Here is a 57,671-nt window from a genome sequence, read left to right on the forward strand (position 1 = left end):
TTATTTAGTTAAAAATATCTAAAATAAAACGAAATTCTAGACAATATAGTAGGTAACCAAAGAATAAACATATAAAAATACTAAAATTTATATAAACAAACAAATAAAAACTAAAATAATTTATAAAATTAATTGACTAGTTATTTAATAGTTGCTATTATTTGTTCAAGGGATATAGAGTGAACTAAAATTATTTAGTTTTTTAAAAAATGACATTTTTGTATGCGCTTTATTATTTTGATGTTTATATTTTGAAATTGTTTGGGAGGCCCAGGAAAATGGAAAAGTTTAAGCTTGGATTTGCTCCAACACGAAGATTTGTATTTAGTAAAGAAGATGCTTTAAAGTTCAAACAGTTAATTAGAGAAAAAATGGAGAGCTTTGGTTTGGACATGGAAATTGTTGATTTGGAAGGGATCAATGAAGAAGGCTTGCTGCATGAGCGTTTAGAAGAACCAGCGATAATAAAGCGCTTTAGAGATGCTGAAGTGGATGCATTATTTTTCCCACACTGCAACTTTGGAACAGAAGATATTGTTGCCCGTGTAGCCAAAGCAATCGGCAAGCCGGTTCTGCTTTGGGGTCCAAGAGATGAAGCCCCTTTGGAAGATGGGATGCGGCTTCGTGATACACAATGTGGAATTTTTGCAACTGGTAAAGTTCTGAGAAGATTTAATGTCAAATTTACATATATCACTAACTGCACGGTTGATAGCCCTGTTTTTGAAAGAGGATTTAAGAATTTTATTGGTGCAGCGAATGTTGTGAAGCAGTTTAATAATCTACGAATTTTACAAATATCCACAAGGCCATCTGATTTTTGGTCAGTAATCTGCAATGAAGGTGAATTGTTGGAGACGTTCGGAATCCAGGTTCATCCGATTACGCTTGAAGAATTGAAAAAGGTAACGTTGAAAATCGAAAAGTCTGAGAGTCCAGAATTAGATGAAGCGATGGGCTATATCAAGGAAAAGCTGGACTGGAGTGGAGTGATAGAACAGGATGTTCGTCGGATCGCTTCATTAAAAGTGGCAATGAAACAACTGGCTGCCGATACAAGAAGTACAGCAATTGCCATTCAATGCTGGTCAACTTTGCAGGATATTATTGGCATCATGCCATGTTTAGCCAATGCGATTCTGACAGACGAACAGATCCCGGTAACTTGTGAAACAGACATACATGGAGCGATTACCTCAATTATGGTTCAAGCCGCTACCATGAATACTCAGCCAACTTTCTTTGCAGATATTACTGTACGTCATCCTGAAAATCCAAATGGCGAGCTGTTATTCCACTGCGGCAATTTTCCAGTTTCGTTAAGTGTGGAAGAAAAGCCAAAGTTGAACAAACACTTCTTATTTGACGATCATTCTCCTGGTACACATGAAGGGGAAATTAAGGGTGGAGAAATGACACTTGCCCGTTTTGACGGAGATCATGGGGAATATTCAATATTCCTAGGAAAAGCAAAGGGAATTGAAGGGCCATTCACGAGAGGTTCATATGTTTGGGTGGAAGTAAATGACTGGCCATTATGGGAAGAAAAGCTGGTAAAAGGTCCGTATATTCACCATACAGTAGGTATCCATGCCAATGTAATCCCAGTCCTGTTTGAGGCATGCGAATATATTCCAGGGTTGAATCCTGATCCGGTAGATCCAACAGAAGACGAAATCAGAGCATGGCTTCGTGGCAGTGACCTTAATAAATAAAGTGGGGAGGTAAATCGAATGAACAAAATTGAGTTTCTAAAACGGAAAGCAACAGAAATTCGAATGGAACTGCTAAAAATGATTTATGAAGCGGGGACGGGGCATACAGGCGGCTCTCTATCCAACACGGATATCTTAACGGTTCTTTATTATCATATTATGAATGTTGATCCAAAAAATCCGAAATGGGAAAATCGTGATCGTTATGTCCAGAGTAAAGGGCATGCGGTTGAGTCGTACTGGGCGATTTTAGCAGACAAGGGATTTTTTCCGAAAGAGGAATTAAAGACATTCTCTCAATTTAATACTAGATTAATTGGTCACCCGAATAATAAAGTCCCTGGTGTGGAAATGAATACAGGTTCCTTAGGACATGGGCTGCCAATTGCAGTTGGCATGGCCTTGGCTGCCAAAATGGATGGAAAATCTTATCGTGTCTATACCTTAATGGGAGACGGGGAACAGGCAGAAGGATCAGTTTGGGAAGGGGCTATGGCTGCTTCACATTACAAGCTGGATAATTTAGTAGCCATCATTGATCGCAATAGATTGCAAATCACAGGAAGTACAGAAGATGTTATGTCCCTTGAACCATTCGGGGATAAGTGGAGAGCGTTTGGTTGGGAAGTTGTCGAAATTGATGGAAATGACATCGGGCAATTGGTGAATGTATTGGAGGGAGCTCCAAAAGTAACGGGAAAACCGACTCTCATTGTGGCCAATACAGTCAAGGGAAAGGGAATTTCATTTGCTGAAAATGTAGCAAAATGGCATCATCACATACCGAGTAAGGAAGAATATGCATTAGCAATGGAAGAACTGTCTAAGCAATTGGAGGTGGTACAATGAGTAGGGTTGCTCTAAAAAGTGCAAAAGGAAATAAGATTGCCAATCGTCAAGCTATCAGTGAGGTTTTACTAGATTTAGCGAAAGAAAATAAAGATATTTTAGTCTTAACTAGTGATTCTAGAGGATCGGCATCACTTGTGAATTTTGGTAAGGAATTACCGGAACAAATCGTCGAGGTTGGGATTGCAGAACAAAATCTCGTTGGGATTGCTTCAGGCTTGGCTGCTTCTGGTAAAAAACCATTTGTTGCCTCACCTGCTTGTTTTTTAAGCATGAGAAGTATTGAACAAATTAAGGTAGATGTGGCGTACTCCAATACAAATGTTAAATTAATCGGCATAAGCGGCGGCGTTAGTTATGGTGCGCTTGGTATGTCTCACCATTCTTTGCAGGATCTAGCTGTAACCCGTGCCATTCCTGGTCTGGATGTAATGATGCCTGCAGATCGTCATGAGGCTAAAAAAATGATCGAAGCATTAGTTGAGTATGATCGACCGGTCTATCTTCGAATTGGCCGCAATCCTGTAGAAGATTCATATGTTTCTGAAGACTATGATTTTAAAATCGGTAAAGCTGTTACGATGAAAGAAGGTACAGATATTACGATTATTGCAACAGGGGAGACAGTCAGAATTGCTTTGGATTCCGCGGAAGCACTTGAAATGGAAGGCATTGATTGCAGAGTGATTAATATGCATACAATCAAACCGTTAGATAAGGAAGCTATTCTGAAAGCTGCTGAGGAAACTGGAAGAATTATCACCATAGAAGAGCATAGTATTTATGGCGGTTTAGGTTCAGCAGTAGTTGAAGTTGTTTCACAAAGCCATCCGGTTCCTGTTAGGATTCTTGGTCTTCCAGACGAACCTGCTATTGCCGGAAAAACAGCTGAAGTATTTGAATATTATGGATTAAGTGTTGACAATGTCAAGAAGGTTGCCACGCAGATGGTGAATAAAGGATGAGGTGTTCCTAATGTCTCACGAGCAATATATCATTGCAGTTGACCAAAGTACTTCAGGAACAAAAGTTTTGCTTGTTAATTCAGAAGGGCAAATTACTCATAAATGTTCTGCAAGTCATACACAACACTATCCTCAAACTGGTTGGGTAGAGCATGACCCCGTTGAAATCTATGAAAATGTTAAAATCCTATTAACAGAGATGGTTCAAACCATCTCTGTTCCAGAAGATGAGTTGGCTGTATTGGCCATAACGAATCAAAGAGAAACGGTAGTAGTTTGGGATAAAGAAACAGGGATCCCGGTTTACAATGCCATCGTTTGGCAATGCCGAAGAACATCAGACATGTGTGAAGAGTTGAAAGAACAAGGATATGAAACGATTATACAATCAAAAACCGGGTTAAAAGCAGATCCATATTTTTCTGCATCCAAGGTTAAATGGATTTTGGATCATGTGAAGGGTGTCAAAGATAGAGCAAAAGAAGGAAAGCTCTTATTAGGTACGATTGATAGCTGGCTTATCTGGAAATTAACAGGCGGGAAGGTTCATGTAACAGACTTCTCCAATGCAAGCAGGACACTTTTATTTAATATCCATACCCTTCAGTGGGATGATGAATTGTTGCACTTATTTGACATCCCAAGAGAAATGCTTCCTGAAGTAAAAGATTCTAATGAACTATTTGGTGTAACTGAGGATCCATCTCTTCCGTTCAAAGCACTTCCTATCTCAGGTGTAATTGGAGATTCACAAGGTGCATTATTTGGACAGAAATGTTTTGAGCCTGGAATGGCGAAGGCGACATATGGAACAGGTACTTCTGTTCTAATGCAAACTGGAGAAATGGTAGACGGTACCAATGGTTTAGTTACTTCGATTGCATGGGGATTAAATGGGAAAGTGAGCTATGCGCTGGAAGGGGTAATTAATAGTACCGGTGATACGATAAAATGGCTAAAGGAGCAGCTTGAATTAATTGATGAAATTGGCGAGGCAGAGCAGTTAGCGTGTGCAATTTCAGATAATCAAGGTGTCTATCTTGTACCAGCTTTTGTAGGCTTGGGAGCTCCATATTGGAAGCCGTACACTCGTGCTGCAATTATGGGAATAAGCCGAAATACTGGGAAACCCCACATTGTACGTGCAGCCTTAGAAAGTATCGCTTATCAGGTTAAAGATGTTTTTGAACTGATGCAATCAGAATCCAATATTCAAATAAAGAGTGTAAAAGTGGATGGTGGAGCAACAAGCAACCGGTTTTTAATGCAATACCAAGCTGATATGTTAGATATCGATGTTATCGCTTCACAAGTAGCCGAATTATCTTCGATGGGTTCCGTTTATTTAGCAGGTTTAGGAGTAGGAATATGGAAATCGACAGACGAAATAAATAAACTAAATCAGGAACACGAATTGTATCAACCATTGATGACTAGTGATGTAAGAGATAAATATTATCAAGGATGGAAACAGTCGGTTAATGGTGTTTTAGTATGTTAAAACGCTGGGCTGTTGCTAGTATGGTTTAACCAATTAAACACCGTAGAAATTTAATCTGAACTAACTATTTATTTCATTTAAAAAGGAGAAAAAATGGATAGGTTAAAAATCTCAGAAAATAGAAGATTCTTTACGCATCAGGACGGGAAACCATTTATCTGGTTGGCAGATACTGATTGGACAATCGCACAGAGATTAAAATGGGACGATGTAGAATATTTGATGCAGAAACGAAAATCACAAGGATTTACTGTACTTCAAATTGTTGCACTTGATCCAGAACAGGATAAGGAAATGAGAAATCCAGCTGGAGATAAGGCTTTATTAAATGATAATCTGAACACTCCTAATGAAAAATATTTTCAGTATTTAGACTGGATAATAGATAAAGCGGAAGAATATGGATTTTATCTGCTATTACTGCCTGTATGGGGAGAACTTGTAGTAGGTCATAACTGGATGGGTGAGTTTTCGGAAAAAATTGTTACTAAAGAAAATGCTTTTCAATACGGAAAATGGATTGGTAATCGCTATAAGGATAGAACAAATATCATTTGGTGTCTAGGTGGGGACAGGCAGCCCATTCATCTAGGGGTGGATTACAAGGATGTTTGGCGGAATATGGCCGAAGGGATTGCAAAAGGGGTTCTACAAAAGAATATTAAACATAACGAAAAAGATCCTGATTGGCAAAAGCTTTTAATAACTTATCATGCATGCCATGAAGCGGAGACAGGGGAATGTTCAACAATGTCTTATTGGACTGATGATGATGCTTGGATATCCTTTATTATGATTCAATCTGGACATGGGGTAACACCGAAAAATTATCAACTAGTGAAAAATGATTATAATAGACAAAATCCTATGCCTGTTTTTGATGGAGAACCTGCTTATGAACAAATGCCAACCACTTGGCCAGTTGGATCAGATTTCCATGGGGGATGGATGGTGAGGAAACGTGCCTATTGGAGTTTGTTCGCCGGGTCGTTTGGCCATACATATGGGCATCCATCCGTGTGTTGGATGATTTCGGAAAAGGAAAGAGACAGTTTCAGAAGATATTCTTGGTTTGAAGCTTTAGACCAACCTGGAGCATGGCAGATGAAAATCCTGCGAGATTTTTTGGAATCTAGGGATTTAAGTCAGTGTAGTCCATGTCAAGATTTACTAATTGAACAGAATGATAAGTTGGAAGATATTATAGATGAACACATTCAGTCATGTGTAGAAAAGGAAGGGAAATTTGCTTGTCTATACTTCCCATCAGGTGGAGAAGAAACTGTAGATTTAAGTAGATTGAATATAGATCAGTTACAAATTTGGTGGTTTAATCCTAGGGATGGACAATGCTATACACAAGAGAATGTAATAACAGATAAAGCATTTAGTTTAGAAGTTGAAAAGCGAGGCATTTTAAAAATAATAACGCCTACTTGTGGATATGAGCAGGATTGGGTTTGTGTATTAGAGAACAGGAATAATCACTCAACAATTCCTGGCAGAGCAAAAATTTATGGAGAAATGCCTGTACCGCCTGAAATCAAGAAAACATTTATGTGGTGACTAAAAAGAATAATACCTAGACGCTGGGTTAATAAACTTTACCAATCCTGCTGGAATGTAGACAAATGTTGTTCCTAAGATACAGAGCATAAGAAAATTGTTAGATTATGTATCGGTGAGGACGTTGGTATTGTCATCCTTGGATATAAAATTTAAAAAACAAAAAGTAAACANNTGTTTACTTTTTGTTTTTTATGTATCACATCTGATCTTTTTTACCTCTGCCATTGTTCTAAGCCTCCTATTGTTTTTAATATCCCCCCATTATAAAATAGGGAAAAAGTTATTATGTAGGCACTTGGATAACATCATATTGCCAACCATTATATTAAAATTTAAATATTTCTTCTGTCTTATCACAACTTAAGTAAAACTATAGGGATGGCATTTTTATGAATCATATACAATTAGACCAATATTTACGTAAACATGATCCTATCGAGGAAATTCAAATAAAAACCCGTAAAAATATCAATGATTTTGATGGGAACGAATTGCTGATTGAAAATGGTAGTGAGATTCCCAGAATGCAAGAAGAGTATTTTTTTAATAAAGGGCCTATTTTTATCAGTAAGCATCATAGATTTGCCGATATGCCTCTTCATATGCATTCCTTTATTGAAATCAATTATGTCTACTCAGGTGTCTGCAAGCAAAATATTAATGGTAAGCAAGTAGTTTTGAAGCAGGGGCAGGTATGTATGTTAGATGTAGACGTGCCACACAGCATACCCTCCCTCGGAGAACATGATATTTTGATTAATATTATTATGAAAAAAGAGACCTTTACTGGATCCTTCATAGGTCGATTGGGAAATACAGGTATTGTGTCTAACTTTTTGGCAAATGCAGTTTCGGAGAATCAAAGTCATGACCATTACATTTTGTTTCACTCAGAGGACAATGAAAACCTCCAGTATATTATTAAAAACATGATGTGTGAGTTCTTCGATGAACAGGACTACTCTGTTGCAATGGTTCAGTCTTATTTACCTGTCGTGTTAACAGAGTTAATGCGTGTATATCAGCTTGACAAAAATTTTGAACTTACACGTGTGTCCGGAAAAGCGAATATTATCGAAATTCTGCATTATATTGAACAGAATTATAATCACTGCAGTCTAACGAGTCTTGCTGAAACATTCAATTTCAATCCTAATTATCTTGGCAATATGCTCAAAGAACGAACGGGTAAAACATTCCTGGAACTTGTTCAAATGCAGAGGATGATTCGAGCTTCCGTACTGTTAAAAAATACAACAAAAAGTATGGATGATATAGCTTTTGAAATTGGTTATGAAAGCAGCAGTTTCTTTCATCGGAAATTTAAACAGCATTTTGGCTGTACCCCAAGTCAATTTCGTAAAAAGGGTAAATAGCTGTCATATGTTAAATGCCCTTTAACTTCATGTAATTAACCTGTAAAAAGAGCAGTTTTAACTGTAATCTGTTTATTGTATACGGATTCAGAAAACGGTTTAATTAATGTATGAACTAGTTCAACAAACAGCGTTTGATATACAGGAGGATGTAGGATGAACTCAACAGCAGGTGCGTGGCGCCAACGGATCGGATATGGCGCGGCAGATCTTTCATGTAATTTAGTTTGGCAAATGATAGGACTTTATCTAATGTTTTATTATACGGATGTTGTGGGTTTAAAAGCAGTTCAAGTTAGTTTGTTGTTCTTGTTAACTAGGATTGTAGATGGTGTAGCAGATGTAATGATGGGAATTATTATTGATAAAACAAACACAAAATGGGGAAAATCAAGACCATATTTCCTTTGGGGAGCTATTCCTTTCGCCATTCTTGGAATTCTAGCATTTTATGTTCCTGATGTAGGACCGGTAGGAAAACTACTTTATGCTTATATGACGTATATGGGACTTTCAATGGTTTATACAATGGTTAACATACCGTTAGCATCCATTTTACCAAGTTTAACTAGTGAGCCGCAGGAACGAACAATGCTTTCAACGGTTCGAATTATTTTTTCCTTTATTGGAGCAACGGCAGTCAGTGTTCTCACAATGCCAATGGTAAAAACACTTGGAGGAGGTTCACAAGCGACTGGTTTCTTCTGGACGATGGTGATCTTCAGTATCATTGCTTGTTTATTCTTTTTCTATACTTTTAAAAATGTAGAAGAAAAGGTAAAGGTTCAAGTTGAGAAAGTAACTGTAAAACAAGCATTTTCTACTTTAAAAGGAAACAAGCCGTATTATATTTTTGCTTTGAATATCTTGTTTATGTGGGGTTCTTATTTCTTTCAGCAGGGAGCACTCATCTATTACTTCACATACAATCTAGATCGTGCAGACCTTGTTGCTACGATTGCAGGAATTGGTTCCTTCGTTCCAATTGCAGGTACATTTTTAACACCAATTATTGCAAAAAAAATGTATAAACGTTCATTATTTATGATTTCAAGTGTGGTCAACCTTGTTGGTATTCTAATCATGTTGTTTGCTGGTTCAAACATTCCGGTCATAATTGTTGGGGCAGTTATAGCAGCAATTGGCTATGGAACTCGTCAAAGCATCTACTTTTCGATGCAGGCAGATCCAGTTGATTATGGTGAGTGGAAAACAGGTATCAATGCATCAGGCTTATTATCAGCATTAAACGGCTTTATCGGAAAAGTAACTATGGCTGTTGCAGGTGCATTGTTTGGACTTATGCTAACCTGGGGACATTATGTGCCAAAAGGCCATCAAACAGAGCAAGCATTGCTTGCGATTAAGATGGGATACTTAATAATTCCGGCCGTACTAGTAGTTGTCTCCATGATTACAATGAGTTTCTATAATCTAGATAAAATTTACCCGAAGATACGTGCTGAAATTGATGCGCGGAATAGTGAACGGGAGAAACAGGGGATAGCGGTATGAGTATTCAAAAACTAGAAAATCAAGTGATTGTTAGAAATGAGAAATTTATTGAAACAGCGGTACAATTGAAGCCGAAACTTCACGAAACAATTGTGAAACCTTCTTCAATTGTAGAAATAAAAGCGGATCCAGAAGTAATTCATGGATGGAAGTCGGAAGTTGTTGCTCCGGCTTCCTCTCTAGCAAACTCTGAATATGGTAAAAATGATTCGGTTATTCTTGATTTTGGTGACCATCAGGTTGGGTATCTATCCCTTATTATTCATCCATTTGGCAGTCCACCGGATGCACCACTCAAACTAAAACTGACCATTGGTGAAATGCCTGTGGAGATGGCTGAACCCTTTGAAAATTACAACGGATGGCTCAGTAGTTCTTGGCTTCAGGAAGAAACGATCTTTGTGGATGTATTGCCTGCTGTGATTTCATTGCCTCGACGATACAGCTTTAGATATGTAAAGTTCGACGTAATCGATACATCGCCTAAATATAAAGTCGTATTTGAAAATGTAGAATGCAATGCTGTTACATCAGCGAATTTAAATATTGTCGAAAAGATTATACACCAAGATGCGGAGCTTCAAAGAATGGATGAAATCAGCCTCAAAACGCTAGCAGATTGCATGCAAGATGTTTTTGAAGACGGGCCGAAACGCGATCGCAGGCTCTGGCTCGGCGATTTGCGACTACAAGCACTAGCAAACTATGAAACATTTGGGAACAATGACCTGGTAAAACGTTGTCTTTATCTTTTTGCTGGTGTTCCAGATGATAAAGGTGAGGTACCCGCTAATGTTTTTGTTGCTCCACATCTAATTGCTGATGATACTTATCTATTTGATTATTCATTGTTCTTTGCTTCCACATTACATGATTATTATTTTGCCACAAGCGATTTAGAGACATTGAAAGAACTATGGCCGACTGCCTATCGCCAAGTTGAACTTGCACTTGAAAGACTAGATGAAAACAAAATTCTAAAAGATACCCCCGATTGGTGGTCTTTTATTGATTGGCAGGAAGGATTAAACAAACAAGCTCCATCACAAGCAGTGTTAATCTATACTATGAAACAGGCTATTCGCCTTGCCGAAGAATTAAACGTATCGGAAAAAGAAAGTTTGAAAGACCGGCTGGCAGAAATTGTAGAAGCAACAAAAAACTATTTGTGGGATGAGGAGCAGCAATTTTTTATCAGTGGTTCAGACCGTCAAGTTTCTTGGGCAAGCCAAATTTGGATGGTCCTGGCAGGTGTTTTGACTAAGGAAGAAAATAATAAACAAATGAAGCGTCTTTTAGCTGAAAATCCAGCTGTTGGAATTGCAACGCCATACATGTATCATCATTTGATTGAAGCCTTGCTGGTTTCAGGAGAAAAAGAGCTGGCAATCGCAGAAATGAAGAACTATTGGGGCGGCATGATCCAAGATGGGGCGGATACGTTCTGGGAATTATATGATCCGAAAAATAAGGATTTTTCTCCTTATGGAAGCCATTTAATCAATAGCTATTGTCATGCCTGGAGCTGCACACCAACTTATTTAATAAGGAAATACGATTTATAAAACAATTAAATAATAGAGTCTTGAGCGTAAATACTGCCAAGACTTTTTTTGTTTTAACCTCTTGATAAACGACAAGGAGGAAAAAAGAGTTAATAAAATATTGTTTGAAAATTTGTTATAATAAAAAAATATAAAAACAAAACAAGGTTGGACTGAAAATGGGGATCTAAAAAAATGAGGATAAAATTTCAATATAACCAAGTAAGAATGAAATATTTTTATTTAATGCTAGGCATTTCCATACTTCCCCTTTTATTATTGGGATACATATCGTTTAACATTGCAAAAAATACACTAATTGAAAATCAATTGAAAACAACGGAAAATAATCTTAAAACTTCCAGCGAAGTTGCAGACTTATTATTTCGAAACATTATAAATATGGAGCGGCTTATTTCATGGAGTCCAGATGTACGCCGTGAACTGATCGATAGTGCAAAGTATGCTGGTGTAGGTCAAAACATAATGGATAATGAAACAACAAAAAAGAATACAAAATTTAATTTCCAGTTATCTAATTGATACACAATATATTGATTCTGTCTGTTTGTTTGACGTGAATTACAGAGCAGTATGTTATGGGAACTCTAATAGTATAGGAAAATATAACAATGGTGGAATCTATCGAACTATTTCTGATTCAACCTGGTATAAAAAAAGTGTTGAAGAACAAGGGAGACCTGTGTTTTTCGAAAAAAATGTCCTTAATAGTGATCAATCCAAAAACACTTTTTCTTCTGTTAAACTTTTAAAAGATTCCCAAGACATTTATAACAATGACAAAATTGGTTTATTGGTGGTAAACATAAATAAGTCGATGTTTACAAGAGTTTTTCAGGAGAGCAACCAAAATGAGTGGGCAATAATTGATTTTTCAAAGAAAAAAGAAAACGCTTTTATGGAGAATCCCTCAACACTTAATTTAAAGTTAAATAGGGAAAATACTCTTGAATCTTCGCTTAAATTATTCCAAGAAAAGGGCTACCTTACTAGTAGTTATCAAAATCAAACCACAGGTTGGACATTCGTCCAATTAACAAAAGAAAAGGAGTTGCTTAAGGAGTCTAATCAAATTGGGCTGGCCACAGCCCTCATTTCAGCTTTACTAGGATTAATTGTTCTTTTCCTATCTTTCTCCTTTTCAGGGAAAGTTTCAAGACCATTAATAAATCTTAGGAATATTTTCCAAAAGGTAACAGTGGAAAATAAAGAATTGAATGAAAAGCTCGTACAGGCGCAATTAAAGGAAAGGGAGGCTGAGCTTAGGACGCTCCAGGCACAAATAAAACCACATTTCTTGTATAACACATTGGACTCCATTTATTGGATGGCAATTATGCAAAATAACCATGATATTGCCAAAATAGCAGTAGCCTTGTCTGAAAGCTTTAAACTCAGTCTGAATAAAGGGGAAGACATGATTCCCGTTTCAATGGAATTAGAGCATATTCGCCATTATATGACGATTCAAAACCTTCGCTTTCAAGATCGCTTCAAGTATATAGAAAATGTCGATCCTGACTTAATGGACAAAAAAATCTTAAAGCTGATGTTGCAGCCGCTTGTAGAAAATGCCATTTATCATGGGTTGGAGCCCAAAGTTGGAGATGGAATCATCGAGTTAACCGGGAAGGTAAAAGATGGTTGGGTCATTTTTACAGTGAGTGATAACGGTGTTGGTATCAAAGATATAAAGGCAACAGAGCAAGGTTATGGTTTAAGAAATGTTCGGGAAAGATTGCTGTTATGTTATGGTGCAGATAGCATTCTTACAATCTCAAGTAGGGTAAATGAAGGAACAAGCATTGAAATAAAATTTCTGATTAATGCCAGGGAGGAGTAACAGATGTTAAAGGCTGTAATTTTTGACGATGAATACATTGTACTTCAAGGCTTACAAAGGATGATTGATTGGAGCAAATACGGTATCGAGTTAGTGGGAACAGCAACCAACGGAAATGAAGCCCTCACATTATTTGAAGCAGAACAACCTGACATCATATTTTCGGATATTCGAATGCCCGGTATGGATGGACTACAGGTTCTTGAAAAAATTCTTGCAACATCACCTGATACACTTTGCATTGTATTCAGTGGTTTTAATGATTTTGAGTATGTAAAAAAGGCACTTAAACTAGGTGTAGTTGATTACCTGGAGAAACCGATAACGATTCCAATCATTGAAGATGCTATAAATAGAATAATAGAGAAAATAAATCTTCAGAAGAGTATCACTTCAATCCAATCAAGATGGGAGGACAGCAGAGTTGAACTGCTGGAGAAAGCCACATTGGACTTGCTATTGTTAGGGGAGGAGGCAATACCAAGGTGGCAAGAAAGTTTTGGAATTGAAAGTGAGAAAGTTGTTGGTGTAACAGTGCTTGCCTTATCAAGGAAGTATTTATTTCTACAAAGTCATTCTTCATACAAGGTAGTTCCAGTTCGTAACGGCATCGAACATTTGCTAGTTGTGTTTCATTTTCAAGTGGAAATGGAAGCTTTATATGAGCAATTAGTGTCTTGTCCTGAAACACCTAGAATCGCAATAGGTTCTGGAAGGAAATATAAATTTCTGGTAGATGCCAAAAAAAGTTACAAAGAGGCATTACAAGCATTAAGGTATGGACAGTTTATGTATGAGGCTGGTTGGACGCGCTTTGAGGTTATTGGAGAAAACCCTCTAAAATCTATAAATTTATCAGATCAAGAGGAAGCAATTATTTTTAGTATGAGGACGGGGGATAAAGTTGGTCTGATAAATCAGCTTGATTCATTTATAAAACAGCTTGAGGGGCAGCTGTTCAGCCCCGAGATATTGGAACGGGAAATTTTAAAAATCATATATCTTGGGATGGAAGTAGCAAAAGAGGTTAGAAAAGATAAACTAAAAATAAATGATGCCGATTTTTTACCACATGTAGAAATACGAACTATAAATTCAAAGGAAAAAATGTATAACTGGTTTCGTGCGCAAATGGAAACAATAATGAATTGGTCACTTGAAGTACGCCAGGAGATAAAGCATGGAGCCGTGGAGAAGGCATGTAAGTTCATGAAGGAAAACTATTATCGAGATTTGACCTTGCAAGAGGTTTCAGATTTCGTTGGCATGAATTCTACCTATTTTAGCCTATTATTTAAAGAAGAAATGGAGCAATCATATATTAAATATTTGACGCAAATTCGTATGGATCAGGCAAAAGAACTCCTTAAAGAAGGCCAAAAAGTAGGAGAAGTAAGTGCAAAGGTTGGTTACCATAGTTATCGGCATTTTTCTGAATTATTCAAGAAATATGTTGGAGTGAAACCGGGCCAATTTCGTGATTTCTTTTAAAAAACATCTTTAATTAAATGATGGATTTATGGGAGCCTTGCTCAAATTGACAAAACGAGCAGGTTTTTTTATTTTTTACAAAAAGCTGAATAAGAAAAAAATTTATAAATAAATTAGTAGGATGAATTTTGTTAACCTTCCAAAAAAAACGGACATAATACAAAAAATGAATCGCTTACAAATCTATTTGAAAGCACTTACAATTAAATTAAATCAGGCATGCCAATATCTCATCTTTTTTTAAAAGTAGTTTCAAAAAGTAATAGATTAAATTGGCATAAGATGATCTTCAATTGATATTAAATATAATTAAGGGGGAACTTCAATTGTTTAAGACAAGAAACAAAGTTTTTTCAGTGGTATGCTCCGCAGCACTATTTACTGGTATATTGGCAGGCTGCAGCGGTAGTAAGGAAAGTACTTCAAACGGAAGTGATTCTAAAGAAACGACTCTAACATTATTAATGGATAATCAGAGCCCTGCGACAATGGATGGCTTTAAGGCAGTTGCAGCTGAGTTTGAGAAGAAATACCATGTTAAGACTGAAATCGAAACCCGCCCAGGCGGTTCAGAAGGGGATAACCTTGTTAAAACACGCCTCTCAACTGGTGATATGACAGACTTAATGGCATATAACTCTGGTTCACTTTTACAAGCATTGAATCCTGAGAAAAACTTTGTGGATCTGACAGATGAGCCATATATGGATACTATCTTGGATACATTTAAGACAGCCGTAACAGTAGACAAAAAGGTATACGGTATTCCAGTTGGCGGCTTTAGTGCAGGAGGCTGGTTATACAATAAGAAAGTATATCAAGAGCTTGGTCTTTCTGTTCCAAAAACATGGGACGAGCTGATGGAAAATAATGAAAAGATTAAGGCAGCAGGAAAAACAGCAGTTATTGGCACATATAAGGATACCTGGACTTCTCAGGTTATCATGCTTGCTGATAATTATAATTTATTAGCAGAAGATCCATCATTCCCAGATGATTTTACTGCAAATAAGGCAAAAATGGCCACAACACCGGCTGCTCTAAAAAGCTTTGAAAAGCTGGCAGATATCTACAAAAAGGGCTATATGAATAAAGACTTTAACTCAACTGGCTACGATGCAGGATTAAAAATGCTAGTCGACGGTACTGGTGTACAATATCCAATGATTTCTTTTGCCTTAGCCAACATTGCAACATTGTATCCTGATCAAATTGACAATATTGGTTTCTTCCCTCAGCCTGGTGATAGTGCTGACAAAAACGGTATTACTGCATGGGCGCCTGGTGCCATTTATATTAACAAGGCAAGCGAACATGTATCAGAAGCAAAGAAATGGGCAGAGTTTTTTGTAACACCAGAGGCTGTAAAATTGTTTATGTTAAAATCTACACCAACTGGTCCAGCTGCAATTAAAGATGCACAACTACCGGATAATGTGTATGCTGCTGTAAAAGACATGATTCCATACTTTAACGATGGCAAAACAGCACCGGCTCTTGAATTCTTAAGCCCATTAAAGGGACCAAACTTGCCACAAATCACGTCTCAGGTTGGCGGTGGTATGGTATCGGCGAAAGAAGGAGCAAAATCCTATGATCAAGATGTAGAAAAGCAAGCGAAGCAGCTTGGCTTAAAGGGCTGGTAATTTTAACTTATAAAAAGGCGAAGCCCTGTCAATACGAGACAGGGCTGCTTTTAACCCAAACAATGGAGAGGAGACACCAAAATGGGTAAAATTATAAATCGGACATATTCGTACACATTTCTTATTCCAGCTGGCATTATCTATTTTGTCTTTTTCTTACTGCCTACCCTCATGTCCTTATTTTTCAGTATGACATGGTGGTCACTCACAGATTGGAAATTTATTGGCTTAGAAAATTTTAAAACATTTTTGACAGAGCCCTCTTTGAATATCGGATTTAAAAACACTATTATCTATGCTGTTGTAACATGTTGTCTTAAGGTAGTTCTTGGATTGCTCCTCGGCGTATTTCTCAGCTCGAAGCTCAAAACAGTGGGCTTTATCCGTTCCATGATTTTCTTCCCTACTCTTTTAAGTACAATCGCAATAGGGATGGCTTTTATGATGATGATGCACCCAACTCAGGGGCTTATTAACATAGCTTTGAAGACGGTAGGGATTGTAGGTCCTGACTGGTTAGGTGACAGTAAAATTGCACTTCTTTCTGTAGCGTTGGTTGATGTATGGAAGGGTGTGGGGATGGCAACCGTTATCTTTATTGCAGGGATCATGTCCATACCAACCGATTATTATGAAGCGCTGATGATTGATGGCGGAAACGGGTTCCATAAATTCTGGAATATCATTTTGCCATTGAGCCGTCCAGCGATGAATTCTGTTATTATCCTAGCATTTATTGGCGGTCTTCGATCCTTTGATTTAATTTGGGCGATGACAAAGGGCGGTCCAGGCTTTAGTACCGACCTTATTGCTTCTATTATATATAAGCAGTATCAAGCAGGGTTTTATGGTCTTTCCACAGCCGGAAACGTAATTTTATTCCTACTTGTATCTGCATTGGCATTCCCATTGTACGCCTACTTAAACAAAAAAGAGGTGGATTTGTAATGAACAAGGTAGTGGTCCAATCTGCAAGACCTCCAGTTACTGTTGAAAACCGCAAGGGAGTGAAGGGCAAAGGGATTCGAAAGCTTGTATTGGAATGTATCGCTGTTTTACTGACGTTAGTTGTGTTTGGTATTCCATTTTATTTTGTAATCATTAATGCAGTAAAAAATACGCAAGAGTCTTCATTGCTTAATATGGCGTGGCCAAGCTCCTTCCATATAGTGGAAAACATGAAGGCTGTAATAGAAGCGCAAGATGGCATGATAATTCGTGCTTTCTTTAATAGTATTGCCATCACAGGATTTTCTATCATTCTATTAATTGTTTTTGGTGCAATGGCAGGTTATGTATTGCAGCGTAAAACAAGTAAAGCAACGCCTTTTTTTAATTTTTTGATTCTTGCAGGACTGATCATCCCGCCTTCGATCGTACCAACTATTTGGGTGTTAAATGGCATCGGCTTATTTAAAACAATGCCGGGAATTATTTTAGTTGAGGTGGCACTGAGCTTACCGTTTACAGTGTTGCTTTATAAAGGATTTATGGCAACCATTCCACGTGAGATTGACGAAGCAGCATTAATTGATGGATGCAGCCGTATTCGCTTGTTTTTCTCGATTATCTTACCATTGTTAAAACCTGTTTCCGCAACTGTCATCGTGTTGACTGCAGTAGGAATTTATAACGATTTCGTAAACCCGTTATATTTCTATCCCGGTGCAGAAAACGCTACATTACAGCTTACATTATATAACTTCTCAAGTATGTACAATACACAGTGGAACCTGCTATTTACAAATATCGTATTAATCTCGCTTCCACCGCTTATTCTGTTTATTTTCTTCAATAAGAAGATTGTTGCAGGTATGACTGCTGGTTCAGTGAAGTAAAAGGATAAAATAGGTCTCTTATCCTGCTTATAATCTATATAAAGGGGAGAAATAAGAAATGGCTAATTTGCAAGTAACAGCTGTAACATGTGAATACCGAACAAATCCACTTGGGATTGACACAAATCAGCCGCGATTGAGCTGGCGTATCGAATCGGAACGACGCGGAACCCTGCAGCAGTCCTATCAAATTCAAGTTTCTCTTACAGAAACTGGTTTTGAAAATCCGCTTTGGGATACAGGATTAATCGACTCAGATCAATCTCTTCATATTGAATATAATGGTCCGCAACTTGCATCTCGCACAAGATATTTTTATCGTGTAAAGATTTGGGATAATTTTGGCCGGGAGTCCGATTGGAGCGAAATAGCTTGGTGGGAAACAGCTCTACTGGACCCATATGAATGGAAAGCGAGCTGGATTACTCCTAATCCGGAGGAAATTAATTCACAAGCTGAGCCAGCATTTATGCTAAGGAAACAGTTTGAACTAAAAAAGCCAATCGAATCAGCACGTATTTATGCCACTGGTGTAGGTGTTTACGAATTGTATTTAAATGGGGATAAAGTCGGGGATGAATTACTGGCTCCAGGATGGACTAGTTATCACAAACGTATCCAGTACCAGACATATAATGTAACTGCACAGCTAAATAGTAATGACAATGTAATCGGTGTTATGCTGGCAGACGGTTGGTATAAAGGAGACTTGGCTTGGGAAAATAAGCGGCATTTTTATGGAGAACAGAGAGCCGTAATGCTTCAACTTCACGTTCGTTACGACGATAGTACTGAAGAGGTTATTATTACTGATTCAACTTGGAAGGCTTCTACTGGTCCAATTATTTATTCAGAATTTTACCATGGTGAAACTTATGATGCCCGGATTGAACAAGAAGGATGGAGCGAGGAAAACTTTGATGATAAAGCATGGAAAGGTGTTGTTGTTTGTCATACTCAAGTAACCAATATTGTTGCGCAAGAGAACAACCCTGTCCGTGTAACTGAGACAATTCGTCCAATTTCAACGTTTATTACGCCTGCAGGTGATACTGTAATCGATTTTGGTCAAAATATGGTCGGCCGTATCAGGCTGTCGGTAAATGCACCTGCGGGTACAGAAATTGTGCTAAAACATGCAGAAGTGCTTGATAAAGATGGAAATATTTATTTTGGAAATCTCCGAAGTGCAAAGCAAACCGTTAAATACATTACAAAAGGAACTGGAACCGAAATTTATGAACCATATTTCACATTTCAGGGATTCCGATATGTAAAAGTAGAAGGGTATCCTGGCCAAGAAAATGGTCTTCCATTAGAAAATTTTGTTGGAGAGGTTATTCATTCCGATATGGAACCAACTGGAGAATTTGAAACTTCCAATTCCATGGTCAATCAGCTTCAACAAAATATTGTTTGGGGCCAAAGAGGAAATTTTGTCGATGTACCAACAGATTGTCCGCAGCGGGATGAGCGGTTAGGCTGGACAGGTGATGCACAGGTATTTATCCGTACTGCTCTTTTCAACTACCATGGCGGGCAGTTCTTTACAAAGTGGGTAAGGGACTTAAAAGCGGATCAATTACCTGATGGCGGTGTGCCGTATGTTATTCCTAAAGTGGTTGACGGGGCCTCCTCAGCAGCATGGGGAGATGCAGCCGTTATTTGTCCATGGAATGTCTATTTGAGTTATGGAGATGAGAGATTACTGGCAGAACAATATGACAGCATGAAGGCTTGGGTGGAATATATACGTGCGCAGGGAGAAAATGAATACCTGTGGAATACGGGTTTCCACTTCGGTGACTGGCTCGGATTGGATGGTAAAGAGGATAGCTATTATGGAGCCACCCCAAATGATTTGGTTGCCACTGCTTTTTATGCCTATTCAACTCGATTACTCCGTGACACAGCCGCTGTTCTTAACAAGGCTGAAGATGTTCAAACATATGGAGGAATTTTGCAACATGTAATTGAGGAATTTAAAAATGAGTTTGTAACAAAGAATGGGCGCTTGGCTGTTCCTACTCAAACGGCCCATGTCCTTGCCCTTATGTTCGATCTTGTTGAGGGTAAAATGAGAGATAGGGGGGTTGCCCATGATTTGAATGAACTTGTATTGGATCATGATTATCATTTGACAACTGGGTTTGTCGGTACACCATACCTTTGTTTTGTATTATCCAATAATGGGTATCATGAAACAGCAGTGAAGCTTCTTTTACAGAAAACCTATCCATCATGGCTGTATTCTATTACAAAAGGAGCAACCACGATTTGGGAGCACTGGGATGGTATCAAGCCGGACGGCTCATTTTGGAGTGATGACATGAACTCATACAATCACTACGCATATGGTGCTATTGGGGATTGGATGTACCGCGTATTGGCCGGATTGGACATGGATGAAGTAAAACCGGCATATAAGCGCATTCGTATTCAGCCGAAATTTGGCGGAAAGGAATTGAGCTACGTATGTGCAAGCCATAACTCCATGTATGGAAGAATTACATCATCCTGGAATTTGACCAATGAAGAGATAGCCGCAGAAGTTGAAATTCCTGCGAACACAACTGCCCAAATCTTATTGCCATATGCCAGGCTAACCGATGTTAAAGAAAGGAATAAGGCATTGGCCGAAATGGATGGAATGATTGATGTTTGTCAAACAGAGGATGGGGTATCATTGGAAATTGGTTCCGGTTCCTACCGCTTTGTTTATCCGAATGAACGGGGAATTGGTGTGGTATATACCTCGGATACAAAGGTGATAGATATACTCGCTAATAAGAGGTTTTAGTTAGCTATATTCCTAAGATCGAGAGCAATACAAGTATTTTGGCTCGCTTGAAAAAACAAAAACTGAGTGAATTAGTAGGTCAATCATTTACAAATCTATCGTCTAACCAAATGGAAGAAATTATAGCAAAGTTAAACCAACTTGAGAGTGAAACAGTTATTGTAAAACAATAATGAAATAGAAGCATTGCCAAGGACGGTAGGCAAGTTTATCGATCCTTTATTCCAAGTGGATTCCGATATATGCTGCTCCCGATTCGAAATTGTCCAACACCATGTAAAATCTTCCGCGTAAAAGTAGATGTAACCACTTTTCAAACTCGGATTGTTGGGTCCTTTCAAGTTCGGACATATGTTTTAATTACTTCCTGTGAGCCTGTACTCCTAGTGGTATTTGCATTGGGGGATCCGATGTTACACGTCCAAGGATTTATACAATTGGGAGGATTATTTTTAAAGAAAGGGACCTCATTATCTAGTAACATCAGGAACTACAGGTTATTTTCCAAATCGATGTATGAATCACTTTAATTAAACAAAGAGTAAAAAACAAAAGCAAACAGGCCTTTTAGGTCTGTTTTTATTTTTTAATCAGAAATAAACAAATATATTTTGTGACAATAATGTTAACTAAACAAAAACAAACAAAGAATATTTCTTTGTTTTATGTTGATTTATGTTTGTTATGGAGTTATGATGTAAATGTAAAGAAGATAAATAAACATAAACAAATTAAACATAAATCAATTCATTAAAAGGGAGAGAAAAACATGAGCATGACATTGAGAAATTTAATATATACAGCACCATTTTTACAAGAAATGATTGAAGCAACAGCAAACCTGTACCGTTTAGGCTGGGATGAACGCAATGGCGGAAATATCAGTTATTTATTAAACGAATATGAAGTTTTACCTTACTTGGATGTTGATAAAGTGGTAAGAACAGTACCAATGAATTTTGATGCTTCTGAACTAGCTGGAAGATATTTTGCTGTAACTGGTTCTGGGAAATACTTCAAAAATGTAAAAGAGGACCCAGCTTCTAACTTAGGCGTTATCCGTATTGCCGCAGACGGCAAAAGCTACGAAATCCTATGGGGCCTTGAGGATGGAGGAGTTGCAACAAGTGAACTTCCAACACACTTGATGAATCATAGGAAGCGATTATCAGCAGATAAAAATCATCGCGTGATTATGCACTGCCATGCCACTCATTTGCTTGGGATGACATTTACACATAGCCTGAAGGAAGAAGACTTTACGAAAACGCTTTGGGAAATGTGTACAGAATGTATTGTTGTTTTCCCTGATGGTGTCGGCGTTATCCCGTGGATTATTCCAGGTACAAATGAAATTGGCGAAGCAACTGCTGAGAAAATGGAGGATGTCCGCCTTGTCGTTTGGCCACATCATGGGATTTTCGGAGCTGGAGCAACAATGGATGAAACATTTGGCTTGATTGAAACAGCCGAAAAAGCAGCTCAGGTTTATACGATTGTATGTGCGCAAGGTGGTAAAAAACAAACGATTACCGACCAGCAGTTACAAGACCTTGCTGATGCTTTCAAAGTTGTTCCAAGACCAGGAATCTTAAATTTATAAAACTTTTAACATGGATTTACTATTAGGGGGCATCATTGTCCCTTAATTTTAAAAATAAATTTGTGAAATAGTGAACATAAAGAAGGAGGATCTCAAATGAGTGTTTATTATGTACCAAGTACAAATTTAATGGGTAGAGGCTGTTTAAAGGAGCTAGCTCCGCTGGTAAAAGATCTAGGTTTTAATAAGGCCATGGTGGTAACAGATAAATTTTTAAATCAAAGCGGAGTTGCCGGGAAAGTTTTAGCTGAACTAGATTCTATTCATTTAGAATACATTGTTTATGATGAAGTAAAACCAAATCCAACCATTGAAAATGTATATACGGGTGTAGATGTTTTTAAAACAAATGAATGTGATTGTCTAGTATCAATTGGCGGCGGTTCACCACAGGATACAGCTAAAGCAATCGGTTTATATGTAACCAATGGCGGAGACATCCGTGAATATGAGGGAGTCAACAAAACCCAGAATAAATCGATTCCAATCATTGCGGTCAATACGACTGCCGGAACATCAAGTGAATTTACTATTAACTATGTTATTACTGATAAAGAACGTGAAGTAAAAATGGTTATGGTGGATAAAAATAGTTTAGTGACGATTTCTGTGAATGACCCTGAATTAATGCTTGATAAACCGGCAGCATTGACTGCAGCAACTGGTATGGATGCCTTGACACATGCGATTGAAGCAATTGTTACTCCAGGTGCATATGCAGTAACGGATGCGACTGCCCTTGCAGCGGTTGAAATCATCTTTAATTATTTGCCTCGTGCCGTTAAGAATGGTCATGATATTGAAGCTCGTGAACAAATGACCTATTGTCTCTTCTTAGGAGGAATTGCCTTTAATAATGCCGGCCTTGGATTTGTTCATGCAATGGCCCACCAGCTTGGCGGCGTCTATGACTTACCACATGGAGTTTGTAATGCAATGCTTCTTCCAATTGTAGAAAGAGAAAATGCCAAACGTGATCCAAGAAAATTCCGTGCAATTGCAAAAGCAGCAGGTTTAGAAACAGCTGGAAAAACTGATGAGCAATGTGCAGAAGAAGTAATTGAAGCGATTAAAGCTCTATCAAAAGAAGTAGGCATTCCTAGCAAGCTTGCAGAACTAGGAGTGGAAGAAGTAGATTTAGAAAAACTTTCTGTTAACTCTTTAAAAGACGCTTGTGCTCCAGGAAACCCATTCCAGCCTACAAGAGAAGAAGTTATTGCCATGTTTAAGGAAATTTTATAATTTATTAAAATAATAAAAACGATTTCAAAATATGTTATACTGTTAAGGAGGCCAAGTTAATAGATGGCCTCTTCTTTACATTTAATGAGGCTGCTCTTTTTGTGAGGTGTTGAACATAAAAAACTACTTGAAATTTTTGATTTGCTTTTTAATCGTAATATTTGTAAGCGGTTGCGAACTGAATACCGGAAAATATCAAATTATTTATAACGGAGATCAAAAGAAAGAGCAAAATAAACAAAATGAAAGCAAAGAAAATTACACGATTGCCATCGTACCTAAAGTAAGTGGGATTCCTTATTTCAACGCAGTGGAAGAAGGGGCTTTCGAAGCTGGCGAGGACTTAAACGTTAATGTTTTATTCACTGGCCCACCTATTGCCGATTGGAAGCAGCAGCGAAATATTATTGAAGATTTCATACAGAGAGACGTTGACCTAATTGCTGTTTCAGCCAACGACCCAGAAAGATTAGGACCTGCATTGCAAAAGGCAAGAGAAAAAGGCATAAGAGTAATTACCTGGGATTCGGATACGGACACAAAATATAGAGAACTATTCATTAATATGGTTGACCCTGAAAATCTAGGCCGGCACCTAATGGATAATTTGGCCTCTAAGATGGGGGAAAAAGGCGAGTACGCCATCATGACGGGTTCTCATGTTGCGGCGAATTTATCAACATGGATGAACTATATCATCGAGCAGCAGGAAGAAGAATACCCAGAAATGAAATTAGTAGATGTAGTTGAGACGGAAGATAATTCCCAAAAATCATATACAGGGGCTGAAAAGCTATTAAAAACTTATCCTAACTTGAAAGGGATACTAGGCAGTTCCTCAGTCGGTCCTCCCGCAGCAGCACAGGCAGTTAAGGATGCGGGAAAAGCAGGGATGGTTACCGTAACAGGGCTTTCTACCCCTAATTTAATGCGGAGTTATCTAAAAGATGGATCAGCTCAAATGATTACATTATGGAGCCCTAAAAAACTGGGCTATTTAACGGTTAGTTTAGCGAAAGAATTATTGAATGGTGAAAATCTTAAGGATGGGCAGCATATTGGAAAGGTTGGTAATATCAAAATAAAAGGAGACACCGTCATAATGGGACTGCCCATTGATTTTACAAGGGAGAATATCGACCAATATGATTTCTAGACTTCTTGAAAAAATAAAATTAAAAAACTCCCGTTTATCAACAAAATTAATTATTACGTATATCTTGTTAACAGTTATTCCTATGGGCCTTTTAGGTGTCCTAGCTTACTATGAATATACAAAATCCATTGAAGAAAAAGTGGGAGAATATATTCCGAAATTATTAAAGCAAGCCAATAATAATCTTGAAAACAGTCTCGGAGAATTAGAACGACTACCGGAACTGATTTATAGCTCCAGTGATGTTATGTCTGTTTTAAGAGATAGCAGCTATAAGAATCAATCTCAATTAAATCAGGACCAATTTGTAGTAGAGAGTTTCTTAACGAATACCTATCTTGATAATAGCTCAGAAATATTGGGAGCTTTTCTTCTCTCTAAAAATCGATCCTTTGTCAGTACGCGGATTCCCTATGAGGGATTTAATCTTGGAAATCTCTCCCTTCCATATGGTGAAGAACATGATTTAGGAGAGAAAGTCGAACTGATTTTGCCTAAACAAGCAAGTCTGAAGTTTGAAGGTAATCCTCCCTATATTTTGTTAATGAAACAGGTAACAGATGTTGATAATAGAAAATCACTTGGTACGCTTTTCTTAGCGGTTAAATTATCATTTATTGAAGATGTTTTAGCTGATTTAGAAAAAGAAAAAAGTGCGGCTATGTGGGTAATGGACGAGAATGGCCAGGTCATTTTTCATACAGATCCTTCAAAGATTGGTTCGGTTTATACTGAAGTAAAGGATTACCCATTAGAAAATGGAAGCTTTCAGACAGGGACAGCGGAAGAAAGAACACTCATTAGTATTAATAAATCAGCACGTCATAAATGGATTTTAGTTCATAGTATTCCTTTAAAATATCTAACAATGGGAACGGATATGGTTAGAAAAGTAACTATTTTAGCCTTTTTTACGCTTGTCATTATCACGAGTCTACTATCGGTTTTTCTTGCCTGGTCAGTCACAAAGCCTATAAAAAAACTAGGACATATTATGCAAGAGGTGAAGGAGGGCAATCTAAGTGTCTCCATTCCCGTTGAATCAACAGATGAGGTTGGTGTCTTGGCCCAAAGCTTTGACTCCATGCTTACAGAAATTAGGGATTTAATCCAGAAAAACTATTCCATTGAAATACGTCAAAAGAACGCTGAATTATATGCTCTACAATCGCAAATAAACCCGCACTTTATGTACAATACTCTCCAGACGATTAGTATGGCAGTTGAAGACGGAGAATCTGAAACAGTTGTTGAAATGGTCACACTTCTTGGCAGGATGCTTCGTTATTCATTAAGTAACAAGGATCGGCTGGTGCCGATTTCACAAGAAGTAGACCATATTCAGGACTATTTAAAAATCCAGAAATACAGGTTTGAAGAAAGACTTTCTTACCAGATACAGACGGAACTTGATACTGGCTCCTATTTTACGCCCAAATTTATTTTACAACCGCTTGTCGAGAATTCTATTAAATATGGATTGGAAAAACGAAAAGGGCTAAGTATTCAAATTTTTGTGGAAGAAATTTCAAATAAGTACAGTGAAAAAGATATATTATTTACCATTCGTGATAATGGTCCAGGAATTGATGAAGAGAAGCTGAAAGAGTTAAATAGCAAATTGAAGTCCGATCCGATGGGAAAAAGAGAGTCTGGTTTTGGGATATTAAATGTTCACGCCCGGGTGATGATGATGTTTGGAGATCAATATGAATTACGAGTAAATAGTTCCATCGAAAAAGGTACAGAGATTATGATACAAATTCCAGCAATTTTAAAGAATGAAGTAACAAATTACTCGTTGATTCAAAGGGATGGTGAGGGAAGATGACACGAATAAGAACGGTTATTGTCGATGATGAAGGAAGAATTCGAAGAGGGATTGAACGAATGGTTCGTTCATTAGGAGATGAATGGGAACTCGTTGGTACATTTTCTGATGGATTAGAGGTTTATGAAGCGGTTATCAATCAATCCCTTTCTTTTGACCTGCTCATTTCCGATATTAGGATGCCGGAAATGGATGGGTTAACCTTAAATAAAAAACTTAAAAGCCAGCTATCCTTCCTGACCATTTTTATAAGTGGATTTGATGATTTTGAATATTTGCAGACTGCCCTTCGAGATGGTGCTGTTAATTATATTTTGAAACCAATTGATAAGGAACAGTTTCAAATCCAGATGGATGAAGTGAAACAAAAAATCGAAATGCTGTACAAGGAAAAGCAGGAATGGAACAGAATGCAAGAGAAGGCTTCGCAACTGGAGTATACTAAACAGCTGCAGCTATTAAGCGAAATGACCTGGAATGAAGAAAAAGATATTGCGTATCTAGAATGGACCCGGCAGTTTCCAAGTGGCTGTTATCAATTAGTTCATATTAGTATTGATCAGATTTTTTCTCAAACTAAAGAATTTCTGCCCGAAGATTGGAATAGTTGTACTCAAAAAATTGAAAATATTTTAGAAGAAACAGTTGTTGGTTCTATTCGAGTTCACCAGATTAATAGCTGGTGGTGGCGGGGCAGTAAGTTGAATTATTGGATTTTGTTACAGATCCAAGATAAAGCAGATGCTTCCAATTTTTTATCCATTTCAAGAGAATTTGCTGAAAAACTTAGAATCTCCATACACAAATTAACCCCGGTAACAGTATCCGTTGCTCTAGGTAATGAATTTAATGATCTTGCATTATTTAGTAATATGAAGAACGAGTTGCATACCTTACTTCAGTTTCGAATGATTCAAGGAGGAAATCAAGTCTTTGAGACTGATTTGTTTGAAGGCATAAAAGTTCAAAAATCAAAGGGAATCTCGTCTTCTATTTTAAAATATACAGAACAAGTGATTAATTCGTTTTCACAGGGGAAAAGGGATGATTTACTTAAGGCATTACAAGGCTATTTTCGTGAAATAGAATCTTTATCATCACCTGTTATGATTAATGAAGCGGTACATTATTTATTAATTGGGATTGTGAATAATTGGATAGAAAATGATGGTTATAGTGAGGATCCGAATTTACTAACAGATGCTTTAAATATTACAAAAAATGCAGCAAATTTCATCCAGTTGAAGGATAGGGTAAAAATGTGGATTGTACATGTGATGGAAAAAATGACTGATATGAAAAAGGAGCAGCATAATCCTATTCAGGTTGCGAAAGAGTGGATAAAAAATAATTTGGGGGACAATATTTCGATTAAGAAAATTGCACAACAGGTCTATATGAACCCAAACTATTTTTGTGATTATTTTAAAAACCAAACTGGGGAGACTATTTTAGATTATGTAACCTCCGTAAGACTTGAAAAAGCCAAGGAACTGTTAGAGAAAACGGATTTGAAGATTTATGATATTTCCTTATCTGTAGGTTATCAAGATACAAAATATTTTAGTCGCTTATTCAAACAATGGATAGGGCAGACACCCTCGCAATTCAGGGAGCATTTCTCTAAAACTTCATCAGATAATTAAGTTGTTAAAAGAGTCAAGGAGCATAAGCTCTCCTTGGCTTTTTTATCGTTTTGGAAATTATAAAATTTTCGCNNCGTCTTATGCTTGTCGGGGCTGTTCAAGGCGCTTGCGCTTTTGTTCTTTTGTAATCCCTTCCAACATTCTGAATATTTTCACCCCTAACTGAATTTTGTCTCCTACAAGTAAGCGTTTTATCACGGTATAGTTTAACTATAAGGAAAATTAAATTCTAGAAAGGAAAATACCTATGATCAGAAAAGCGAGTATTATGTTTGTCAACCGTGATAGTTACGATGAATATAAGCGCCGCCACGATGAAATATGGCCGGAGATGGCTGCAGAATTAAAGGCACATGGTGCACATAATTATTCTATTTTTCTAGATAAAGAGACTGGTAGATTATTTGCTTATGTAGAAATTGAGGATGAAGAGAAATGGGAGCATATGTCGCAAACAGCTATCTGTAAAAAATGGTGGTCGTATATGGAGCCGTTAATGGACACGAATGCAGACAATAGTCCAGTTTCAATTAATTTAGAGGAAGTATTTTATTTAGAATAGTCGTTTTGTACTAGTTTCAAAAATGAAACCGTTTCCTGTATAAAAACAAATTATTAGGAGGTATTACAATGGCTAAGATTGGTGCTAAAAAAACGACTGGTTGGAAAGCAACCATCTCTGTTGCAATGGCGAACTATATTGAAGCTGGATCCATCATAGCAGCTGCAAGTAGTTTAACTATGTGGCAAGCATATCTTCATTTAGATAATATAGCGGTAGGCCTATTAAGTGCACTGAGTGCCAATGCGTTTGGAGCGGCAGTAGGAGCTTTGTTTGGCGGTTATTTATGTGATAAATATGGACGGAAATTTATATATACCTATGACTTGCTGGCTTATATGCTGGGAGTTTTATTAATTGCTGTTTCAGTTAACTTCCCAATGCTATTAGTCGGGACCATTATTACAGGAATTGCTGTAGGTGCCGGGGTACCAGCCTCATGGACTTATATTGCAGAAGAAGCACCAGCTGATAAAAGGGCTGCACATGTTGGAACGGCACAGTTAGCATGGTCAACCGGCCCAGCAATTACATTTTTACTTGCCGTCTTACTTGCACCACTAGGTTTACTAGGAAGCCGAATTATTTTCATCCACTTATTAATTATTGCTTTTATTACATGGTACATCCGACAAGGATTATCTGAATCAGCGATTTGGAAAGAAGGCAAAGAACGAGAAGCGAAAGAAGGAAGCAGCAATAATAAAGGTGTACTCAAAGAATTATTAAGCCTAAAACCGAATCGTGAAGCATTATTTTTATTAATTGGTATCTATTTATTCTGGAATTTAACCGCAGGTGCAATGGGTTATTTCATGCCATATATCTATCAAAATGTTGGCGGGTTAACAGGCACACAAGCGAATTTACTTCAAGTTTTACTTTGGAGTTTAACAGTCGCTACCACTTATTTTGTATTCATGAAACTAGGAGACAAATTTAGCAGACGTTCCTTGTTTGGAATAGGAGCGGTAATGGGAATCGCAGCATGGTTAATTCTAACGTTTACAGGAATGAACTGGTTCTCACTTTTTGCTTTCGTTATTCTATGGGGCAGTGCTGCTGGCTTCGGCGCTCAAGCGTTCTACGGTTTATGGGCAAGCGAACTTTTCCCAACAAGATATCGTGCTGGTGCACAAGGTATTATGTACTTCTTAGTAAGACTCGGCATTGCGGTCTGGTCATTTATATTACCAACTGTGATGGATAAATTAGGATTTAAAATCGCTGGTATTGTAATGCTTGTCTTCTTAGCCATTCATTGTGTGATCGGGATTCTTCTTGCTCCAAATACGAATGGTAAAACATTGAAACAAATTGAAGAAGAGCGGTTTGGAAAATCAAAAGCAATTAAAGGCAAAGCGGTTTAATTGAATAAAATTATGATAACCTGGTTCCAGCATTTCGTTGGTCCAGGTTTTTTATTTCTTAAAGCCTAATTTAGTTTTTCAGTTAGTTGACCGAGATATGATATGATTTGGCTAATAATAAGAAATAATGCAATTGGAAAAAGGTGAATTACAATGAACCAGGACCTTTTAGATGAACTTCTCCAGGTAACGGATGAAGAGAAACTCATTTTGGACCAGCGAAAGAATGTAAGTAAAGAACTCTACACGAGTAAGACGAACTTTGTCATAGAGAGTGAAAAATTTCTTAGTAATGACAAGATGATTATGGTTCGAAAGCATACGCGTTTTGTTGATTTTCCTTTGCATAAGCATGACTATATTGAGATTAATTATGTCTATAATGGTGAGCTTAAGCAAACGGCAGGCGGCCGGCCCATTACGTTAAAAAAAGGTGAACTATTATTATTAAATCAACATATTGAACATGAAATTAAAGCATGTGCCAAGGAAGATATTGTTATCAACTTTATCATTCGTCCTGCCTTCTTTGATTTTATTTTTTCGTTTTTAAATTCAGGCAATATTGTCAGTGATTTTTTAATCAGCGGTTTATACAATAACACACAAAATGGACAATTTTTATATTTTAAAGTAGCCGAAGTCGAGACAATCCAGGATATGATTGGGAAAATCATCTATGAAATTATGCATCCTTCCCCTTTTTCGGAATCCACTATTAAGCTTTATATGGGGCTATTGATGATCGAATTAATCAAAAATACGGATCTAGTTGAGCGAAAAGAGGAAGCTTCGATGAACCACTATTTGGTGGTCGAATCTCTTCAATACATTGAAGAGAATTATAAACATGCTTCTCTTTATGAATTAGCTGAGAAACTAAACCAATCCCACTATGGGTTAAGTAAAACAATCAAAAAAGCGACGTCGCATACCTTCAAAGAATTGCTGCAGGAAAGACGGCTTGTAAAAGCAAAAGAATTATTAGAGAGTACTGAGATGCCGATTTCTTCGATTGTAGAAGAGGTTGGATATGATAACATCAGCTATTTTTATCGGATTTTTAAAGGAAAGTATGGTCAGACACCAAAAGAATTCAGAGAACAGGCAGTAAATGAGAAAACAAAACTGGATTAAACTCTAGCGGGATTTATTGGTACGCGCTTTCATTGTAGGATATAATGGAAAGGAAAATAGAAGGGAGGAGTACTAAATGAAATACATAAACATTGCAAACACAGACCTTCAAGCATCAAACATAATTATGGGAAATATGCGCATACCACAGCTTTCCATAGCTGAAGCAGAGAAATTAATACGCTCAGCGATGGATGAGGGAATTAACTTCTTTGACCATGCGGATATCTACGGGAAGGGTAAATCTGAGGAGATTTTTTCAGAGGCGATTCAAATGAATTCTTCTATCCGCGAAAAAATGATCATACAGAGTAAATGTGGGATTCGCAACGGTTATTTTGATTTTTCAAAAGAGCATATTCTGGAGTCGGTAGATGGTATTTTAAAGAGATTAAATACCGAATACCTTGATATACTGCTTCTTCATCGTCCAGACCCATTAATGGAACCTGCTGAGGTAGCAGAGGCATTTCAAGAACTTAACAACAGTGGAAAGGTTAGATATTTTGGAGTTTCCAATCATAACCCTGCTCAAATAGAACTGTTGCAAAAATACACACCCCACAAGTTAGTGGTAAACCAGCTTCAGTTTAGCATTGCGCATACACCTATGATTGATGCAGGAATTACACTAAACATGAAAATTGACCAAGCAATTAATCGGGACATGAGTGTTCTAGAATACTGCCGCTTAAATGATATCACCATGCAAGCGTGGTCCCCGTATCAGCACGGTTTCTTTGCCGGAACCTTTTTAGGCGATTTAGAGCACTATCCGGAGCTAAACGAAGCAATAGACAGCATCGCTGAAAAATATGGTGTAACGAAAACCGCAATAGCAACGGCTTGGATTACACGCCACCCGGCAAATATTCAGGTGGTACTTGGAACCACTAAAGTCGAGCGCATGAAAGACGCATGTCAAGGTTCAGATATTAGACTGACAAGAGAAGAATGGTATCAAATTTATAAAACTGCAGGGAATATTATCCCATAATTAAGTGATTAAAAGGGCATAAGAATTCTTATATCAAGAAATCTCATGTCCTTTTATTGATTTACGTCCCATGAAATTTTAGAACAAGATTGCTATAATAAAAGCAGGCTAATAGCAGTCTCCGTCACTATTAACCATTAAACCAATCTACTAATCTTTGGGAGATTTAAAAACCAATTTTTAAGGAGATGAAAGTAATGGGGTTATTAGAAAATGGGATAACCTTCATTAATTTTGACGAAACGTACTTTGCACAACATAAGCTCCATAATTATTTACATGATGATCTCGACTTTCGCCAGATGAAGCATGTCAACCTGTATTGCGAAGAAGATTCTTTACAGAGCTTAACGAAACAGCTGGACAAGAGAATTCAAAAAGGGATAACCTTTATTGGCAGCGGAAACTATCATTATGTTACCTTTATTTTATTAAAAGAAATTAAAAAACCTTTTACTCTTGTATTGTTTGATAACCATCCTGATATCGGATTAGATAATAATCCACATGAGAATCTACTTTCATGTGGCTCCTGGGTTTCCTTTGCCCTTAAGGAAATCCCATTGCTGCAGCGAGTAGTAATTATTGGTCCAACCACTATAACTTCTCACTTTTCTACTGACCCTCGAGTGGTCATTTTTCCATTTGACGGCAGACATGACTACTCGATAAAATCGGTTTTATCTGTTATTCACACCGGTAATGTTTACATCAGTATAGATAAAGATGTACTAAACACAACTGACGCAGCAACAAATTGGGATCAAGGAATAATGGATATGACTAGATTAAATCGTTTCCTTGAAGCCATCCTAATTGCAAAGAAGGCTGAGGGCATTGATATATGCGGTGAAGTACCGATTAACCCAACTAACATACTTCTCCCAAATTATCAGACTATGATCTATAAAAACGAAAAAGCAAATTTACAAATATTGCAGACATGCCTGAAAATGAGTCATCTTCAAAATAAAGGCGCATAGCAGAAAAACGGGCTGAACATTCAGCCCGTTTTTAATTAAGAAACAGATATTAGGGGGAGAGGGGAAGCCGCTTGTGTTAACTTTTGAATCTCAATATATAAAATATGATGTTCTTCCATTTCCTTGATTTTAAAGGAATAGCCTTCAAATTCTATGCAGTCATCCATTTTAGCATCGAACTTCTCTGACAGGAACCAGCCGCCAATCGTATCTAAATCTTTATTTGAGATGGAAGTGCCTAAAAGATCGTTAACGGTTTCAATGAGGACTTTCCCACTGACAATATAATGCTCATTGGCTAATTCACGCACATCAGGAATCTCGTCTGTATCAAATTCATCTCGAATATCACCGACAATTTCTTCAATAATATCCTCAACGGTTACAAGGCCTGATGTACCTCCAAATTCATCGATGAGGATGGCCATATGGGTCCTTTCTTTTTGCATTTTCAATAATAAGCTTTGAATAGGAATGGTTTCAATTACAGTGATGACCGGTTTAATGAATGGTGTAAGAGAGTTATTCTCTTTCCAATCCTTGTCCAATTTGGTTGTTAAGATATCCTTAATATTGATAATTCCGACAATATTATCCTTATCTCCATTAATGACAGGGTAGCGTGTATATTTTTGTTCCTTGATTAATGAGAGAATGTCATCCCGCTGATCATCGACTGAGATACTTACCATTTCCGTCCTAGGTACCATAATTTCTTTTGCAATCCGATTATTAAAATCAAACACATTATTAACATAGGTTAATTCCGATTCATTTATTTCCCCGCTTTGGTAACTTTCAGAAAGAATAATCCGTAATTCTTCTTCTGTGTGAGCTAACTCGTTTTCAGAGGCGGGTTTTAGACCAAAGAAGCCAACTAATAATCTAGAAGAACTATTTAAAATCCAAATGAACGGGTAGAAAACTTTATAAAACCCAATCAAAGGTTTAGCAAAAAGTAGTGTAATCGTTTCTGCTTTTTGAATCGCAAAAGATTTAGGAGCTAATTCGCCCACGACTACATTAATAAAGGTAACTAAAACAAAGGCTAATATGATGGATAAAACATGTGTAAAAGCACTATTTAAGTTTAGTATAGTGAATAGGGGCTGTAATAACTTTGAAACGGTCGGCTCTCCCAGCCACCCAAGTCCGAGAGCTGTAACCGTAATGCCGAGCTGACAAGCGGATAAATATTCATCTAAATGCGTAACCACTTGTTTCGCAGCCTTAGCTCCTTTTTTTCCTTCTTTCATTAGTTGATCAATCCGTGTGCCTCTTACTTTTACAATCGCAAACTCTACAGCGACAAAAAAGGCTGTGAGGGCAATAAAAATGGCGATCATGATCAGGTTAACTATTTCCAAATGTATAGCCTTACAGCAAGTAAGGCCTACACCTCCAGTCTTAAAATCTAATAAAATATTGAACTATAGTTCAATTATGACATAATGTCATATGATTTGTCAATGAAATGTGAACTATGGTTCACGTTTCGCTGATTAAGGTGAAATCCAACATTTATTACTGACTGATGGGATGAAACATCCGCTTACTGCCCAAGCTTAAAAATATATAACAAAAATGCCCGATTTAAACTTAATCGGGCATTGTTTCTAATTGATTTTACCTAAGAAGTCTAAAATTCTTTCATTAGCCAGGTCATTAGCCTCTGTTACATAAATATGCCCAGCACCATTGATTGTTAAAAATTCTGCATTAGGAATTTTCTCTGCTAAGGTTACTCCGTTTGCATATGGCACTAACCGGTCCGCATTACCATGGATAACTAAAACTGGGACGTTGATTTGATCAATCTCACTGTAGGTATCATGAGCTAAGCAGGCCTGAAGCTGGAGCATGTAAGCATAGGGCTTGACAGGTACTTCGATTCGTTTTTGAATATCTTCTGCCACTTGGTCTCGGCAATTCTCAATAAAACTCGGGCTGTACAGGATTGGTGCTGTGGCCCAGGCGATTTCTTCAGGTGTGGCAATCGCCGACCCTCTTGATAGCAGCTGCATGGCAACGTCAGCACCAGGCGGCACATGATGTATCCCGCCGGAAGTTGTACAGCCTAATATTAACGAACGGGTCCGTTCTGGATATTTTAACGCAAACCTTTGAGCAATCATGCCCCCCATAGAAATACCATAGACATGTGCGGAATCAATTCCAGCTGCATCTAGGACAGCACGTGTATCATCCGCCATTTGTCCGATAGAGTAAGGTATATTGGGCTTGCTGCTTGAACCTGTTCCACGGTTATCAAAAATAATGACCTTGTAATGCTCACTAAGTACTGGTAGTGTCCTGAACCAAGACTTTGAATTAAGCCCTAAGCCCATAATGAGTAGTAGTGGCTCACCTTCTCCATGTATTTCATAATAAAGGTCGACCCCATTGGCATTAGTTATTGGCATTCCATCCATCCTTTCTCTTCCAATTAATAGTAAATAATATGTAGAAAAGTTCTATAGAAGACCATTTAACCAGGTAAACTTAACCCAAATTTATAAGGGCGGATGAAAAATCAAATCTGTTATATGGTTAAAAAAACTTATAGAAGAATATTATTTTTTCGCTTTTTTATTGATCGTTTGACAAAAAATATTTAGGGAAGATTCATGCTCTTATTGTCGAAAATCTAGCTGATCAAGAAAATATTTCGACAAAACTCCCCATGCTCTTTCAGAACGGCTGATTAATGAGTGTGGAGAGTTCTTGATTACAAAGGGTGGTTTAAAGGGTGTATCAAATGAAGGATTGGAGAAGTGGGGAAATAGAGAAAAATGTCGAGAAGGAAGGGTTTACAAAATAGCCTTTTTCTACAATAATCATAATTATATCAGTATTCTATTAATAGGTAGATCACTTCTTAGAATTACGGCGGTTATTAAAAAGAATATTTGCTAGGTTACTATAATTTTAGGAGGTATCTTTTTTTATGGTTTATCAGCAAAAGCCGTGGTTAAAAATCTATGATCCAAGAATTGATGAGCATGTGAATATTGAACACCAATCCCTCTATGATTTTCTAAAAGGGGCAGTTAGCCAATATAAGGATAAGCCAGCCCTCACCTTTTATAGTAAGGTTTGGAGCTTTAATGACACCAAGGTGGTTACTGACAGATTTGCTGCAGGTCTATCTCGTGAGGGCTTTCAAAAGGGTGATCGCTTTGCTATTATGCTTCCTAATTCCCCGCACTATATTTTTAGCTTGTTTGGGATTTTTCGACTGGGCGGTATAGCTGTTCAGGTAAATCCTATGTACGTAGAAAGAGAAATTGAACATGTTTTAACTGATTCAGGTTCACAGTATATCGTTGTTCTAGATGCTCTATACAGTAAAGTTAAAAAAGTCCAGCCGAAAACAGCTTTGAAAAAAGTTATTGTGGTCAGCCTTGGGGGCGAGAGAACAGCTCTTGCAGAAGGGGACCAATACTTCGAAGATTTTCTTCCTGAAAATATAAACATCCCTGAAGTACATATCGAACGTGAAAATGATGTAGCATTGCTTCAATATACAGGTGGAACAACTGGCCCTTCTAAAGGAGTGATGCTTACCCATCTTAATCTGCTAGCCAATTTTAATCAGGTTTGTGATTTTGCTTATAAAACTTGTGAGAAACCAGAAGACTTTAAAATGATTACTGTTCTTCCTATGTTCCATGTTTATGGACTTTCTAGTACGGCACTTTGCGGTATCCGAGAAGGCGCCAATCAGATTATTTTGCCGCGCTTTGACCCTAAGGAAGTAATGGAAACAGTAAAACGTGAAAAGCCTTTCCAAATGTCTGGAGTTCCAACCATGTATTTCGCTTTAAACAGCCAGCAAGGTCTGGAAGAATGCGGTTTTGAACACCTGTATTACGTAAGCTGTGGAGGGGCGCCGCTGCCTGTGGAAGCAGCAAGATTATTTGAAAAGAGAACAGGAGTCAAACTGCTTGATGGTTACGGTCTTTCCGAATCGTCACCAACGGCTATTTTCAGTCCTCCGTTTGTCCCTAGAAAATACGGCAGTGTGGGAATCCCTGTTCAAAGTACTATTGCTAAGATAGTTATACCGCAGGACGGAGAATATATCGATGCCCCCGTGGGCGTTGAAGGGGAGCTAGTAATCAGAGGTCCACAGGTTATGAGAGGCTACTGGAATCGTCCGCAGGATACTGAAGAGACAATAAAAGATGGCTGGCTTTATACAGGAGATATTGCCAAGATGGATGAGGATGGCTATTTTTATATTGTAGATCGTAAAAAGGATATGATTATTGCAGGCGGATTCAATGTATATCCTAGTGAAATCGAAGACGTCCTCTACCAGCACGAAGCGATTGAAGAGGCGTTAGTAATAGGGGTACCTGACTCTTACCGTGGTGAAACTGTGAAAGCTTTCGTTAAGGTAAAAGGAGGATTTTCAGTCACAGAAGAAGAAATTAAACAATTTGGAAGGAAAAATCTTGCCCCCTATAAGGTACCAAAAGAAGTTGAAATTCGTTCCGAGCTGCCGAAGTCCTCGGTAGGAAAGTTACTAAGAAGGGTCCTTCGAGAACAAGAAATATTGAAAGTTAAAGCTTACTAGAGAGAAGGGTATGGGATGAATATTCAAGAGCTTTTTAGTTTAAAAGGAAAAACCGCGATTGTAACCGGCGGTGGAAGAGGACTGGGGCAGCAAATTGCGACAGCTTATGCAGAGGCAGGAGCAAATATCGCTATTTGTTCTAGAAATCTAGATGCCTGCAAACAATTTACCGAAGCCCTAGAGGAAAAAGGGGTTCGGGCAATTGCCTTCAAATGTGATGTCTCTAAGCTTGAAGATATTCAGCATGTTGTGGACGAGACTCTGAAGGAATTTGGCAGAATTGATATTTTAGTAAATAACAGCGGTACGAGCTGGGGGGCACCGGCATTAGAAATGCCTGCAGATAAATGGGATAAGGTGATGGACATTAACCTTACAGGTGTTTTCTTATTCTCCCAAGCTGTAGGGAAAATTATGGTCAAGCAAAAGTCCGGAAAAATTATTAATATCGCATCAATTGCCGGTATGGGTGGGCAAGATCCATTGGTTATGGATGCGATTGGCTATTCTGCAAGTAAGGGGGCGGTTATTACTTTAACCAAGGACCTAGCCGTGAAACTTGCGCCATACAATGTCCATGTAAATGCCATTGCTCCAGGATTTTTCCCAACCAAAATGGCAAAGGCTATCCTTAATTATTCAGGTCAAAAAATCCTTGAGCGGACTCCGGCAGGAAGGTTTGGCTCAGATGACGACATGAAGGGTCCAGCCTTGTTTTTAGCTTCAGATGCTTCCAATTATGTCTATGGGCATATTTTAGCCGTAGATGGGGGAACCACCGCGAGCGTCCAATAATTTTTCGTTAGGCAGGAATTAAAGAGGTTAAACATGAATTCTAAACAGCAAGATCCTAACAATCAAGATCCTATCCAGTTTTATAAACAAATCGAAGCAGAGATAAATAAAAGAATTCATGCTCGTACCAATTCCCGGGCCTTTACAGTCGCAGTTGGCAAGGCGATGGATTCACATATAAAAGAATTAAGGATTTATAAACGATTAATTACTAGGTGGTTAAATCGTTTGGACCTTGCCACTAAAGATGAATTTGCGTCCCTTTCTAATAGAATAGTAGATGTTGAAGGGGAGATTGATTCTTTGGATGAATCCATCTACCAAATCATAAACTTGCAAAAGAAAAATCAACGCAAGCTAAAAATGGTTCGGGAATCACTGGAAGAATGGGCGACTTTTTTAAACTGTGAGGTAAGAGAGAAACGCAGCAATCATATTAAAACACTGGAAAATGATCTACAGGATTTAAAGAAACTATTTGAAATGGATAATATGAAGGAGGAAATCGATCATGACTGAAAATAATCAAACAGTATTAGAAAACCAAGGAACAGAGGAGTTAGAAAAGGAGCTATCGAGCCTTGACCTACTATGGAAGCTTGGTTTTGATGAATTAGATGCATGGGCTGAGCGCTTTAATAAACAAGATGAACGCTTCTTAGAGGCAGTAAGGAACTATGTCGAGAAGGCAAAGCAAAATCAGGAGAATGTGATTGCGGTTGCTGCCCAATTTGGTTTGGAGTTAAAGGAGTGGGAACAGTCAACACGGGAAGAACTCCTAATGACCACTACATCACTACAGTATTTCTTCCCTGTTAAATCCTATGAAGAAATCAATCAAGTAGTGGAAGATATTCAAAATAGATCGGCGCAGATTTTAATTACTCCCGTTCAGAAATTAACAACTGGCCAGATACAGGCTCTTGATAAGTTATTAGAAACCGTTGAACAATATATTTCTATGAGAAAAAAGGGACGCGAAAAGTATCTCGAGAGTGTAAAGAAAACCACAAATGTTCTTTATGAAAATCAAAAATTATTTGTTGACGTCTTTACGAAACAGGTTAAATCAGCTATCTTACCTTTTCAAAAGTATTTGAAAAAGTAATAGAGTAAACAAAATGATAAGAGGTGAAGGTAGATGTCTGACAAAGAAAATTACGATCCATATGAATCCCTTCATAAATTTAGTTTATTGTGGGAAAAACAAATAAATGATTTTATCTTTCTATTAGCCAATAACAAAGACTATGTAAAAATGTCGCACAGAGGGACAGATTTGCATTCGCGTATTCTTGAAACTTTTAAAAAAAATCAAGAGGCATTGGCAGGTGCCCTTAATTTCCCAACGAAAAATGATGTGACAAATGTGGCTAACCTAACCCTTCAAGCGGAAGAAAAAATGGAAGCCCTAGAAGAGCAAATTTGGGATTTACAGGATTCTGTAAAGTCACAAAATAAAGAGATTGAAAGTGTTGTCGAAGTATCCAAAGAAATCATCAAATTAACCAAGCAGTTAAAGAATGAGTTAGTCAAGACAAAGAAAGAACTGTCTGATACAAAGAGCTTACATGCTGAACTTCAGGAATTGAAATTTGAATTATTAAAACTAAATAATTTTAAACAGGAATTCGAGACAATTAAAGATCTGATTAAAGAAGAAAAGTCCGCAGAACCTGTGTTAACAGGCACAGCTTCAGGAAACTAACTAGGAGGGGGAGAAAACTACTTTGGCAGCAGATTCACCATTAACAGAGTTCATTCCCACCTTGGATTTTGACAAAGAAATGCAGCGCTGGGCTAACGTAATTAATATTCTAAGTGAGCCCGAGCCGGAAGTTGGTCACACTCCAAGAAATGAAATTTGGCGGAAAAATAAATCCGTTTTATGGCATTATCCGGCGAAACAGAAAAAATATGAAATTCCTTTATTTTTCGTTTACTCCTTGTTTAATAAGCCATACATTTTAGATATCGCCCCAAAGGCTAGTGTCATTGAAGGACTAACCAATATGGGCTATGAAGTGTATTTGTTGGATTGGGGTTCACCGGGGTATGAAGACAAGAAGATAGGGATTGACACCTATATTGAGAAATATTTACGGACCGCAGTTAAGCGAGTGATTCGTCATTCCGGTGCAGAGGAAATAACTCTAATCGGCTATTGCTTAGGCGGGACGATTGCTTCTATTTATGCGTCGATTGCGGAAGAGCCAATCAAAAATCTAATTGTCGCGACCGTACCCATTGATTTTCAGCCATTTATGGGACCCGATAAGTGGGCTGAAGGGTTTAGAGCAGGAGATATTAACTTCGAGCGCTTTATTGATACCTACGGGATAATTCCACCTAAATTGGTAGAAGGTATGTTCCGGGCAATAGGTGCGCCTATCTATTTCACAAATTATACCAATCTTTTACATCGAGCTCATGATTCAAAGTATGTTGATAAGTGGCGAAGGATGAATAAATGGACACTTGATCAGGTACCATTTGCTGGTGAAGCCTATCGTCAATTGGCGAGAGACCTCTTTAAAGAGAACAAGCTCGTTAAAGGAGAAATGATGGTTGGCAATAAAGTAGTAGACTTAAAAAATATAAAGGCCAATCTATTTGTCGTTTCCGGTTCGCGGGACAATTTAATTCTTGAAGAGCAAAGTAAACCGATTATGGATTTAGCCTCTAGTAAGGATAAAACCTATATCACGGTTGAAGCAGGCCATGTCAGCTTAGCTTTAACCGGTCTGTTTGCAAAAATTGTGCATCAATGGGCCTCAAGCCGATCGAATCCTCTCTAAATTTAGTCATAATATCGGGTACAAGTAAATATATAATATGTATAGGCAAGTGGGGAAGGGGAAGTAATTCCCTCCTCCTTCAACTTGCCGTTTTATGCTTGTTTAAAAAGCTTCTTAGTGTCCTATTAAAGCTATCCTTTGCTTCAAGCTTTGCAATGTGGCCTGTATTTCTGAAAATCACAAATTCAGAATGAGGAATTTGTTTATGCATCAAGAGTTGCACCCAAGCAGGTATAAGGGAATCATATTGTCCGCCAATGATTAAGGTGGGAACCTTAATCTTAGGAAGTAATGTCAAATTATTAACTTCCAGGCAGGCTTCCATCGCTTTAAAATGATACTCTCGATTTGGACGGTAAAATTGGTAAAATTTCTCGAAATTATCTTTGTTCCAAGAATAGAGGCAAATTTTTGCGGCCGTTTCTCTTAGTACATCCTGCGATTTATTTTCTGCATGTGCTTTTCGATATCTTAAAAAAAGCTTTCCAAGTATTTCTGGCGCATAATGTAAGGTGCTGACCAGCATTAAGGAACGGCACATTTCAGGGGCCTGACGGTAGATTTCTTGTGCCACCATTCCACCCATTGATAAGCCACAGATGTGTGCGCTTTCAACGTTGAGGCCTTTTAGTAAGCTGATGACATCTTCAGCGAAATGTTTTATTGAAATTTCTCCAGGCTTTTGATACTCACCATGACCACGCAGGTCGGGTATGATTAAATCGTACTGATCGGCAAATTCAAACTGGTTTGACCAGCCCTCTTTTACTTCTCCAAGGCCATGAATAAAAACTAATGGTTCACCCTCACCAAATCGCAAATAAGGAATGCAGGAGTCGCCAATAAAAAATTCTCCCAATTTTGATTCCTCCTAAGTGTTTTTATAAACATATGTTGCCAATATTTGTAAGGTGTAAACATTTATAAAATTCCGATTACTTAATTATATAGGTGTTGAAGTTCATTTATTACCAGTATATGTAATTTACATATATAAAGAAAATTCAGTATTACAGGAGTAATTTGTTTTAAGATGGGGGAATATCAGCTAAAATGAAGTATTAAGAAGGAAAAATAATTGAGGCAGGAAGTTTTTATTAATGAGGTACCAGGAATGATAAAAAAGTATTTAACCTTTCAAAAAAATAATGGCATTGCACCCTATATTTGGACCATCCTTTGCATTCTGCCTTTTTATTTTATAATTCAATCCGCTTCTACGATTAAGATTGTCGTGGGTATATTATTGACTTTGGTTTTCTTTATTCTTTACCGGATTGCGTTTATCTCTAAGGGCTGGCCTGTTTATTTATGGACCTTAATTTTAATAGGTATATCGATTACAGCGTCCAGTCTTTATAGTTATGTTTATTTTGCTTTCTTTCTTGCTTATTTTATCGGAAATATTAAGGACCGAATAGCTTTTTTAACGCTATATTTTATTCATCTCATAAGTACGTCCGCATCGATCAACTATAATATTGTCATGCAAGAAAAATTGTTTCTCCAGCAGCTGCCGTTTGTCATCATTATTTGGATTAGTGTGATACTCCTCCCATTCAGTATTCATAATCGAAAAGAGCGCGGTCAGCTTGAAGAAAAGCTCGAGGATGCCAATAAACGAATTTCGGAACTTGTTAAAATGGAGGAAAGAAATCGGATTGCTAGGGACCTGCATGATACACTTGGGCAAAAACTTTCCCTGATTGGCTTAAAGACAGACCTTGCCCGGAAATTAATTTTGAAGGACCCTGAGCAGGCTCGTGATGAACTTAAAGATGTACAGCAAACTGCACGGACTGCCTTAAGTGAAGTGAGGAAGATGGTTTCTTCTATGAGAGGAATTCGACTGAAGGATGAGATATTTCGGGTTAAACAAATGATTAAAGCTGCCCAAATTAATTTTGAATGTAATGGGGAGTTTGTGCTTCAAAATGTTTCGCTGCTAACTGAAAACATTTTAAGTATGTGCTTAAAAGAGGCGGTAAACAATGTGGTGAAACATAGCGAGGCAAAGACTTGTTCTATTTCTATTGCACAAATGTCGAAAGAGACGATAATGACTATTCATGATGATGGTGTTTTCAAGGGTAAAACAGATGAGCTGTCAGAGGGTCATGGCTTAATCGGCATGAAGGAGCGGCTCGAATTTATAAATGGCAGCTTTGAGCTATTGACTGAGAATGGCACCACACTAATCATCACTGTGCCGAATGACGTTAAGCCAACTGATAAGGAGGAAGGCAAATGATCAAAATCGTTATTGCTGAAGACCAACAAATGCTGCTTGGAGCATTTGGTTCCCTGCTTAATTTGGAAGATGATATGGAAGTGGTCGGAAAAGCTTCAAATGGAGAAGAGGCCGTCGCGCTTGTAAAGAAATTTCAACCGGATGTCTGCATTATGGACATCGAAATGCCTGGAAAAACCGGACTAGAAGCCGCAGAGGACATAAAAGGTCTTGGGTGTAAAGTCATTATTTTAACAACCTTTGCGCGAACTGGTTATTTCCAGAGGGCCTTAAAGGCTGGAGTAAGCGGGTATTTGTTAAAGGATAGCCCAAGTGAGGAGCTAGCCAGTTCAATCCGAAATGTGATGGCCGGCCGACGAATTTATGCACCCGAATTAATGGACGATGTCTATGGGGAAGAAAATCCATTGACTGACAGAGAAAAAGAAGTACTTGAGCTCGTAGCCGATGGGAAAAACACCAAAGAAATTGCTGAGACCCTCAGCATCAAAACGGGTACCGTGCGCAATTATATTTCGATTATCTTAGATAAACTGGAAGTCAAAAACAGAATTGAAGCAATCACCCAATCAAAAGAAAAGGGCTGGTTTAAATGAGGTGTATTCCAAGGAATACACCTTTACTTTTTGAGGGGAATTATTCTTACTCAACGGCCGTTTGGTAACTTTCTAAAAAGTTTTTGATGTATTCGAATACCTCAAAAGGACGTTCTTCTGGTACAGCGTGTCCTGTCTCTTTTAAAACAATTAATTCAGAGTTCGCTAAATCCTTATGCAGCTGTTCACCTACTTTAAGTGGCATAGATTTATCATGATCGCCCCAAATTAGCAGACAGGGTGTTTTGATTTGTTGAAGCACATTTCCAGGTAAATCTCCTTCCCGGTCACGGATCATTCTGGTAAGGGCAATAAAAATTTCATCTTGTAAAAAAGGCTGGAGATAGCCGTTAATCATTTCCTCATTAATAATTGAGTGATTATATAGAGCATCCTGAAGATTCTTTCTTACCCCTGTTCTGGCGAAATAGTATTTAACGAAGCGATGAAAATACGGCAAATAACTAGTTAAGATTAAAGGCAGTTTAGAACGTTTTAAATAAGCTGAACTGCAGAGAAGAATGGCTTTGTCTGCAATATCTGGCATCATATGGAGGATATTCAGGACGATTTGCCCCCCCATTGAATGCCCGATAAAGGTCATTTTTTTAAGGCCTAAGGATTTTGTTAGTTTGATGACCGTTTGGGCCAGGTTTTTATAGGAATACACATACTGATTGCATTTCCCGCTTTTACCAAACGGAGGAAGGTCGACGGATAAAACTTGATAATCCTGTTTCAAAAGGGAGATTAAATGCCTAAATGTAAAGGTGGAAGAAAGAAATCCATGTAATAAAACAAACGTTTTTTTGGATGTTTGATGAGGGTAAAATTCATAATAAACATTAATATTATTTACCGGCTGATGGCCAGTGAAAGCTGCCTGCTCCATACATTATTCCTCCTGCTCCACAAAAATAGTTGCCATTAATTTTCCCCCGTAATCAGAAAAAATGCCTATAGTTTGATTAGGGAATATTAGGAATTAATGTACGATTTTTCTAAAAATTAGTACAAAATCCTTACAAAAAAATGATAAGATTAAATCAAAAATATCTTCAGATTTGTTGTCCATTGTGTACATACAAATGTGTTTTTATGGTGCCTGACACCAGCTTTCAAGGGGGGAAGACGGTTGAATATTATTGAGGCGATTGATGTGAATAAAGAGTTTAATGGCCATTCTATTTTGAAGGATGTTTCATTTACGATTAAGGAAGGAACGATTAATGGTCTGCTTGGCCCAAATGGAGCCGGGAAGACGACTCTCATTCGATTGCTTAATGGGGTAATTGATGCCACAAACGGAACGATGAAAGTAATGAATTATGATCCTAAATTTCACGGTGATGATATAAGAGCTCAGACTGGGATTGTAACAGAGAGCGCAGCCTTGTACCATGACATGAGTGCTTGGGACAATCTTGTTTTTTTTGCCAAGATTTATAAGGTCTTTGATCAAAAGCGTATCAGTTATCTGCTAGAACAATTTGAGCTGTATGATAAAAAGGATCATTTGGTAGGTACATTCTCGACAGGTATGAAAAAAAGATTATCCTTGGCAAAAGCACTAATCCATAAGCCTAAATTGTTATTCCTTGATGAACCAACAAATGGATTGGACCCAGAAGGGATTAATGATGTTATTCAATTATTGAAGAAGGTAAATGAAGAGGAGGGCATTACAATTTTGATTTGTTCCCATGTCCTTCATCAATTGGAAACAATTTGTGAAGCCTTTCTGTTTCTAAAAGAAGGTCGTTTGATTGAACAGGGAACAAGAAGAGAATTGGAAGATAAATATTTATCGGAGATTAAACTTTTAGTGGAGACCGGACTTCAGCCTGCAGATCCTAGAGTTTATAGAGGATATTCATATAAAAGAAAGAGTCCCAGTCAACTGGAATTCACTCTTCTATCTAAGGAACAAATTAGCCCGTTGCTAAAGGAAATCCTCACAGAGTCCTGGATATATTCCAGTGAAATCACAAACAGGGGTCTTGAAACACTTTATTTCAAGATTAGAGGTGGGGACCATGAATAAACGAATTATTACGGCCATTGTCCAAAAGGATATCAAGACAACCTTTTCGTCCAAAAAGGTATGGATACCCATGATCATCCTGCCTGTTATCCTCTGTATAGTTTTACCGGCCCTGTTTGCTTATTTTGGGATTCATACAGATCTTATTGGCGAGAATGCCAATGATTTAGAAAAACCGATAAATGATTTTTTAAGAAGCTTTCCTAATGATGATATGCGGAACACCCTCGCAGCCCTTCCAACATTGGGATACAAATCTGTTTATTTCTTTTTAAACTTTATGATGATTCCATTCTTTTTGATGGCAGCCATTATTAATTCGATGGTAACCGCTTCAAATAGCTTTGCTGGAGAAAAGGAAAGAAATACGCTCGAAACATTATTGTTTGCACCGATTACAGTCAAAGAGTTGTTCCTGGGGAAGGTAGTAGCGGCCTTTATTCCATCGCTGCTTATTACCTTTGCAGCCTTTTTAATAAACGCAATTGTGGTGAATGTGATTACTTATCCCTATTTTAAAGAAATATTATTTTTCAATTCCACATGGCTATTATTGATGCTGTGGGTGGTTCCGGCATTAGTTATTTTTAATATTATCCTGAATGTCTTAGTATCTGCCAGAGTAAAATCATTTCAAGAAGCCCAGCAATTTGGTGGAATGATGGTACTTCCGGTTGTTGGTCTAATTATCAGTCAAGCGAGTGGTTTGTTCTTCTTAAGTCCATTATTACTCCTTTTCATTGGGGCAGGATTACTAATTGCCAATGTTTTCTTACTAAAGCTCATCACAAAATATAATCAACGTAATGCACTTTTTCAGAGCCAAATCCATTAAAATATTCAGTGCCAACGTACGCCTGAGGTGGACAGTGTCTTTCTTTGGTACCTGACACCAAAGATGATGACAGCATAAATAATGACTACAAAAAAATTTTTTTAGAAAATTGAAATAAAGTGTTTGAATTTTTAGAAAACTCCTTGTATAATGAAAAAAAGCTCAAGGAGTTGATTTCCATGGAAAAGAAGTTACTTAATTCACCACAACATTCGGATGAGAATCAAGATGCTGTTATTGCTGAGATGTTCCTAAACAATGCCCTGCTTGAATTTAAAAGGGAGAAAATCCGAAAGGAAATCGACCAAACGTTACAAGATGGGGATAAGGAGTTATTCCTAAGATTAACAGAAGAGCTAAAGAAGATTTCTTAATTATTTTACTATCGTAATCAAATATCAATAATACGGCTCTATCCTTAATTGGATAAGGGCTTTTTTCTGTTTTCCGGTATCTGATTATCTTTATAGAATGGGTTTGTTGTGACACCTGCTATTAACTGCTAATATAATTATATTCAAAGTGTCAATTTACTTAAGCTAATAAAAAAACATACTGGGGGATTCCATGGAAACTAAATTCAATTTGTATTTAATCAGACATGGTGAAACATATTTAAATCGTTATAAAAAAATGCAAGGCTGGGCTGATAGTCCACTAACTGAGGAAGGGAAAGCTGTGGCAATCGAAACGGGGAAAAGGTTGGCCGATGTTCAGTTCGACCGCGTATATACGAGTGATTCAGGGAGGACAGTTGAAACAGCTGAATTAATACTTCAACAAAATAATGACAACCATAATTTGGTGATAAATAGAAGAAAAGCCTTTCGAGAAAGTTTTTTTGGAAGCTTTGAGGGAGAATATTCTGAGGTTGCTTTTCGTAAGATTGCCGAAGACAATGCCTGTTCTAGCACTAAGGAATTGTTTCAAAAACATACTCTAGAAGATGTCATGAATTTTATAAAAAAGTCAGACCCCTTCCATCATGCCGAGAATTACTATGAACTATGGGGAAGGATTGAAAAAGGATTAAATGAGATTGTATCAACTAGTCAAAATCTTAATGAGAACATATTACTCGTAACTCATGGCGTTATTATAAGAAATATCATTAGTAAATTTTCTAAAGAATTTGATAAGGGAATTGAAATTAAAAATTCTAGTGTCTCTGTATTAGAATATTCCAGTAACATTTTCCAAGTTATTTCTTTTAATCAATAGACTAGTACATAAAAAGGAGACCGAAATTATGCCTTTTAATTTTTTCTGAAGATTAGCATATTCATTTGTCAAAAATAAAAATCTATTCATTAGAAAATAGTAACCCAAAAAGAATCGTTGATGGAGAGAGTATTTTGAAAGAAAAGATTATCGAGGAATTAAAAAGGATTGAGCAGGAATTTGAGGTGAAAATATGCTTCGCCGTTGAGGCAGGAAGCCGTGCATGGGGCACTTCTTCACCAGATAGTGATTACGATGTCCGGTTTATTTATGTTCATAAAACAGATTGGTATTTATCGATTGATCAAAAACGAGATGTCATTGAGCTGCCGATTAATGACCAACTCGACCTAAATGGATGGGATTTGCGGAAAGCCCTCCAGCTGTTTAAAAAGTCAAATCCCTCCTTAATGGAATGGCTGCATTCAAGCATTGTTTACTTTCAAGCCTTCTCACTAGATGGGAAAATGAGAGAACTAGAGGACCAAATATTTCAACCTAGGGCGTCCCTATTTCATTATTTAAATATGGCAAAAGGGAATTATCGTAATTGTCTTCAAACAGCAGCAATAAATAGTAAGCGCTATCTAAACGTAATTCGACCCATCTTAGCTTGCATGTGGATAGAAAGGCATAACCGCTTCCCACCCAATGAGGTTCAACCATTAATAGAGGCATTGATTATGGAGGGAGAAGTAAAGCGAGAACTTCTTACCCTTATTGAAAGAAAAGTAAACCGGGATGATCATGTGTTTGACGTTGATTTCCCTATTATTCATGACTTTATTGAAAAAGAGATCAATCATCTAGAGGAATATGCAAATAGCTTAAGAGGACCATCCAGGGACTTTACTGCGACTTTAAATGAGCTGTTTAGACAAGTGCTTGAGGAAGTATGGTCTCAATCATAGAAATATTTTAGAAGTCCGCCAAATGGCGGGCTTCTATTAATAAGGTTTTCTTAAGGGAAGCTATAGACTAGTTAAATAAAGTTTATGTTCCCCCAATATTATAACTCTATTAGAATAATTTTGATATCTTGCTATAATCAGAAATATGTTAAAATTATTTAAATATAAAAAAATTAGAGGGGAATGTCTATGAATTTCATTGGTTCGGAAAAGCTCCAAAAAATGACAGCTAGTATTTTTCAAGAAGTAGCTGATCGAAAAATGGAGGCAAATAAAAAAGGAAAAGACGTGATCGACCTTAGTGTTGGCAGTCCGGATTTTTCGCCGCCATCCTTTGTAGTCGATGCCTTAGTTGAATCGGCTAAAGATACAAGTAAATATGGTTATACGTTGAAGGGGATTGCCGAATTTAATGAGGCCGTTGGTTATTTTTATAAGCAACGGTATGAAGTTGATTTAGATCCTGCGAAAGAGGTGCTGCAGTTGATGGGGTCACAAGACGGTTTGGCCCATTTAGCTACCGCCATTATTAACCCTGGTGACTTTTGTTTAGTACCGGATCCAGGTTATCCAATATATGAGGCAAGTGTCCATATCGCCGGAGGAGTTATTTATCCAATGCCGTTGCTGGCTGAGAATAAGTTTTTACCAAACTTAAAAGATATACCTTTAGAAGTTTTAGAGAAAACTAGAATGATGATTATAAGTTATCCGGGGAATCCGGTAACAGCACTTGCGGATAGGGGATTTTTTGAAGAGGTTGTAGTCTTTGCAAGAACACATAACATTTTGGTGGTTCATGACTTTGCCTATTCAGAATTGATTTTTGATGGGAATCCACAGATTAGTTTTATGTCGGTTCCCGGAGCAAAGGAAGTTGGAATAGAATTTAACTCTCTCTCGAAAACCTTTAACATGGCGGGATGCCGGATTGGATATGTGGTTGGAAATGAACAAGCAATCCATTTATTAGCAACATTTAAATCAAATATCGATTACGGAGTTTTTTATCCGATCCAACATGCAGCTGTAAAAGCATTAACGTCTGATTTCTCCTATCTACGAGAACAGGTAAAGGAATATGAACTTCGCAGAGATGCTTTAATTTCCGGGCTTGGAAAAAGCGGCTGGCAGATCGCAAAGTCTCCCGCAACCATGTTTGTCTGGGCAAAGATTCCGTCGGGATGGACATCCCGCCAATTTGCCTTTGAATTAATTGACCGTGCCGGTGTGGCTGTCATACCGGGTGATGCTTTCGGTGCACTAGGGGAGGGCTATGTTCGCATTGCACTTGTTCAGCCGCCAGATCGGTTATCCCAGGCGGCTGAACGGATAGAGAAATTTTTAGTGGATCGTTTAATTAAGAAATAAGATAGAATAAACTTCTATTAACCACAATCTAAACATATATCTTAAAAAAAGACCTTCAGCCATTGAAGGTCTTTTACTTTGAAAATGAAAGAGGGACACAACCATGCCAAGTGAATTACAACATGTAGAATTAGATATCCCGATTGAAGTAATATGGGACTTTATTCGAGATGAAAATAATTGGGCTCCGCTTGTTCCCGGTTACATTCAACATCAAAAAATAAATGACCGGCAAATTAGCTGGGAGTTTAAAAGTGATCTCGGGATTATGAAAAAAAAGGTCACTTTGTTAATTGATATTAAGGAGTGGGATGAACCTAGCAAGGTGAGCTTTGAACTAAGGCGGAAAAACGAGAAGTATCTTGGGGAGGGATACTTTGAAGCAAAAGCCTTAAACAGGCAAAAAACCCGGCTGACAGGGTTTCTTGATATAAATGCAACAGGACCAATGGGAACGCTGGCAAATACCCTTTTTAATAAGGCAGTTAATCTCTCGGATGAAGAAGTAGCTTCAGCGATTTCTTCTAAACTTGAAGAATTTAGTAATAAGTAGATCCTAAGCTGTAATACCTCTAATAGGGGTTGCAGCTTTTTTTATTAAAGTAGGTTTCATTTACGTTTATGAGGGTAAATATTTAACAGTTAATGCACCTCTTTTAAAAATTAAGATAATCTTAAGCCTCCGGTGGTAAAGTTAGTCCAAAATCACTTAGTTAAAAGTGGGAGGATTAACAATGCTAACAAAAATACCCAAAAAGGGCCTAAACGCTGTCCTTATTGTCTCAATACTCGGTCTTGGAACGGGTTATAATCTGCCAACCGCCTATGCGGAAGAGACTGTAACTCAAGTAAGCCAAACTACCAACACACTCGCAAAATTAGAGATCGAAGGCGTTAAGTTGGATAAAAATTTTTCAGCAGAGATCAATCAATATTCAGCTACAGTAGAAAATGAAACGGACTCGATTCATATTCTAGTAGAAGGCAGTAATACTAATTCGATAATCAGCATTAATGACAAAACGATCACAAGTGGAACTGCAGAAGAATATGCACTACAAACCGGACAAAATATCTTTCTCATCACCGTTAAGGATAGCAGCACCAATCTAATTAACACCTATACTCTAATTGTAACCAGAGAGCAAAATAGCAATAGTCAACTTCAAAATATTAAACTATCAACAGGGAAACTTTCTCCTGCATTTTCTTCGACCGTGACAGAATATAATGTTCAACTGTCTAATGCTTCACAAACGATTACGGTGCTGCCAACAGCTGTAGAAAAAACGGCAGTAGTCGAGGTTAATGGTGCCGAAGTGACAGAGAAAGGTGTACCAGTTAATATTCCTGTGGGGAAATCTGTTATTCTTATTGTGGTAACAGCTGAAAATGGATCAAAATTAAGATATACTATCCATGTGGAACGCCAAGATACTTCGTCAGGCAATGGTACCAATTCAGCACAAACTGGAAGCGGCGGTTCTACAGAAATTGGAAACAATGGATCAGCACCAAGTGCAAATAATGGGTCTGGATCAAATGGAAACAATGGTTCAGTACAAATTGGGAGCAGCGGTTCAGTGAAGAGCGGAAGCGGGCTCGGCATACAGACTGGCAATTCTTTTTCAGGACAAGGTAACACGACAAACCAAAGTGCATCTTCCCAGCAGGGGGCATCAGCAGTCGTTGAAAAGATCAGTAATGCTATACTTTCAAAGCTAACGGTTTCTGCGGGAACCTGGGACAGTTCATTTACTTCAAGCGAGTATACCTATCATATAGCCGTTTCAAGTGAGACCAAGACCGTTACCATTAATCCGACGGCAAGTGACAGCAGTTCTGAAATTACCATTGAAGGTGGAACTAGCAAAACGATCCAGTTGGACGACGACAATAAAACAGTAATTTCTATCAGGGTAACCTATGATGATACGGATCGGAAAACTTATGTACTAGTTATTGATAGAGCAGAGAGTTAATGGGAAACCTATTTAATAAAAAATAAACCTGAAAAATAACCAGTCAGGGTTATTTTTTTAGAAAAAATAGAAAAGTGAGATAAAAAGTTGAACATGATTCGAAAAAATATGTTATATTTATATATAAAAAATTTAGTGAATCTTTTGAATTAATGGGAAGGTGATAGAATGACAACAGAATTGAAAGTAAATGACAGCAGTCTTCCATTGCGTCGTGATGTGAAATTACTGGGGAAAATGCTTGGTGATATTCTTGTCGATCATGGCGGGCCCGAGCTTCTTGATAAAGTTGAAAAAATAAGACTTATGTGCAAAACACTTCGGGAGCATTTCGACGAAGGAATTTACGAGGAATTAAAGGCGGAAATTGCAAGCCTTGATTCACCAATACGTAAACAAGTCATTCGTGCATTTTCAATGTATTTCCATTTGATAAATGCCGCGGAGCAAAATCACCGCATTCGAAGACGGAGACAATACCAGCTTGAAGAAGGAAATATCGTTCAGCCTGCTTCTATTGAGAGTGCCGTTCTAAAGTTTAAAGAACATGGTATAAGTGAAGATATTATCCAGAAAGTCTTACACACATTGTCGTTAGAACTCGTTATAACTGCTCATCCAACAGAGGCTACCAAACGCTCTATTCTTGAGATACAGCAGCGTATTGCGGTTATTTTGAAAAATCTCGATCATCCTCTTTTAACGACTAGGGAACAGAAAAAGCTCGAGGACAATCTATTCAATGAGGTAGCAATCCTTTGGCAGACAGATGAATTACGTGATCACAAGCCGACAGTGTTGGATGAAGTGCGTAATGGACTCTATTATTTTGACCAAACCTTATTTGACGTTCTTCCTGAAATTCATCAGGAAGTAGCAGAGTGCCTTGAAAGATATTATCCAAACACTACGTGGAATGTCCCTAATTTCCTTCGTTTTGGATCATGGATTGGCGGAGATCGTGATGGCAATCCGAACGTAACAAGTGATGTTACTTGGGAGACACTCCAAAGACAGCGGAGAGTTGTATTAAAGAAATATAAAAATGTCTTAATCGACATCATGAAACGATACAGCCATTCTACAACAAGGGTGAACGTCAATCAGGAAATTCTTACATTCCTTGAGGAAAAAGAAGATTTATACTTAACCGATGACAAAAAGTGGCCAAATCATACAGAGGTTTACCGTCGTGTTGTTGCGGTGATTATTGAACGCGTTAAACAGGTAGGTAAATCCGAGATTGGATACAAAACAGCAGATGAATTACTGGCTGATTTAAAAATGATTAATAGGAGTTTAAAAAAGCATCATCCTAGTGATCATGAGTTAAGGACCATTCAAAAGTTAATTAGACAAGTACAGTTATTCGGCTTCCACTTGGCGACACTGGATATCAGGAACCATAGTGGAGAGCATGAGGCTGCAATCACAGAAATCCTGCGAAAAGTGAGATTGACTGATAATTATGCAGAACTTCCTGAACAGGAAAAATTACAGCTATTAGAAAATATCCTAATGGATCCACGTCCACTTTTATTATTGAATGAGGACTATTCAGCAGAAACACAAGAAATGATCAAAGTTTTCCAAATGATAAAATCTGCACATGAGGAGTTTGGCAAAAGTGCAATTTCCGTCTATCTTGTGAGTATGACAAGATCGGCAAGCGACTTATTAGAAGTACTTGTTTTGGCAAAAGAAGCAGGGCTCTATCGTCTTCATGCGGATGGTACACTTGAAAGCCACTTAAATGTTGCACCGCTTTTAGAAACCATTGATGACTTAACAGCTGGTCCGAAAATTATGGAAACCCTTTTTGAAATGCCTATCTACCGGAAGCATCTTCAAATCTTAGGGGATCAACAGGAAATCATGCTTGGTTATTCTGATGGAAGTAAGGATGGAGGAACCTTAACGGCCAACTGGAAACTGTATAATGCCCAAATCGAAATTCATGAGTTGGCGAAAAGGTATCAAATTGGTCCTAAGTTTTTCCATGGCCGTGGCGGTTCATTAGGACGCGGCGGCGGTACCTTAAATAAGAGCATCCTTTCACAACCGGCGGAAACTACTGGTGATGGTGTTAAAATTACCGAGCAAGGCGAGGTTTTATCTTCAAGGTACTTGCTTGAAGATATAGCTTATCGCAGCTTGGAGCAGGCAACGTCAACTCTTCTTCTTTCAGTAGCCCTTTCCTCTCAAACAGAGCAGGGAACATTACGTGAAAGTGCTTGGGAAGAGGCCATTGAGGAAATTTCTGGTTATGCGTTATCTAAATATCAATCACTTGTCTTTGATGACCCTGATTTTCTTACTTACTTTAATCAAGGCACACCGTTAAAAGAAATCGGAGACTTAAACATTGGCTCAAGACCAATGAGCCGTAAAAATAGAGGGCGGTTTGAAGATTTAAGGGCAATCCCTTGGGTTTTTGCCTGGACACAAAGCCGTCAGTTAATTCCTGCTTGGTATGCTGCTGGTACAGGTTTAGACAGCTTCGTATCGCAAAGCGGTGAAAATCTGCAGTTATTACAGCAAATGTATGCAAAATGGCCATTCTTCCAATCAACCATTGATAATTTAAACATGGCATTAATGAAGGCGGACATAACAACTGCCAAAGAATATTTAACACTTGTTGAAGACAAAACCATTGCCGAAAGAATATTTACGAATATCCTTGAGGAATATGAGAAAACAAAGGTGATTCTCCTCAAAATAACTGGAGATAGTGAATTACTAGACCATACGCCGAACATTAAAGAATCAGTATACAGACGGAATCCTTATGTTGATCCGTTGAACTTTTTACAAGTAGAACTGATTAAAGAGCTGCGAAAGCAGGAAGAGCCAAATGAAGATATATTAACTGAAGTTCTCCTTACTATTAGCGGAATTTCCGCAGGACTTCGTAATACGGGCTGATTAAAATGAAAAAGGCCATAAACTCCTTGTTTTAGGAGTTTATGGCCTTTTTATTGTTGAAGCAATTTTTGAACATTTGGTGAATTTTTGTAAAATGAATGGCTATTCATTCATTTATACGCGAATTTCGACAAACTTCGAGATTTTTACGTGATATATTTTAGCCATAAGAAATTAATCGAGTGAATTTAAGACTATTAACCTGTGGTAAGTTTGTTTTGGGTTTGTAGAGAATCGACAAAAATTTGAGGTGTTTATAAATGGCTGTGGAAGAAAAAGTTGTTCAAGAAAAGCAAATTATTGCTGAAGCAATTAATTTGTTAGCTAATAACGCTGAAAAAGCTCTGGCAGAATTTCGATGTTATACTCAGGAAATGATCGATAAGATAGTGAAGGAGATGGCCTTAGCTGCACTTGAAAATCATAAACAACTCGCAAAGCTGGCGGTAACAGAAACTAGACGTGGTATTTATGAAGACAAGGTTTTTAAAAATATGTTTGCAACAGAGTTTATCTACAATAACATCCGGGATATGAAAACAGTAGGAGTGATTAGTGAGGATGAAAATGAAGGGATGGTTGAGATCGCAGAGCCAGTAGGAGTTATTGCTGGGGTCATCCCGATAACAAATCCAACGTCTACGGTTATCTTTAAATCTTTAATTTCACTGAAAACGCGGAATCCAATTATTTTTGCCTTTCCGCAATATGGTCAGAAGTGCTGTACCCAAACTGCAAAAATACTTAAGGCAGCAGCGATGAGAGCAGGAGCTCCGGAGAATTGCATTCAGTGGATTGAAGAGCCTTCGCATGAAGCCTTCCAAACCTTAATGAGACATCCAAAGATTTCACTTATCCTAGCAACAGGCGGACCCAACTTGGTAAAGGCGGCCTATAGATCCGGGAAGCCAGCACTTGGTGTTGGGGCCGGTAATGTACCTTGTTATATAGAAAAAACAGCCAATATCAAACGTGCCGTCAACGATGTCATTCTTTCTAAAACATTCGATAACGGTATGATTTGTGCTTCTGAACAATCTTTGATAATTGATCAAGAGATTTTTAATGATGTAAAACAAGAATTAATTTCAAATAATTGCTACTTTCTAAGTGTAGACGAACGAAAAATGGTAGAAAAGGCAGTCATTTTTGAAAAAACAGGTTCAATTAATAATTTAATAGTGGGGCTTCCGGCAGCTATGATTGCCAAGCTTGCTGGAATAAAGGTACCTGTGAATACCAAAATTTTAATTGCAGAATTAGAAGGTGTGGGGCCGAATGAGCCACTATCCTGTGAAAAATTAAGCCCGATTCTAGCGTGCTATAAGGTGACTAGCTTTGCTGAAGGCTTAAGGATTGCTGAGGAAACATTAGAATACGGCGGGTTAGGACACTCCGCTGCGATTCATACTTCAAACCAAGAATTAGTAGATATTTTTTCACTGCGTTTAAAGGCGGGCCGAATTATGGTTAATACACCATCCACTCATGGGGCCATTGGAGATATTTATAATACATCACTACCGTCCTTAACAATTGGTTGCGGAACATATGGAGGGAATTCGGTGTCACAGAATGTTGGGGCCCAAAACCTGATAAATATTAAAAAGGTTGCAAAAAGAAGGACGTTTACGCAATGGTTTAAAGTACCATCACAGGTTTTCTTTGAGAAAAATTCGGTCCAAACTTTAGCGTCCATTCCTGGCATTACTAAAGCCTTTATCGTTACAAGCGGAAGTCCGGTGAAAAACGGATATGTCGATAAGGTTCTCTATTATTTAAAGAAGAATCAAATCAGTCTTCAATTTGAAATCTATTCAAATATTGAGCAGGAGCCATCTGTTGAAACGGTTATGGATGGAGCAGAAAGAGTGCGCAAGTTCCAGCCTGATTGCATTATTGCACTAGGCGGAGGTTCGGTCATGGATGCCGCAAAAGCGATGTGGCTTTTCTACGAACATCCTGATACAGATTTCCGAAGTTTAACACAAAAATTCTTTGATCCAACAAAACGTGTTGTTAAATTCCCAGTACTGCGGACTAAAGCTAAATTTGTTGCCATACCAACTACTTCCGGTACTGGATCAGAGGTTACTGCCTTTTCAGTAATAACAGATAAAAAAGCCAATATCAAGTACCCTCTTGCCGATTTTCAAC

Annotated in this window: 47 protein-coding genes (1 of these 47 running past the window's edge); 43 read left to right on the forward strand and 4 right to left on the reverse strand. The window is 37.8% G+C overall.

The window, feature by feature from the left end; genetic code table 11:
* The first annotated feature begins 278 nt into the window (after positions 1–278).
* From COD92_RS21900 to COD92_RS22015, 25 genes are all read left to right on the forward strand, one after another.
* Positions 279–1,715 (forward strand): L-fucose/L-arabinose isomerase family protein, encoded by a 1,437-nt coding sequence (locus COD92_RS21900; protein WP_098996534.1) that lies wholly within the window; start codon positions 279–281, stop codon positions 1,713–1,715.
* A gap of 18 nt (positions 1,716–1,733) precedes the next feature.
* Positions 1,734–2,564, forward strand: a complete 831-nt coding sequence (locus tag COD92_RS21905) for a transketolase (RefSeq protein ID WP_098996535.1) — start codon at positions 1,734–1,736, stop codon at positions 2,562–2,564.
* Complete coding sequence (locus tag COD92_RS21910; protein WP_098996536.1) at positions 2,561–3,529, forward strand: transketolase family protein; 969 nt, start codon at positions 2,561–2,563, stop codon at positions 3,527–3,529. The genes COD92_RS21905 and COD92_RS21910 overlap by 4 nt, the downstream gene beginning before the upstream one ends.
* A gap of 10 nt (positions 3,530–3,539) precedes the next feature.
* The gene (glpK, locus tag COD92_RS21915; protein ID WP_098996537.1) at positions 3,540–5,030 is read left to right on the forward strand and encodes a glycerol kinase GlpK; all 1,491 of its coding nucleotides are present in this window, start codon (positions 3,540–3,542) and stop codon (positions 5,028–5,030) included.
* Between the two features lie 93 nt (positions 5,031–5,123).
* Positions 5,124–6,596: a glycoside hydrolase family 140 protein gene (locus tag COD92_RS21920; protein ID WP_098996538.1), complete on the forward strand. Its 1,473-nt coding sequence runs from the start codon at positions 5,124–5,126 to the stop codon at positions 6,594–6,596.
* A 392-nt stretch (positions 6,597–6,988) separates the two neighbouring features.
* Positions 6,989–7,975: an AraC family transcriptional regulator gene (locus COD92_RS21925; protein WP_098996539.1), complete on the forward strand. Its 987-nt coding sequence runs from the start codon at positions 6,989–6,991 to the stop codon at positions 7,973–7,975.
* Positions 7,976–8,131: 156 nt separating this feature from the next.
* Positions 8,132–9,490, forward strand: coding sequence for a glycoside-pentoside-hexuronide (GPH):cation symporter (locus tag COD92_RS21930; RefSeq protein ID WP_098528509.1), 1,359 nt, complete (start codon positions 8,132–8,134; stop codon positions 9,488–9,490).
* Positions 9,487–11,055, forward strand: a complete 1,569-nt coding sequence (locus COD92_RS21935; RefSeq protein ID WP_098996540.1) for an alpha-L-rhamnosidase-related protein — start codon at positions 9,487–9,489, stop codon at positions 11,053–11,055. The genes COD92_RS21930 and COD92_RS21935 overlap by 4 nt, the downstream gene beginning before the upstream one ends.
* A gap of 174 nt (positions 11,056–11,229) precedes the next feature.
* Positions 11,230–11,577 (forward strand): hypothetical protein, encoded by a 348-nt coding sequence (locus tag COD92_RS32980; RefSeq protein ID WP_255295291.1) that lies wholly within the window; start codon positions 11,230–11,232, stop codon positions 11,575–11,577.
* 160 nt (positions 11,578–11,737) lie between these two features.
* Complete coding sequence (locus COD92_RS21940; protein ID WP_255295292.1) at positions 11,738–12,898, forward strand: sensor histidine kinase; 1,161 nt, start codon at positions 11,738–11,740, stop codon at positions 12,896–12,898.
* A 3-nt stretch (positions 12,899–12,901) separates the two neighbouring features.
* Positions 12,902–14,389: a response regulator gene (locus COD92_RS21945; RefSeq protein WP_098996541.1), complete on the forward strand. Its 1,488-nt coding sequence runs from the start codon at positions 12,902–12,904 to the stop codon at positions 14,387–14,389.
* 326 nt (positions 14,390–14,715) lie between these two features.
* Positions 14,716–16,035: an ABC transporter substrate-binding protein gene (locus COD92_RS21950; protein WP_098528513.1), complete on the forward strand. Its 1,320-nt coding sequence runs from the start codon at positions 14,716–14,718 to the stop codon at positions 16,033–16,035.
* 81 nt (positions 16,036–16,116) lie between these two features.
* Positions 16,117–16,983 carry a carbohydrate ABC transporter permease gene (locus COD92_RS21955; RefSeq protein WP_098528514.1) on the forward strand — a complete coding sequence of 289 codons (867 nt, stop codon included), beginning with the start codon at positions 16,117–16,119 and terminating at the stop codon, positions 16,981–16,983.
* Complete coding sequence (locus COD92_RS21960) at positions 16,983–17,873, forward strand: carbohydrate ABC transporter permease (protein ID WP_098996542.1); 891 nt, start codon at positions 16,983–16,985, stop codon at positions 17,871–17,873. Before COD92_RS21955 ends, COD92_RS21960 begins: the two co-directional genes overlap by 1 nt.
* Before the next feature lie 58 nt (positions 17,874–17,931).
* Positions 17,932–20,673: an alpha-L-rhamnosidase gene (locus tag COD92_RS21965; protein ID WP_098996543.1), complete on the forward strand. Its 2,742-nt coding sequence runs from the start codon at positions 17,932–17,934 to the stop codon at positions 20,671–20,673.
* A gap of 775 nt (positions 20,674–21,448) precedes the next feature.
* A complete protein-coding gene (rhaD, locus tag COD92_RS21970) occupies positions 21,449–22,276 on the forward strand; it encodes a rhamnulose-1-phosphate aldolase (RefSeq protein WP_098528578.1) in 828 nt (275 codons plus the stop codon).
* A 96-nt stretch (positions 22,277–22,372) separates the two neighbouring features.
* Positions 22,373–23,518 (forward strand): iron-containing alcohol dehydrogenase, encoded by a 1,146-nt coding sequence (locus COD92_RS21975; protein WP_098528517.1) that lies wholly within the window; start codon positions 22,373–22,375, stop codon positions 23,516–23,518.
* Positions 23,519–23,627: 109 nt separating this feature from the next.
* On the forward strand, positions 23,628–24,674 hold the full coding sequence (locus COD92_RS21980; RefSeq protein WP_255286582.1) for an autoinducer 2 ABC transporter substrate-binding protein: 1,047 nt from the start codon (positions 23,628–23,630) through the stop codon (positions 24,672–24,674).
* A complete protein-coding gene (locus COD92_RS21985) occupies positions 24,664–26,505 on the forward strand; it encodes a cache domain-containing sensor histidine kinase (protein ID WP_098528519.1) in 1,842 nt (613 codons plus the stop codon). The genes COD92_RS21980 and COD92_RS21985 overlap by 11 nt, the downstream gene beginning before the upstream one ends.
* Positions 26,502–28,151, forward strand: coding sequence for a response regulator transcription factor (locus tag COD92_RS21990; RefSeq protein WP_098528520.1), 1,650 nt, complete (start codon positions 26,502–26,504; stop codon positions 28,149–28,151). Before COD92_RS21985 ends, COD92_RS21990 begins: the two co-directional genes overlap by 4 nt.
* Before the next feature lie 247 nt (positions 28,152–28,398).
* The gene (gene rhaM, locus COD92_RS21995; RefSeq protein WP_098528521.1) at positions 28,399–28,713 is read left to right on the forward strand and encodes an L-rhamnose mutarotase; all 315 of its coding nucleotides are present in this window, start codon (positions 28,399–28,401) and stop codon (positions 28,711–28,713) included.
* A gap of 68 nt (positions 28,714–28,781) precedes the next feature.
* Positions 28,782–30,083 (forward strand): MFS transporter, encoded by a 1,302-nt coding sequence (locus COD92_RS22000; RefSeq protein ID WP_098528522.1) that lies wholly within the window; start codon positions 28,782–28,784, stop codon positions 30,081–30,083.
* 153 nt (positions 30,084–30,236) lie between these two features.
* A complete protein-coding gene (locus COD92_RS22005; RefSeq protein ID WP_098528523.1) occupies positions 30,237–31,220 on the forward strand; it encodes an AraC family transcriptional regulator in 984 nt (327 codons plus the stop codon).
* Positions 31,221–31,296: 76 nt separating this feature from the next.
* Positions 31,297–32,217, forward strand: a complete 921-nt coding sequence (locus COD92_RS22010) for an aldo/keto reductase (RefSeq protein WP_098996544.1) — start codon at positions 31,297–31,299, stop codon at positions 32,215–32,217.
* A 197-nt stretch (positions 32,218–32,414) separates the two neighbouring features.
* Positions 32,415–33,200 (forward strand): arginase family protein, encoded by a 786-nt coding sequence (locus tag COD92_RS22015; RefSeq protein ID WP_098996545.1) that lies wholly within the window; start codon positions 32,415–32,417, stop codon positions 33,198–33,200.
* Positions 33,201–33,235: 35 nt separating this feature from the next.
* Here the strand turns inward: COD92_RS22015 and COD92_RS22020 are convergent, their stop codons facing one another.
* A complete protein-coding gene (locus COD92_RS22020; protein ID WP_098996559.1) occupies positions 33,236–34,546 on the reverse strand; it encodes a hemolysin family protein in 1,311 nt (436 codons plus the stop codon).
* Positions 34,547–34,816: 270 nt separating this feature from the next.
* Positions 34,817–35,623, reverse strand: coding sequence for an alpha/beta fold hydrolase (locus tag COD92_RS22025; protein WP_098996560.1), 807 nt, complete (start codon positions 35,621–35,623; stop codon positions 34,817–34,819).
* Positions 35,624–36,147: 524 nt separating this feature from the next.
* Here COD92_RS22025 and COD92_RS22035 point away from each other — a divergent pair.
* The 6 genes from COD92_RS22035 to COD92_RS22060 are packed head-to-tail and all read left to right on the forward strand — an operon-like array spanning position 36,148 to position 41,375.
* A complete protein-coding gene (locus COD92_RS22035; protein WP_098996547.1) occupies positions 36,148–37,782 on the forward strand; it encodes a long-chain-fatty-acid--CoA ligase in 1,635 nt (544 codons plus the stop codon).
* A 15-nt stretch (positions 37,783–37,797) separates the two neighbouring features.
* Positions 37,798–38,577 (forward strand): SDR family oxidoreductase, encoded by a 780-nt coding sequence (locus COD92_RS22040; protein WP_098528528.1) that lies wholly within the window; start codon positions 37,798–37,800, stop codon positions 38,575–38,577.
* 33 nt (positions 38,578–38,610) lie between these two features.
* Entirely contained in the window at positions 38,611–39,096 is a 486-nt protein-coding gene (locus tag COD92_RS22045) for a hypothetical protein (RefSeq protein WP_098996548.1), read from the forward strand.
* Positions 39,089–39,685 carry a hypothetical protein gene (locus tag COD92_RS22050; RefSeq protein ID WP_098528530.1) on the forward strand — a complete coding sequence of 199 codons (597 nt, stop codon included), beginning with the start codon at positions 39,089–39,091 and terminating at the stop codon, positions 39,683–39,685. The genes COD92_RS22045 and COD92_RS22050 overlap by 8 nt, the downstream gene beginning before the upstream one ends.
* Positions 39,686–39,718: 33 nt before the next feature.
* Positions 39,719–40,285, forward strand: coding sequence for a polyhydroxyalkanoate biosynthesis repressor PhaR (locus COD92_RS22055; RefSeq protein ID WP_098528531.1), 567 nt, complete (start codon positions 39,719–39,721; stop codon positions 40,283–40,285).
* Positions 40,286–40,307: 22 nt separating this feature from the next.
* Positions 40,308–41,375, forward strand: coding sequence for an alpha/beta fold hydrolase (locus tag COD92_RS22060; RefSeq protein ID WP_098528532.1), 1,068 nt, complete (start codon positions 40,308–40,310; stop codon positions 41,373–41,375).
* A gap of 79 nt (positions 41,376–41,454) precedes the next feature.
* On the opposite strand, the gene COD92_RS22065 is transcribed toward COD92_RS22060, so the two are convergent.
* Positions 41,455–42,234, reverse strand: a complete 780-nt coding sequence (locus tag COD92_RS22065) for an alpha/beta fold hydrolase (protein WP_098528533.1) — start codon at positions 42,232–42,234, stop codon at positions 41,455–41,457.
* A 255-nt stretch (positions 42,235–42,489) separates the two neighbouring features.
* On the opposite strand from COD92_RS22065, the gene COD92_RS22070 reads away from it, so the two are divergent.
* Both COD92_RS22070 and COD92_RS22075 read left to right on the forward strand, forming a co-directional pair.
* Complete coding sequence (locus tag COD92_RS22070; protein ID WP_098528581.1) at positions 42,490–43,626, forward strand: sensor histidine kinase; 1,137 nt, start codon at positions 42,490–42,492, stop codon at positions 43,624–43,626.
* The gene (locus COD92_RS22075; RefSeq protein ID WP_098528534.1) at positions 43,623–44,222 is read left to right on the forward strand and encodes a response regulator transcription factor; all 600 of its coding nucleotides are present in this window, start codon (positions 43,623–43,625) and stop codon (positions 44,220–44,222) included. Before COD92_RS22070 ends, COD92_RS22075 begins: the two co-directional genes overlap by 4 nt.
* A gap of 46 nt (positions 44,223–44,268) precedes the next feature.
* Here the strand turns inward: COD92_RS22075 and COD92_RS22080 are convergent, their stop codons facing one another.
* Positions 44,269–45,114 (reverse strand): alpha/beta fold hydrolase, encoded by an 846-nt coding sequence (locus COD92_RS22080; protein ID WP_098528535.1) that lies wholly within the window; start codon positions 45,112–45,114, stop codon positions 44,269–44,271.
* A gap of 243 nt (positions 45,115–45,357) precedes the next feature.
* Here COD92_RS22080 and COD92_RS22085 point away from each other — a divergent pair, with 243 nt between their 5' ends.
* From COD92_RS22085 to adhE, 10 genes are all read left to right on the forward strand, one after another.
* Positions 45,358–46,266: an ABC transporter ATP-binding protein gene (locus COD92_RS22085; protein WP_098528536.1), complete on the forward strand. Its 909-nt coding sequence runs from the start codon at positions 45,358–45,360 to the stop codon at positions 46,264–46,266.
* Entirely contained in the window at positions 46,259–47,101 is an 843-nt protein-coding gene (locus tag COD92_RS22090) for an ABC transporter permease subunit (RefSeq protein WP_098528537.1), read from the forward strand. The genes COD92_RS22085 and COD92_RS22090 overlap by 8 nt, the downstream gene beginning before the upstream one ends.
* A 179-nt stretch (positions 47,102–47,280) precedes the next feature.
* A complete protein-coding gene (locus COD92_RS22095; protein ID WP_098528538.1) occupies positions 47,281–47,475 on the forward strand; it encodes an IDEAL domain-containing protein in 195 nt (64 codons plus the stop codon).
* Positions 47,476–47,668: 193 nt separating this feature from the next.
* Positions 47,669–48,322 carry a histidine phosphatase family protein gene (locus COD92_RS22100; RefSeq protein ID WP_098996549.1) on the forward strand — a complete coding sequence of 218 codons (654 nt, stop codon included), beginning with the start codon at positions 47,669–47,671 and terminating at the stop codon, positions 48,320–48,322.
* A gap of 134 nt (positions 48,323–48,456) precedes the next feature.
* Entirely contained in the window at positions 48,457–49,233 is a 777-nt protein-coding gene (locus COD92_RS22105; RefSeq protein WP_098528540.1) for a nucleotidyltransferase domain-containing protein, read from the forward strand.
* Between the two features lie 189 nt (positions 49,234–49,422).
* Positions 49,423–50,604, forward strand: a complete 1,182-nt coding sequence (locus COD92_RS22110) for an LL-diaminopimelate aminotransferase (RefSeq protein ID WP_098528541.1) — start codon at positions 49,423–49,425, stop codon at positions 50,602–50,604.
* Between the two features lie 103 nt (positions 50,605–50,707).
* Positions 50,708–51,157, forward strand: coding sequence for an SRPBCC family protein (locus tag COD92_RS22115; protein ID WP_098528542.1), 450 nt, complete (start codon positions 50,708–50,710; stop codon positions 51,155–51,157).
* 181 nt (positions 51,158–51,338) lie between these two features.
* A complete protein-coding gene (locus tag COD92_RS22120) occupies positions 51,339–52,586 on the forward strand; it encodes a cadherin-like beta sandwich domain-containing protein (RefSeq protein WP_098996550.1) in 1,248 nt (415 codons plus the stop codon).
* A gap of 168 nt (positions 52,587–52,754) precedes the next feature.
* Positions 52,755–55,514 (forward strand): phosphoenolpyruvate carboxylase, encoded by a 2,760-nt coding sequence (gene ppc, locus COD92_RS22125; protein ID WP_098996551.1) that lies wholly within the window; start codon positions 52,755–52,757, stop codon positions 55,512–55,514.
* Between the two features lie 260 nt (positions 55,515–55,774).
* Positions 55,775–57,671, forward strand: partial view of a bifunctional acetaldehyde-CoA/alcohol dehydrogenase gene (gene adhE, locus COD92_RS22130; protein WP_098528545.1) — the 5' portion only. Its footprint extends 707 nt past the window's final position; only the first 1,897 of its 2,604 coding nucleotides appear in the window; its start codon is at positions 55,775–55,777; its stop codon lies beyond the right edge, outside the window.

The sequence above is a fragment of the Bacillus sp. AFS037270 genome (assembly GCF_002585305.1).

Coding starts and splice junctions, on each gene's coding strand:
- COD92_RS22040 (WP_098528528.1), top strand. CDS start 37,798: ATGAATATTCAAGAGCTTTTTAGTTTAAAAGGAAAAACCGCGATTGTA.
- COD92_RS21955 (WP_098528514.1), top strand. CDS start 16,117: ATGGGTAAAATTATAAATCGGACATATTCGTACACATTTCTTATTCCA.
- COD92_RS22025 (WP_098996560.1), bottom strand. CDS start 35,623: ATGCCAATAACTAATGCCAATGGGGTCGACCTTTATTATGAAATACAT.
- COD92_RS22010 (WP_098996544.1), top strand. CDS start 31,297: ATGAAATACATAAACATTGCAAACACAGACCTTCAAGCATCAAACATA.
- COD92_RS21985 (WP_098528519.1), top strand. CDS start 24,664: ATGATTTCTAGACTTCTTGAAAAAATAAAATTAAAAAACTCCCGTTTA.
- COD92_RS21935 (WP_098996540.1), top strand. CDS start 9,487: ATGAGTATTCAAAAACTAGAAAATCAAGTGATTGTTAGAAATGAGAAA.
- COD92_RS21975 (WP_098528517.1), top strand. CDS start 22,373: ATGAGTGTTTATTATGTACCAAGTACAAATTTAATGGGTAGAGGCTGT.
- COD92_RS21905 (WP_098996535.1), top strand. CDS start 1,734: ATGAACAAAATTGAGTTTCTAAAACGGAAAGCAACAGAAATTCGAATG.
- rhaM (WP_098528521.1), top strand. CDS start 28,399: ATGATCAGAAAAGCGAGTATTATGTTTGTCAACCGTGATAGTTACGAT.
- COD92_RS21925 (WP_098996539.1), top strand. CDS start 6,989: ATGAATCATATACAATTAGACCAATATTTACGTAAACATGATCCTATC.
- COD92_RS22095 (WP_098528538.1), top strand. CDS start 47,281: ATGGAAAAGAAGTTACTTAATTCACCACAACATTCGGATGAGAATCAA.
- COD92_RS22005 (WP_098528523.1), top strand. CDS start 30,237: ATGAACCAGGACCTTTTAGATGAACTTCTCCAGGTAACGGATGAAGAG.
- COD92_RS22120 (WP_098996550.1), top strand. CDS start 51,339: ATGCTAACAAAAATACCCAAAAAGGGCCTAAACGCTGTCCTTATTGTC.
- COD92_RS22050 (WP_098528530.1), top strand. CDS start 39,089: ATGACTGAAAATAATCAAACAGTATTAGAAAACCAAGGAACAGAGGAG.
- glpK (WP_098996537.1), top strand. CDS start 3,540: ATGTCTCACGAGCAATATATCATTGCAGTTGACCAAAGTACTTCAGGA.
- COD92_RS22075 (WP_098528534.1), top strand. CDS start 43,623: ATGATCAAAATCGTTATTGCTGAAGACCAACAAATGCTGCTTGGAGCA.
- COD92_RS22110 (WP_098528541.1), top strand. CDS start 49,423: ATGAATTTCATTGGTTCGGAAAAGCTCCAAAAAATGACAGCTAGTATT.
- COD92_RS21945 (WP_098996541.1), top strand. CDS start 12,902: ATGTTAAAGGCTGTAATTTTTGACGATGAATACATTGTACTTCAAGGC.
- COD92_RS21960 (WP_098996542.1), top strand. CDS start 16,983: ATGAACAAGGTAGTGGTCCAATCTGCAAGACCTCCAGTTACTGTTGAA.
- COD92_RS21965 (WP_098996543.1), top strand. CDS start 17,932: ATGGCTAATTTGCAAGTAACAGCTGTAACATGTGAATACCGAACAAAT.
- COD92_RS22000 (WP_098528522.1), top strand. CDS start 28,782: ATGGCTAAGATTGGTGCTAAAAAAACGACTGGTTGGAAAGCAACCATC.
- ppc (WP_098996551.1), top strand. CDS start 52,755: ATGACAACAGAATTGAAAGTAAATGACAGCAGTCTTCCATTGCGTCGT.
- COD92_RS21930 (WP_098528509.1), top strand. CDS start 8,132: ATGAACTCAACAGCAGGTGCGTGGCGCCAACGGATCGGATATGGCGCG.
- COD92_RS22055 (WP_098528531.1), top strand. CDS start 39,719: ATGTCTGACAAAGAAAATTACGATCCATATGAATCCCTTCATAAATTT.
- COD92_RS22115 (WP_098528542.1), top strand. CDS start 50,708: ATGCCAAGTGAATTACAACATGTAGAATTAGATATCCCGATTGAAGTA.
- COD92_RS21990 (WP_098528520.1), top strand. CDS start 26,502: ATGACACGAATAAGAACGGTTATTGTCGATGATGAAGGAAGAATTCGA.
- COD92_RS21910 (WP_098996536.1), top strand. CDS start 2,561: ATGAGTAGGGTTGCTCTAAAAAGTGCAAAAGGAAATAAGATTGCCAAT.
- COD92_RS21920 (WP_098996538.1), top strand. CDS start 5,124: ATGGATAGGTTAAAAATCTCAGAAAATAGAAGATTCTTTACGCATCAG.
- COD92_RS22035 (WP_098996547.1), top strand. CDS start 36,148: ATGGTTTATCAGCAAAAGCCGTGGTTAAAAATCTATGATCCAAGAATT.
- COD92_RS32980 (WP_255295291.1), top strand. CDS start 11,230: ATGAGGATAAAATTTCAATATAACCAAGTAAGAATGAAATATTTTTAT.
- COD92_RS22080 (WP_098528535.1), bottom strand. CDS start 45,114: ATGGAGCAGGCAGCTTTCACTGGCCATCAGCCGGTAAATAATATTAAT.
- COD92_RS22015 (WP_098996545.1), top strand. CDS start 32,415: ATGGGGTTATTAGAAAATGGGATAACCTTCATTAATTTTGACGAAACG.
- COD92_RS22100 (WP_098996549.1), top strand. CDS start 47,669: ATGGAAACTAAATTCAATTTGTATTTAATCAGACATGGTGAAACATAT.
- COD92_RS22045 (WP_098996548.1), top strand. CDS start 38,611: ATGAATTCTAAACAGCAAGATCCTAACAATCAAGATCCTATCCAGTTT.
- COD92_RS21900 (WP_098996534.1), top strand. CDS start 279: ATGGAAAAGTTTAAGCTTGGATTTGCTCCAACACGAAGATTTGTATTT.
- rhaD (WP_098528578.1), top strand. CDS start 21,449: ATGACATTGAGAAATTTAATATATACAGCACCATTTTTACAAGAAATG.
- COD92_RS22090 (WP_098528537.1), top strand. CDS start 46,259: ATGAATAAACGAATTATTACGGCCATTGTCCAAAAGGATATCAAGACA.
- COD92_RS22020 (WP_098996559.1), bottom strand. CDS start 34,546: ATGATCGCCATTTTTATTGCCCTCACAGCCTTTTTTGTCGCTGTAGAG.
- COD92_RS22070 (WP_098528581.1), top strand. CDS start 42,490: ATGATAAAAAAGTATTTAACCTTTCAAAAAAATAATGGCATTGCACCC.